We start from the raw sequence: 57,671 nt of genomic DNA, 5'->3' as shown, positions 1-57,671 counted from the left end.
CCGCAGATCTCGTCCTGCTCGGGACCATCAGGACCGCGGACCGCTCCCGGCCGCTCGCCGGGGCGCTCGCCGTCCGAGACGGGCGGATCGCCGCCGTCGGCACGCCCGAGGAGGTGCTGGCCGCCGCCGGACCCGACGCGGAGGTGCGGGAGCTGGGGAGCTCGGTGCTCTACCCCGGCTTCGTCGATGTGCACAACCATCACGCGCTCGCGGGGCGGGCGGAGCTGTTCGAGCTGGTCCTGGAGCCTTCGCTGGGCCTCGAGGAGATCCTCGACCGCGTCCGCGAGAAGGCGGACGGACTGCCGGAGGACGCATGGATCGTCGGCGGCGTGATCGCCTCGACGCTGCTCACCTCGCTCGCGACCACCGCCACCCGGCGCCGCCTCGACGAGGCCGCCGGCGGCCGTCCCGTGATGCTCGCCGAGGACTCCCGGCACAACCGCTGGGCCAGCAGCCGCGCGCTCGAACTCGCCGGGATCACTCCGGAGACGATCCCCGCAGAGGGCGAGACACTGCTCGACCCGGTGGACGGCACCCCCAGCGGCGTGCTGCTGGAAGCGGCCGGGATCCCGGTGCAGGAGGCGTACGACGGCGCCGGGGGACTGAGCGCGGAACAGCACCGGGCGGCCTCCCGCCGCGGTGTCGAGCTGCTGAACTCCTACGGCGTCACCGCGTTCCAGGACGCCGGCGCCTCCCTGCAGATCCTCGAGGCCCTCGCGGACCTGGACCGTGCGGGGGAGCTCAACGCGTGGGCGGTGAGTTCGCTCCTGATCAACGACCCGATCTTCGGTTTCGACCCCGTCGGGGTGGAGCTCATCGAGCGCGGCGAGGAGTTCCGCACCGGGCACCACCGCCCGGACTTCGTGAAGATCTTCCTCGACGGCGTCCCTCCGGCCCGTACGGCCGCGTTCCTGGAGCCCTACGTGCCGGATGCCGCCCATGGCGCGCACTTCCACGGTTCCACCACCATGACCGCGGAGGAGCTGCACGGCTGGCTGCGCGACGTCGCGGGCCGGGGCCTCGGCGCGAAGATCCACTGCACGGGGGACGGCTCCGCCCGGCTCGTGCTGGACGCCGCCGAGCGGCTCCGCGCGGAAGACGTCGAACTGCCCCTGCAGATCGCGCACGGGCAGTTCCTCGCCGCTTCCGACATGCCGCGCCTCGCGGCCCTGGGCGTCTCGGCGGACATCTCGCCGTTCCTGTGGTTCCCGGGGGTCATCCCGATGGCGCTGTCGGAGGTGCTCGGGGAACGCGCCGAGCACTCCCAGCCCAATCGGACGCTGCTGGACACGGGTGCGCTCGTGGCGGGCGGCTCGGACTGGCCGGTCAGCGAGTCCCCGAACCCGCTGGAGGGCATTCAGGGCCTTGTGACCCGCGCCGATCCGCTCGGACGCGCCCCCGGGGTGCTGTGGCCGGAGCAGGCGATCGGACCGGAGGAAGCCCTGGAGGTGTTCACGGTCAACGCGGCCCGCGCCATGGGCCTCGGGGACGAGACGGGGTCGCTCGAAGTGGGGAAGTCCGCGGACTTCGTCATCCTCGACGCGGATTTCGTGGTGGGTGACCCGGAACGGATCATCGACACCCAGGTCCAGGAGACCTGGTTCGCCGGGCGCCGCGTGTACTGAGTAGCCGCGGCGCGCCGGCCGGGCCGGACGAGGGAAGGGCCGGGGATCTCGGATCCCCGGCCCTTCCTGTCGTGCGGTGGCCTCAGCCTTGCAGCTGCGCCGCCCGGAGGTCCTCCAGCAGCAGGGCCGCGCCGCGCTCGCCGATCATGACGGCCGGCGCATTGGTGTTCCCGGTGGTGATGGTCGGCATGACCGAGGCGTCGATGACCCGCAGCCCGCCCACGCCGCGCACCCGGAGCCGGGCGTCCACCACGGCCTCGGCGTCCGATCCCATCCGGCACGTCCCCACCTGGTGGTGGTACGTGATGGCGGTGCGGCGCACATAGTCCTCCACCTCCTCATCGGCCACCTCGGGGCCCGGATACAGCTCGACGGCGCCCCACTCCCCGGCGAGGGCCGCCTGACGCCCGACCCTGCGCATCTGCCGGACCGAGGCGGCCAGGGACCGCACGTCCTCCGGGTCCTGCAAGGCGCCGAGGTCGATTTCCAGCGGGTCGTCGAGGTCCGGCCCCGTGATCCGCAGGGCGCCCCGGCTGCGGGGGCGGACGATGCCTGCCATGAGCGAGAACCCGTGTTCGGCCGTCGCGGGGAGTTCGTCCGAGAACATCGGCACGGAGAAGTGGATCGGCTGCGTGTCCGGCTCGGGCAGGTCCGGCAGGCTCCGCCAGAAGGCATGGGTCTGGGTGACCGAGACGCCCGGCTGCGGCGGTTCGACGCCCCGGGCCGTCGTCGTGAAGATGACCGGCGAGAGCAGGTGGTCGTGGAGGTTGCGGCCGACCTGCGGTGAATCCACCGCGACGTCGATGCCCAGCTCCCCGAGCTCCTCCGCCGGGCCGATGCCGGACCGGAGCAGGATCGCCGGGGACTCGAGGGCCCCGGCCGCGAGGACGACCGTGTCGGCGCGCAGCTCGTGCTCGCCGTCGGCGTCCCGGTATCTCACGCCCACCGCACGCCCGTCCTCGAGGACGACCGAGTGGACGTGGGCTCCTGTGCGGATGTCGACGGCGTCGCGCACCGGCTTGAGGTACGCCATCCAGGTGTTGACCCGGCGGCCGTCCCGCGCGGTGATCTGCTCCTGCGAGGCGCCGTCCAGGGCGCCCGCGTTGTAATCGGGGTTCCGCGGCACGCCCTCCTGGCCGTAGGCGGTGAGGATGCTCTCCTGGATGGGCGTGAGCGGGTAGTCGTCGGTGACGGGGAGGAGGTCGTTCTCGATCGCCTCGTAGACCGGGCGGACCGTGTCCCAGCCCCAGCCGGTGCAGCCCGCGGCCTCCCAGCCGTCGTAGTCGCTCGGTGCGCAGCGCACCCAGATCATGGCGTTCAGGGCGTGCGAACCGCCGAGCACCTTGCCCCGCGGGAGGTGCAGCCGGCGACCGGCCGCATGCTCCTGCGGCACCGTGTGCCGGGCCCAGTCCTCCGGGCCGTGCCAGAGCTCCCCGGCGCGGGAGGGGTCGTGGATCGCCGGGTTGAGGTCCTCCCCGCCGGCCTCCAACAGGGTGGTGACGACGCCGGCGTCGTGCAATCTGCGGGCGACGACGGCGCCTGCCGAGCCGCCGCCCACGACGATCGCGCTGCTCATCTCAGCCCCTCCCGCGAGGGGCCGGGGCCCGGTGGGCACGGGTGGGTGGGGACTGGGACATCATCGGCCTCCTTGCGTCGCTTCCATGCCGCCACGCGGCGTGCTCCCATTCTGTTCCGGGGACGAGGCGGAGGCTTTGACGGTCCGTGCACAGCACCGTGCGGGGCGCGAACGATCCGTGAGGACGTGGGGAGCGGGAAGCGGGCGGCTCAGACCTCGGGGTGCACGGTCCGGTAGCGTTCGATCTGCTTGAGCCGTCGGCCCAGCGAATCGCGGCGCGGATGCGGTGTGACGTCCGGGGCCTCGCCCGTGAGCTCGACGTGTTCCTGGCCGTACTTCCAGAGCAGAAGGTCGTCCAGAAGGCGGTCGGGGCCGGGGGAATAGCGGTGGTCGAGGGCATCGCGGACCTGGCGGATCCGTTCGGCGCTCAGGAGCTCCGCCATTTCGATGGTGCGTGTCAGCCCGTGGGCGGCCAGGAGTTCGGCGGCCCATCCCCAGTCGTCGTCGACCTTGCGGTCCACATGGGGGAGGAGAGTCTGCCAGACGCGTCGGACCTGGTCCGGGGTGAGCGGGATGGACCCGGTGCCCTCCTCGTCCCAGTAGCCGCGGACCTCCTCGTAGCTCTCCTGCAGATCCGCGAAGGCGCTCTCGACGGTCTCCAGCATGGCCGCCGTCGCGGTGAACTGGCGGTCGAACTGGGGGGTCCAGGCGCGAGGGTCGTCGGTCTTGAAGCGGATGTCGTGTTCGATCTCGCTCCAGGCGTGTGCGAACACGGTGCGGATCTGGCACTCGAAGAAGTAGCTGCCGTTCGGCGGGATGTCGGGGTTGAAGATCTTCTGGTACTCCCGGACCACCTCGTTCTGGATGGTGCGCAGGATGAGGTGCCGGCTGGAGTAGCCGTAGGTGCCGGACTCGATCGAGCCGATGTCCTTCTCACGGTCGCCGCGGCAGTCGAAGAGCTGACGCTGCTTCTTGATGACGTTGGCGACCGTCGCGTTGTCCGCGGGCAGCTTGGTGATCACGCGGATGCCGACCATGTCATTGAGGGTGCGGAAGGGATCCGGGAACTTGAGGACCGGCCGGCCGCCCGGTTCCAGAGGCGCCTCCAGGCGGGAGATCTTCTCCTGGAACGATTCGACCGTCTTCGTGCGGCCCGTGACGAAGAGCGGGGTGACCTCGGAGGCCTTCAGGATGCCGCGCAGGGTCAGCAGGACGTTCTGCGTGACGAGCTTCAGGGCGGGGCGCACCTTCCGGTACAGCTCCACGTGCTCGGCGACCAGCGCGCGCTGGTCATCGTCCAGACGATCCCAATTGCTTGCCATGCCGCCAGCGTACTAGGCGCGGTGCCCGGCCCACGTCACGCAGCGGCCCGGAACGGCCCGGCACTTCCAGCGCATAGCACGTGTTAGTTACGATGAGGCCCATGCTCACAGTCATTGGCGAAGCCCTCGTGGACGTGGTCCACAGCAAGTCCGGAACCTCGGCGCATGTGGGCGGCAGCCCCCTCAATGTGGCCGTCGGCCTCGCGCGCCTGGATCACCCGGTCCAGTTCATCGGACGCTACGGCCAGGACGAGTTCGGCGACGCCATCGCCGTGCACCTGCGGGACTCCTCCGTCATGGTGCCGCTGCCGCCCGACGCGCTGCCGTCCAGCGTCGCCAAGGCCACCCTCGACGACGACGGCGCGGCCACCTACGAGTTCGACCTCGTCTGGGAGCTCCCCGGTCTCGCGGACCGGCTTCCGGTGATCCTGCAGGGCAGCACCCTCCTTCACACGGGCTCCATCGCCACCGTCCTCGCGCCCGGCGCCGAGGACGTGCTGGCCGCCGTCGAGTTCGCCCATCCGAACGTGACCATCAGCTTCGATCCCAACTGCCGACCGAGCCTGACCACCGACGTGGACGCCGTCCGCGAGGAGGTGGAACGGTTCGTGCGGCTCGCTGACGTCGTCAAGGCGTCGGATGAGGACCTCGAGTGGCTCTACCCCGGCGTGGACGTCAAGGAGTCGGCCCGCCGCTGGCTGGCCCTGGGTGGCGAGAACGGCCCGGCTTTCGTCGTGGTGACGCGCGGCGCCGACGGCCCGTGGGGCGTCGCGGCTTCCGGCGAGACCGAGGTCCCGGCGCCGCGGGTCACCGTCGCCGACACGGTGGGCGCCGGTGACTCCTTCATGGCGGCCCTGCTGTCCGGCGTGGTGGACGCCGGGTACGACGGCGTGCTGAACCGTGAGCGTCTGCGCCGCGTGAGCGTCGAGGAACTGCGCTCGTTCCTGGCCTACGCGGCCCGTGCCGCGGCCATCACGGTGTCCCGCGCGGGCGCCAACCCGCCGGGCCGGGAGGAACTCGCCGGGCACTGAACCGGCGGGCGTGAAGGGCCGGACCTGCGCGTCCAGTCCCCCGGGAGTGATCAGGACTCCCTCCCCGGCGCTTTGCTGCCCTCGACGCGCTCATTTTGCGGCGAGGACCTTCTGTGCATGGTGATCGTGGCAGAGCGTCTGGCCGTTCTGTGCCGCGAGCTTGGATTCGCCGTCTGCGATCTCGATGATGTGGTTGGCTTCAAGGTTTTCGGTTGTGCCGCAGACCCGGCATTGGGGTTCGCGCCGTCGCTTTTCGTGGCGGAAGCGTGTGCGTTCGGTGCTGGTGGGCTGCTGGGTTTGGCCCAGGCTTTGTGCTGGCGTTGTGGGAGCGGCCTTGGCTCCGCAGTGGCGGCGAGTGGGGTATGGGTAAGGCCGGGGGAGGATGCACCGCGCCAGGTGGTTCCCTGTTTTTGGGACAGGGACGCTTGCAAACAACCCTAGTTATCTACACGTTGTCTGGGTCAAGGGGGTGGTGTCTCAGGGCGACTCTGACGCAGAGTGACACAGGCTCTTACGTAAGCGTTGCGAACGCGTGTGTATGTGTGCGCGCAGGGCCGATAGGACGTCGACCGCTCATGCTGCTGATAGATAGGGGCGTGTCACTTGTGTTAGCGACAGGTCACTTTCCGCGTGGTTCCGGCCCCTCGGCGGGGTGCAACTCTGGGTGGGTTGTCTTAGTGCCAGGGCGCTCGTAGAGGTTCTGACACGCGTGACACATGGTTAGGGGTTGCGTCGAGGTGGCTGGCGTGGGTTCGGGCTCACACATGGGGGCGAGTTGTGCCACCCGGCAGGAGGGCTCCCGTGAGGGTGCTGGCGATGTCGGTGAGGGTGGCGAGGACGAGAGTCGCGGGGCGGGACCATATCACGAATGCCGGGGGACGGTATCGCGAATTCTGGAACTGATTTTGTCAAGCCTGAATCAATGGACATCCTCGGTTTGTGAAGTTACGTTGAATTCGTCAATACATCTTGTGGGGAAGAAGGAATGATGATCTCAAGCGTTAAGAGGTTCGCAGTGACGGGGGCGCTGGCGGTGCTGGCCCTGACGGGTGTGGGCGCGGCCGCGAATGCGGAGCCTGCCCCGCATGCGGTCGCGTCGACCACCGGCTTCGGGATCACGGAGGCGAACTTCGAGGCCCATCTGAAGGGTGCGGACCTGGCGAAGTGGAAGGCGTTGACCGGGGCGCAGAAGAAGGAGATCGTCCGCACCGCCAACGACTCGCGGTTGTTGCCGAACCTTACGCCGGACCAGGCAAAGAAGATCTCTCCGTCGCTGAAGGTCACCGAGACCCGTGGCACCCAGCAGGCCCCGGCTGCCACAGGCGGTCTGGCAGCCCGCGCTACGGCCGCGGCCACCTACAACGTGACGTCGCACTACCAGGTCAACATGACCCAGTTTGGCGTCAGCATGGGCTGGGTCCGCATCGACTACGACTACGTGACCGGTTCCGGCCGTGTCCTGGCAGACCGCTCCTGCAGGGCCTCCTACAACCAGTTCGTGATCGGCCGGAACATCAACGTCCAGACGAGCAACTGGGTTGCCAACGGCGAGGGTAACTGCATCGCATACTGGAGCATCAGCCGGGCGTGGGGCCTCGCTGGCACCGACAACTATCAGCAGGGCATGGTCGTCAACGGACCCGGCATTGTCCGCACTTGGGGGCCGTGATCGCATGCTGTATCTGTCCGGCCTCGAGGCCACGTTCATGGCAGTCTGGATCCTCGGAATTCTCGTAGCAGCGGCGTTGATTCTTCTCAAATCACCCGATCTGAGAACACGAATTCTGTTGCTGGTGTTTTCCATCGCGGTGCCGGTGTTTGGGTCAGTTGCCGTGATCATTTATGGGGTATTCAAGCTGTTCCGAAAACGGCCTGCTAACCAACGGACCTGAACCTTTCCTGCAAGACGACAGAGCCCCCGCCCATCTGGGTGGGGGCTCTTCTGTGTGTCGCGGTCAGGCGTGGTTGATGTTGGCGAGCCATTCCCATTGGTGGAAGGACCAGATGGGGTTTTTGTGGTGCCTAACGCTGCATTGGGATTCCGGTGATTCGCAGCGGATGACGGATTGGCGGTGGTGCCCCCGTCCGATAAGGCGGCGTTAGAGCCTGTCGTGGTGGTACCAGGGGCAGTCGGCGGTGAAGTGTTGACCGTCTGTGATTTCGGAGAGGTGTGCGGCGCACCTGTGCGGTCTCGGCGTGGATCCTGGCTTGGGCCGCTTCGGTGGCATCGCGGTGGACTCGCTGATCGGGGCTAGGTTGGCCTGCCGCCAGGGGCAGGGTGTGCCGCAGAGGTTTGGGCCGTCGGCGAGGACGGTGGTGCGGACGAGGCACAGCGTTGATCGTCCTGGCTGGGGTGGCGTCAGGACGAAGAGGCCGCAGGCTAGGCCAGATCCCGCTGGCAGGTGCGGTTGCGCCGGCGCGGGCGGACGGTGCATCCACGACTATTCCTCCCGGGCTGACATCTGCGTCTCATTTCTGGCAGACTGGCGTTCCACTCACATGAAAAAGGGGAGAACCGATGTCGATTTCAATGCGCCTCGAGTTTGAGATTGATGACCTGGGGAGCGGGGGGTCGAAGGTCCGCGACCTGCGGGAATGGCTGAAAGTGGCAGAACAAAACGGCGCCGACGACGATGACGATCTGTTTGTGCTTCGCGACGAGCGTGGAGACATGACGGGCTTCTATATGTATGTCCTTCCGGAAGGCGACTAGCTATTTCGCCCACTTCTTCTGGGAGTTCGCGAGGCAGGTTACCGCTGCGCTCATGCTTCCTCTCCGGGGTGTGCACGGTGATGTGGGCTTTGTAGAAGGCGACTGCGTTGTCGTTCGCGAGGGCTTCGTTGGCTTTCGACTTCGCAGGACCAGCCGCAGTTCTCGCAGGTGGCGATGCATTTTGTTGGCTGGCGGCGTGAGCGCGGTCTGAGGATGATCAGGAACGCGATTGCGAGCATTGCGGCTGCGATGAGATGGTTTCGGTGCCAATGGCAGTGGGTCCTTTCAGCTCGGTTTAACGTGCTGTCCGTGGTGGAATGCTGGGGTGAATAAACTCTGGGGGGCCGTGAGATCGTGGGGTTGGCGCAAGTGGGCCTGGGGTGCACTCGTTGCAGCGGCCATCGGTTGGATGGCTTGGTGCCAGGCGACCGGCAATCGGTTCGACCAAGCGGTGTCGGAGCCGTTTCTCGGGTTCAGCCGGCACCAGTGGGGAATCCTCTTCTCCGGCGGCTTGGGCGCCGGCCTCGCTGTCGTCGGTGTAGTCGCGACGTTGCTTGCGCAGCGCCGGCAATTTGACAGGGCCCAGGCCCGGCAACAGCAGCATTTCGAGCATGCCCAGGCGGTACAGCTCGACCTCTTCGAGAAGGCGCAGGCCGAGCAACGTAAACAGGCGGTTGCCGATCGAGAGGAACAGAGGCGAATCTTTGAGGAAGAGCAAGCCGCCTCTACGGCTCGCGATCTCGAAATGCGCTCAGTGACCGTAATGACCCAGCTCCGAACAACTCTGGCGGTAATTACGACTGGGGTCGATCGAGAGACCAAAGCCTGGCGGGTCGGGAGCGACGAACAGTTCCAGGAACTCATGCAAGCGGTCAGCCTTCTTGCTGCCTTGGAAGGTCCGGAGAAGCTGCTTTCTGGCTTGGTCGCAGATTTCGCAAACGTCACTCGGGCGCTACGCAGTCGGCAAATCATCAGCGCGCTCAGCAACTCCGACTTCGCGAGGATCACAACTGCCCTCGCGGTCTTTCTGGCGAACCTGAATATCTGGAACGGTGGCGGCGCCGAGCACCGCGACAGATTGAACAAAGAGTTGACCGAGGAACTACTCGAAATGACACGCATTGTGCGGGCGGCCGGTTGGAAGTGGCCCAACAAAACGTTCGTCGAGAGACTCACAAATGGCTCTGCGGACGCCGATGCCTCGTCCACCGAGGAGTAAGTCCGCGTCGGTACCCTCCCTGTCGCCGTCGTGCTCGTCCGCCTGATCCTGGTTGGCAAAATCGCCTACGTGGCCGTACAGGCGCTGGTGATCGGTCCGGGGCGCGTTGCGTCCGATAGTGATGCCGTGGCGTTAGACCTGTGAGGGAAGGCGCGGCCTCTGACGGGCGTTCCCCCTCGGCGCGGCACTGAGCCTCGTAGGCAGCACGGAGGGCCGCAACCGATGCGCTCATGTGGGCCGTGTCGGGCCCGGTGCTGCATTCGTCGGTGAGGAACCGGCCGACTGCATCCGTGCTCGAGGTGTAGGCGGCGGTCGCGGCCTCCACCTGCTGTGGTTAACGGAGGCCCTCGGTAGCTTGGCTGCGGCGCCGACGGCGATCCAGGCGAGCACCGCGGGACCGTTGTCGGTCGCGAAAATGCCTTGGAGGTCGTCGATGCGCTTCTCTTCAGGCACAGTGTGCTCGAATGGATGAGACGGAGCCGTTGCCAGAAGCTGCACCGCTGCAGTCCACCGCGGGCTTGTGGTTGCCCATGAGCCAAAGGCCGTGGGTGGGCGTGAAGGGCCGGGCCTCCGGGTCTCCGACGGGCAGGCCTGTCGTAGGCTGGTGACCACACACTGACAAAGGAGCCGGACCATGTCCTTCGATCCCTATGCAGCCCTTCCCGCCGTCGCGGCGTTCCACGTGACCAGCACCGATGTTGAGAACGGGGCGGTGTTCTCGCAGCCCCAGGTGAGCGGGGTGTTCGGCGCCGGCGGCGAAGACGTCTCGCCGCAGCTGAGCTGGGAAGGCGCTCCCGCAGGGACCCGCAGCTACGCCGTCACCGTGTTCGACCCCGACGCCCCGACGGCCAGCGGATTCTGGCACTGGGCCGTGCTGAACATCCCGGCGGATGTCACGAGCCTGCCCTCCGGCGCCGGGTCGCCGGACGGCGCGCTGCTGCCCGAGGGTGCGATTCAGCTACGGAACGACGCCGGATTCGCCGGCTACGTCGGCGCGGCCCCGCCCCAGGGACACGGCCCGCACCGCTACTTCGTGGTGGTCCACGCGGTCGACGTTCCCGTGCTGGATGTCCCGCTGGACGCCTCCCCGGGCCTGCTCGGCTTCAATCTTTTCAGCCACTCGATCGGCCGGGCCACCCTCGTGGCCAGCTACGAACGCCCGTGACCATGCGGCTGGTGGCCAGCGACGTCGACGGCACCATCATGGGCCACGACGGCGTCATCACCACTCGCACGCGGAACGCCTTCGCCGCGGTGCGGGAGGCGGGGGTCCAGGTCGTCTTCGTGACGGGCCGGCCGCCGCGCTGGCTGGGGCCGCTGGCCGAGCAGCTCGGTCATGACGGGCCGGTGATCTGCTCCAATGGCGCCATGATCTGGGATATGGCGGGCGGCGAACTCCTGAGCGCCGATGCTCTGACACGCGAGGATGTGCTGCGGATCCAGGGGATCATCCGTGAACTCCACCCCGAGGCCGGGTTCGCGGCCGAGTGTGTCAACGGCCTGCAGCTGGAGGAGGACTTCCGCCGGGCGCACGCCGGATCCCGGCCCGCCGAACAGCTCTGCGCTCCCCTGGAGGAGAGCCTCGGCGTGGAGGACCGGGTGGTGAAATTCCTGGCGGTGTCGCCCGTGCTGAGCTCCGAGGAGTTCCATGCGCTCGTGGTCGAGGCGGTGGGTCCGCTGGCCCATGTGACCCACTCGGACCCTCGGTTCTCCCTCCTGGAGATCTCCGCGCCCGGCATCACGAAGGCCCACACGCTCGAGCGGTATGCGGCCTCCCTCGGGATCGACGCCTCCGAGGTGGTCGCGTTCGGTGACATGCCCAATGACGTGCAGATGCTCTCCTGGGCCGGCGAGGGTTACGCGATGACCGGCGGACACCCGGAGGCGCTCGCGTCGACCTCCTTCCGGGCGCCGTCCCTGGCCGACGACGGCGTGGCACAGGTTCTCGAGTCGAAGCTGGGCGGGATCCGGGTCCGGACGGCCGGCGCCTCGGGAGATATGCCGATCACGGCATCCACGGGAGGAGAAGCATGACCACCAAGGAATACTTCGAGAATCCTCGCGGCCCCGGCAAACCGCTGGTCCTCGCCCACCGGGGCTACTGCCGTGGCGCCCTGGACGGGGTGCGGCTCGAGGGGCTGGAGAACACCCTCGAGTCCTTCCGCGCCGCCCAGGAACTCGGCGTCGCGCATCTCGAGACGGATGTCCGCCTGACCGCCGACGGCGAGATCATCTGCTTCCACGACCCCATCCTGGACCGCATCACGGACCGGACCGGCGCCGTTGAACGGCTGAGCTGGGAGGAGGTCCGCCAGGCCAAGGTCCGCGGCAGGGTGCCCGTGGCACGGCTGGCCGATGTGGTGGATCTCCTGCCCCAGGCGCGGTTCAACATCGACGTGAAGGACGCCGCCGCGGCCCGGCCGCTCGCCGCGCTGATCGAGGAAAAGAACCTGCAGGACCGCGTCTTGGTGGCTTCCTTCTCCGATGGCAGCCGCAAGGCCGTCACGAGCCGTGTGGCCTGGCCGGTCGCCGGGTCGGCGGGTCAGGCGACGACGGCGGCGTTCCTGCTCGGCCGCTTCCTGCCGGAGAAGATCGCCGCGGCCCTGGTGTCCGACGTGGACGCCTTCCAGGTGCCCGAGAACTTCGGCAAGATCCCGGTGGTCACTCAGGACTTCGTGGACCGCGCTCACGCGCTGGGCAAACAGGTCCACGTCTGGACCGTGAACGACGAGGTGGACATGCGCCGCCTGCTGGACCTCGGCGTCGACGGCATCGTCACGGACCGCCCGGATCTCGCGCTGCGCGTGGTGGACGAACGCTTCTGACACCCCCGGCATCGACTGCTCCACAGATGTCGTGTCTGAGCCCTTGAAGGGCCCCGAATGACATCCTGTGGAGCAGTCGATGAGGGGTGGGGTCACACTCCGGAAGGGGGTGGCTCAGGAGTAGACCGCGGCACTGCCGTAGAGCTCCCGGGTGAACGAGGAGATCACCGTGGAGTAGTTCCCGGCCCGCAGGTCGTAGGTGACGTACACCCCGTACCCGTCGGTCTTGGTGCGCTGGGCGAAGGACTTCATGGTGCTCGTGGACGTGTTGTTGAGGTCCACCGCCGCGGCGCCGAGCTTCGCGGGGCCCATGCCGTCGATGACCGGGGCGCTGTACGTGCCGTAGTACGGGTTCCAGGCGTAGTCCACCATGTCGCCCACGCGGAGGCCTCCGTAGGACAGGTGATCCGCGGCCGGACCGATGTTGTAGAAGGTGATGAGCTTGTCCGGCAGGCGCTTCCGGAGGGACTTCACCAGGTAGACGAAGGACCAGTCGTTCGGCTGGGACGTGCCGTTCTTGCCGTACTCGGCCCACTCGTCGTCGAAGTCGATGCCGTCCAGGCCGTAGCGCGTCACCGTGTCGGCGAGGCTCGCGGCGAACCGGTCCGCTGCGGCTTCGTCCGGGAAGTTGGCGAAGCCGGCGCCCTGGTGGTTGCCGAGCACCGACAGGATGACCTTGATGCCTTTCTGCTGGAGCGGCCGGATGGTGGTGGCCGCGTTGTCCAGCACCGCCTGGACCTGCGGGTTGCAGTAGAAGACGGCGTTGGTTCCGTCGTAATTGATGTTGGCGGCGAAGATCACTGCCAGGTCGAAGGCGTTGGCCCCGGAGCCGGCCAGGGTGTAGCGGCCGACGTTGCTGATGCTGTTGCTGTTGACCTCGATGTAGGCCACGCTCTTGATCCGTCCGGCCGTGGTGGCTCCGGTGGCAGCGCCGGCCGCCGTCGCGCCGCCGAGTCCGGCGGCCCCGAGGAGAGCAGCCCCGCCCAGGCCGCGCAGCAGTGCGCGGCGGGGGAAGGGGGAATTCTGGGGGGTGTTGCTGGGTGTCGTCATGGACAAGTCCTTAGGTCGATCCGGTAGGAAGGGTGATCCGTGAGGGATGAAGGGTCTTGCATCACTGGTCCCGGTCGACGTCGGCCGGGAACCCCAGTGGGAGAAACTCTTGATGACTAAACCGTTATAGTCAAGAGGTTGACCCGACTAAACCCTGCGATATAGCGGTTTAGTCGCGGCCTCGATAGCATCTGGGCATGGTCTCTCCCTCGGCCCCCTCGGGCCCGGAACGCACATACAACTCCCTCCCCGGCGTGGGGCTCGAGTCGCCCGCCGCCCGGGCCCTCCACGGTCAGGAACTGCCCGGATCCGGCCAGCCGCGCCGCAACCGGGAAGCTCCGGAACAGGCCGGATCGGAGTCGGTCCCGCCTCGCGAAATCGACGCCGGACCGCTGGCCGGTCACGTCGTCCGGGCGGGCGAGGAGCTCGTCTACGACTGGTTCCCGGAGGCTGGGCCGACCTTCGCCACGCGCTGGACCGCCACGGCCTTCGCCCTGGATCTGGAATTCGACGACGGCGGCACGCTCTCCGCGGTCCTGGCCCCGGACAGCGCGGGAGTCCCGATGCTGCCGTGCGCGCAGGGGGCGTCCCTGCGCCACGCGGTGGACCAGTGGAACCGCCAGGTGGTGCCCCTCGACGCGTTCGCGGGCCGCCGCATCCGCCGGGTCCTGTTCCGGCTCCTCGCGCCCGAGACCAGCACGGTCTGGCTCGATGGCCTGCGCCTCCGGACCCGCGACGAGCCGGGCGGTGAGCTCCTGGACCGCGTCCTCACCACGCGCGGCAGCCATTCAAGCGACCGCTTCTCCCGCGGCAACACCGCGCCGCTGGTGGGCCTCCCGCACGGCGGCGTCTTCGGCCTGCCCATGACGGACGCCTCCGCCGGGAACTGGCCTTACGCCTACCATGCCCACAACGTGCTCCCGGAGAACCGCCCGGCACTCCAGGCGTTCGCGACGTCCCATCTGCCGAGTCCGTGGATCGGCGACCGCGGGGACTTCGAGCTCATGCCGAGCCTCGACGCGGATCCCGATCCGGACCGCCGGGCCAGGGCCATGACCTTCAGCCACGCCGCCGAAGAGCCCCGCGCCCACGAATACCGCGTCACGTTCGACAACGGTCTGCGCGCCGCCATGACCGCGGGCGAGTTCGCGCTGGGCCTCCGCTTCGCCGCGGATACCCCCGTCCGCTCCCTGATCGTGGACCACCTGGGTGGCGCGCGGGACGTCGTGTTCCGCCAAGAGGAGGGGGCCTCCGTGCTGGAGCTGACCCTCGACGACGGCCCCGGCCGCCTCCCGCACCACGTCCACGTCCGCTTCCCGGCAGGTTCCACGGCGTTCCTCACGGGGGCCGCGGCGCCGGGTGCCGACACCGCGGTGGACGCCCCCGGCGCCGGAGGCCGGCTGGGAGGGCACGTGCGGCTCGCGGGGGAGGGCGCCGTCGTCGTCGAAGTGCTGGTGGGCCTCTCCACTGTCAGTGCGGAGCAGGCGGCGGAGAATCTCCGCGCGGCCGGGGACTACGACGCAATGCTCGCCGCGGCGGAGGCCGCCTGGCGGGAGTCGCTGGGCGTGCTTGCGGTGGAGGGCGTGTCGGCGGAGCAGGAACGCGCGCTGTTCTCGGACCTGTACCGCCTGTTCCTGTACCCGAACCGGCATGACGAGCAGACCTCCGACGGACGCCGGATCTATCGCAGTCCCGTGGACGGCCAGGTGCGGCCCGGCGTCTTCGGCGCGAACAACGGCTTCTGGGATACCTATCGGACGTGCTGGCCGCTGCTCGGGCTGCTCTCGCCGGACCGGGCCGCTCTCTTGGCGGACAGCTTCGTGCAGCACTTCCGGGACTCCGGGTGGACGAGCCGGTGGAGCGCGCCAGGACCGGTGGACTCGATGACCGGGACCACGACGGACACGGTGTTCGCAGACCTCGTGACCTCCGGTGTGACCGGCTGGGACGTGGCGGCCGCCTACGAATCCGCCCTGGTCAACGCCACGGTTCCCGCGCCACGGCCGGAGGTCGGGCGCAAGGGCCTGAGCGACGGCCGGTTCCGCGGGTTCATCTCCACGGACGTCCACGAGGGCCTCTCCTGGACGCTCGACAACGCCATCAACGACTGGGGCGCCGCCGTCCTCGCCGGGTGGCTGGCGGAACAGGAGGACGACGGACCGCGTCGCGACCGCCTGGTCACGGAGGCCGAGTACTTCGCGCGCCGCGCGCTGGGATACCGGAACGTCTTCCATCGCGAGCTCGGATTCTTCCTCGGCAGGACGCCCGACGGCGCGTGGCGCCTGTCCGAGGCCGCCTATGACCCCGATGTGTGGGGCTTCGACTACACCGAGACGAACGGCTGGGGCACGGCGTTCACCGCACCGCACGACGGGGCCGGTCTCGCGGAGCTGCACGGCGGCGAGGACGGGCTCAGCGTCGCGCTCGACGCCTTCTTCGCCCGCCCGGAGACGGCCGCGGAGGAGCTGTGCGGATCCTACGGCTTCGTGATCCACGAGCAGACCGAGGCCCGCGACGTCCGGATGGGCATGCTGGGGCTGTCCAATCAGCCGGCGCACCACATCCCGTACATGTACTGCTTCGCCGGGCGGCACGACGCCGCGCACCGCGTCGTCACCGCCGCGCGGGACCGGCTCTTCAGCGGTTCCGAGATCGGCCAGGGCTTCCCGGGCGACGAGGACAACGGCGAGATGTCCGGCTGGCATCTGCTCGCCAGCCTGGGGCTGTACCCGCTCGTGCAGGGATCGGGACGGCTGATCCTGACACCGCCGCTCGCCCCGAGGGCGGTGCTGCGCCCGCTGGGCGGGGCGGAGCTGGTCATCACGGCGGAAGGCGCCGGAAAGCCGTACATCGAATCGGTTCGTTTCAACGGGCAGCCCTGGGAACGGATCGACATCCCGCGCAGCCTGCTGGCGGGCGGGGGTCGGCTCGAGTTCGTCCTCTCCGACGTGCCGCGTGGCTGGGCGGCGGACTCCCGGCCGTGGTCCCTGAGTGGCGAGACGCCGCATGACCTCCTCGGCGCCGCGGTGCCCGGTCTGGTGCTGCCGGACCAGCCGTGGCGGGACCTCCTGGCCGTGGCGGAGGGCACCGTCACGGACGACCGTGGCGCCCGGGCGGTGGACCTCGCCGCCGGGGAGACGGTGTTCGCCCCGCTCACGGCCGCATCCGGGCTGCCCGGGCTCTACACGGTGACCCTCGACCAGCCTCAGGAGGCCTCCTGGCGGCTGGAGGCCCTCGACGTCGCGGGCGAATGGCACCTCCTGGACCACCGCGAGGACGAGTTCTTCCAGCGGTCCGGGCAGCTCCGCCCCTTCCGCCCGCACGACGACGGCGCCGGCCGGGCCGCGCTCTTCAACGCCGTGCGCTTCACGGCGCTGAGTCCGCTGCGGCTCGTGCAGCTGGAGGTCCTGGCGTAGGGGGTGCCGGAGCCGGGAACCCGCCGAATCCGCTGCCCAGGGCGTGAGTCCGCTGCATCGTGGAGCGGACTCACGCCTCCGAGAGCGGACTCAGCGCAGGCCCGGCCCGCCCGCCCCGTCCGAGCGTCTTGGGCGTCCCGTGGAACCCGCTGGTCCCGCCGGCTCCGGCATCGTGGACTTCCCCGCATGCTGCTCAAAGATGATCTGGGTCTCCGTCCGGCCGAGGTCCGGGTCGGAGCCGAGGTGGAGCTTGATGAAATCCCGGAGCGCGGGCACGCTCTCGCAGGCGATGTGGAGCACGAAATCGTGGTCCCCGCCGATCAGGTAGACGCGCTGAACCCCCGGGATCGACCGGAGGCGGTTTGCGACGACCGGCAGCCGGTTGCGGACCGTGCTGTGCACACTGACGAAGATCATCGCCTCGACGCCGGTCCCGACCGCCTCGGGGTCGATGTCGGCGTGGTAGCCGCGGATGACGCCCGCTTCTTCGAGGGCCCGCACGCGGCCGTGGCACGTGGACCGCGGAAGTCCCACGCGGGCGGCGAGCTCCTTGTTGGACAGCCGCCCGTCTCTTCTGAGTTCAGCGAGGATCCTGCGATCGGCCGCGGAGAGCTGAATTCGGTTCACGGAACCGCCTTTCATCAGAGCAGGGATTCGACGATGAAACGCCTCATGGAATGAATTCTGAATTCTGTCCGAAATTCTAGAAGTGATTCCGGAAGATCGCGAGAATTGATACGTACATGATGAATCCGAGATCCACGGCGGACGTGGGTCGCACCAGAATTCTCACCAGGAATGTATTGGCAGTGGGGCATGAGTGGAGCGGCGAGATCACCCGGGAGGACTGTGAGCGGGCGGACCGCGGGGACTCGATGGCGTCTTTCCGTGACGAGTTCGACCTGCCGGACGGGCTGATCTATCTCGACGGCAATTCGCTGGGCGTCCTGCCGCGGGGCGCCGCCGACCGCTGTTCCGCCGTGCTGAAGGACGAATGGGGCACCGATCTCATCGGCAGCTGGAACAAGAACCACTGGTTCGGCCTTCCCGCCCGGATCGGGGAGAAGATCGGCCGTCTGATCGGCGGAGGGGACGGCGGCTGCGTCGCCACCGACACCACCTCGGTGAACCTCTACAAGGTGCTCGGGGCGGCGCTCAGGCTGCAGGCGGAGGATGCGCCCGGACGGCGGGTCATCGTGTCCGAGCGGGAGAACTTCCCCACGGACCTGTACATCGTCTCGGGGCTCATCGACATCCTGGACAAGGGCTACGAACTCCGGCTGATCGACGGGCCGGACGATCTGGACGGTGCGCTGGGAGCCGACGTCGCCGTCGTGCTCCTCACGCAGGTCAATTACCGGAGCGGCGCGCTCTGGGACATGCGCGCGACGACGGCGCGCATCCACGCGGCGGGCGCGCTCGCGGTATGGGATCTGTGCCATTCGGCGGGCGCCCTCCCGCTCTCCGTGGCGGACTCCGGCGCCGACTTCGCGGTCGGATGCACCTACAAGTACCTCAACGGAGGGCCCGGTTCGCCCGCGTTCCTGTGGGTCGCCGCGCGGCACCTGGCCCGGGCGGAGTCGCCGTTGACCGGCTGGTGGGGTCATGCGGAGCCGTTCACGATGGCCCCGGAATATGCGCCGGCGGCCGGCATCGACCGCTTCCTGGTGGGTACCCAGCCGATCCTGTCCCTGGCGACGATGGAGGTCGGCGTCGACCTGGCGCTCCGTGTCGACCAGGAGGAACTGCGCCGCAAGTCGCTGGCGCTCACGTCGCTCTTCATCGACCTGGTCGAACAGCGGCTCCCCGGACATCCGCTGGTCCTGATCACCCCGCGGGAGGAGGAACGGCGCGGAAGCCACGTCTCGTTCCGGCACCCCGAAGGCTACGCCGTCATGAAGGCGCTGATCGCCCAGGGGGTGGTGGGGGACTACCGCGAACCCGAGGTGCTGCGCTTCGGGATCACCCCGTTGTACCTGCGCCACGTGGACATCTGGGATGCGGTGGAGGTCCTGCGCCGGGTCCTGGACGAGGAACTGTGGAGGTCGCCGGAGTTCCAGCTGCGGGATGCGGTGACCTGAGGGCCCGGCGTTCGGCGCAGGCCCTAGCCGTACACCGTGAGGTTCGGGTATTCGCTGTCGTCCGGTTCGGAGGGGAGCTGGTATCCGAGGCGATTGCGCAGTCCCGGAGTCTTGGCCTCGAGGACCACCCGCACCCACACCAGTGCGACGCCGAGGGCGGCCCACAGCACGGCCAGGACCGCCGCCCCGCTCAGCTCACCGCCGCCCAGCACCCATCCTCCGGCCAGCACCGCGCCGACGGTCCAGAGGCGCAGGGCGGCGTCACCGGCGTCGAGGACCTGGGCGGTCGCCGTGCGGGTGATCCGCCGCTGCCGCGGATTCGCGCTCTCCGGTGCCGCGGTGCGGATCGCCCCGAACGCCCGGGCCAGGTCGAGGCCGCTGGTGACGGCGCTCAGCACGAGTCCGACGGCGACGATCAGCCCGCCGGCCAGGGCGATCCCGCCGATCACCTGCTCGACAGGCTCCTCGAAACTGACCTTGTCCGCGTACAGCCCGGGCTGGTGCAGGTAGACGCCGGCGAACACGAGCACCGCCCCGATCACCGTCAGCGAGCCACCCGCCTGCTGGAACCAGTCGTGCGCGGTCCAGGCCCGGCGAGCCCGCCGGCGCTGTTCTTTCGTGGTGATGCGGACCGCCGGTCCGCGATCTCCCAGGGCACTCTTCGGCAGGGCCGGCGCCATCTCCCGAGCCCAGCGCCGATTCCTCGCCACGAGCACGAAGCACGCCACGGTGCACAGCACGACGACGGCGAGCAGCGCCGCGGACGCGACGGCCCAGCCGGTGAAGGCGCTGCGGTGGTCCGGGTCGTCGAGGCGTCCGGCCTCGCCCGCCGCCAGGACGACGCAGGGAATCAGCGCCAGCACGGCCAGGGAACCCAGGCCGACGGCGCTCCACACGGCGGGGGAGTAGGGGTCCGAGACCTGGCCCCGGACCGCCAGGGCGCCCGGGAATCCGGGGTCGCGGGGGTCCAGCCCGGCATAGAGGCGGCCCTTGGCGAGGCGCTCCGGGACCAGTGCCACCCCGTACAGCAGGATGAGAGCGGCGATCCCGATCGAGCTCACCGCGAGGATGCCGAGGGCGCGTGAATCCATTCCCGAGCCCCGAACGGTCAGGCTCGCGACCAGCATCGCGAGAAGGAGAAGGCCCAGCGCCACCGCGCACCCCGCGATCCCGGCGCGCAGCACGGCGAGCACGGCGTCCGCCGCGACGAGGGAGCGGGTCGGCAGGGCTTCCTGGTGCCTGGACATGATGCCTCCCGGTTCGTGAGCGAGGTGAGCAGTGCCGGCCGCAGGCCGCGGCACACCCCCAAACTACCGCGTGGTCTCTCCTGTCCGAACGCTTCCGGACCTGCCGGGGCTCGGGGGGCCGGCCGGGCTCAGAAGAGGGTGAGTGTGGCTCGGGGGTACTCCGACCCCGCCGGGGTGCCCGCCGCCGTCGCGGTCCAGGCCCTGGACAGCCCCACCGCGCCATGCTTGACTGCAGTCAACCCTGGGGATGACCCGTCGCGGATGGCGAGGCACTCCGGACCGGGGCGGGCCCTGCACGCGACTCCGCTCGACGGCGACGATCGGGAAGGCGGCGGAACCGCATGACAGGGGGATCCGCGCGCCGATGAGCTCCCTGTTCCGAACCTCCAGCGCCGTCCTTGTCCGGGCTTTTCCCCTGATCCTCTCGGGCCTGGTTCCCCAGCTGACGAGCCTGGTGGTGCTCACCATCAGCCACGCGGCCGGCACTCCGTCGGTCACCGCACTGCTGGGGCTCACGTCGTCCCTCACCGGACTCGCCTTCGTGGCGACCGTGGGGGTCTCCATCTGCACCGTGCGGGATCTGGTGCGAGCTCGGAAGCAGTCCGCGGCGGCGGCATCCGGCGATCCTGAGGCGGCCCGTGTGGCTCTGTCGAAGGCCTTGCAGTCCAATTGGCGTATCGCCAATTCGTTCGCGGTGTTCAGCCTCCTGCTGTCCGCGGTCTTCATCCTCATCTACTCCCGCAGCATCCCGGAGGAGCATTCCTGGATCGTCTGGAGCTACTTCCTCTCCCAGTCGCTGTCCTTGCTGGTCACCCCCTACTTCGCGGTGATGAACGGCGCCTACCAGTTCGTGGATCGGAGCCGCGAGAACCTCTTCTCCTCAGCGGCCGTGGGGTTCTGTTCGGTCGGTGCTGCGGCACTCTGTTTCCAGCTCTCCGGATCACCGTCCACGGCATTGATGGCCTTCGGGCTGTCCCAGTCCTTCATCAGTGTGGCCGTCCTCCTGATCCGTCTGACGCGACTGTCCCGGAAATTCGGAGTCGTTCCCTGGGACCTGCGCTTCGACTTCTCCGCCGGACGGATCCTCGAACGCCTGGCCGGCGCGATCGACGGCGCCGTGTTCATGACGGTCTTCCTCCTGGTCCAGATGATCGCGACGTCGATCTCGGTGCAGACGGGCGCCGAGATCGCGCTGGCGGTCGGGGTCGCCCGCATGGTGGTGGTTCCCTTGAAGCAGGTGGGGCTCACCTACGGGCGGATGCGGATCTCGGGGCTGGTCCCGGCCGACGACGGGAAGGCCGCCTCCCTGGGCGTGCTCGCCGTCTCGACGTGGGCCATCGTGGTTCCGATCTGTCTGGTGATCGTCGCCGTCGGCCTGCTGGGCCGGCCCGTCGCGGGCAGCTGGGCCCTGTCACTCCTGATCGTGGCGCAGTTTCTCGTGGAACCCTTCGCGGGCGTCCTCTACGGCGCACTGAAGATGACGGCCGGTCCGAAAGCCGGGCTGGTGGGACTCTTCGTCTCGTACGGACTCGTCGCCTCGGCAGGGCTGGTCTTCCTGCGGCAGACGGCCGGCGAAGCGGTGCAGTTCTGGGCGCTGCTCCTGGCGGTGCGGGTGCTGTTCGCGTTGCTGACAACTCGCGCGTGGGTGCGCTTCCGCCCCGCCGTGGAGCCGGTGGCGGTTCGCTGAACTCGCTAGGGAAGGGCCGAACTCGCTACCCGGGACAGCGAAGTCGGCTCCTTCTTAGCGAGTTGAGCCGGGTTCCGTGCCCTCCACAGCGAGTTCAGCGCCGCAAATCAACCTCTACGACGACGTCGGCGCCGGCCCCGAGCTCTCGCGGATGCTCAGGCGCGGCTGGGCTCCCTCGATGCTGGGCACGGGGGTCTCGGCGGCGATGTGCTCCAGCAGCGTCTTGACGGCGAGGGTCCCGAAGGCCACGGTGTCGCGGGTCAGCGAGGTGATGGGCGGATTGCCGAGCTGCACCAGGAGCGAATCCTCGAAGGACACGATCGAGAGCTCGTCCGGCACCCGGAACCCGAGCCCCTGGGCCGCGCGGAGGCTGGCCATCGCCATGACGTCCGTGTCGTACATGACGGCGGTGGGCCGCGCGGACCGGGCCAGCAGCTCCCGGGTGACCCGGGCGGCGTCGTCGGCCTCATAACCGCTGATCACGCTCTGCGAGGCATCCAGTCCCAGCGCCTCGGCGCTCGCGGAGAACTCCTGGCGGCGGAGCTGGGTGTGCTCGAGCTCCTCGGGCCCGGCCACGTATGCGATCCGGCGGTGCCCCAGCCCGTGCAGGTACCGGACCAGGGTGTCCGTGGCGGCGCGGTCGTCGGCCCAGACCGCCGGGATGGCCGCCGTCTGGGAGGGGTGACCCGCGACCTGCACCGCGGGCAGTCCGAGGTGTTCCAGGACCTCGAGCCGGGGGTCGTCCACACGGGGATCCACCATGATCACGCCGTCCACGATCCGGGACTGCCACCATTCCCGGTACGCCTCCATCTCCTCCTCGACGCTGCCCACCACCATCATGTGGAGGGCGGTGTGGCTGCCGCTGAGGCCCAGCTGCATCCCGGAGAGCAGCTGGGGGAAGAACGTCTCCGTGCCGAGGATACGGGCGGAGCGGTTCAGGACGAATCCGATGGCCCCGGCCTGCGACTGGCCGAGCGCGCGAGCGGCCCGATTGGGCTTCCAGTTCAGCTCATCGGCGATGGCCTGGACCCGCGTCCGGGTCTCCTCGCTGACGCCGGGCCGCCCGTTGAGCGCGAACGAGACGGCGCCCTTCGAGACGCCCGCGCGGGCTGCGATTTCGCTGATCGTGGCGCGCTTCGGGTGGTTCATAGCAAGGATCATACGCCGTCGGGAGGTCTTGACTATATCGGTTTAGTTTGGAAGTCTGGCTTCACTTCAGTGACGGGGAGACGTGCGACACAGTGGACGCGCCAGGGACCCCCCAGCCTTGCAACAAAGGAGTCGCACGATGCACCAGAAGAAGACCACGAAGAAGCTGATGGCGGGAGCCGCCCTCCTGCTCTCGGCCGCGCTCGGCATGACGGCCTGTTCGGGCGGAAGCCAGGGCTCCGACCAGCAGAGCGATGCCATCGAAGGCGAGATCACGCTCCAGACCTGGTCCCTGACCCCCAAGTTCAGCGACTACCTGAACAAGGTGATCGCGGACTTCGAGAAGGCCAACCCCAAGGCCAAGGTCAAGCTCCTCGACCAGCCCGGTGACGGCTACTCGGAGAAGGTCCTCAGCCAGGCCGCCTCCAACTCCCTCCCGGACGTCGTCAACCTCCCGAACGACTTCGCCTACCCGCTGGCCCAGCAGGGCGTGCTGCAGGACCTCTCCCAGGGTGACGACCTCTCCAAGAGCTACGTCCAGGGAGCGCTCGACGCGTACAAGTTCCCGGGCATCGACGGCACCTACGCCTACCCCTGGTACCTCCAGACCGATGTGAACTACTGGAACACGGACCAGCTCTCCCAGTGCGGACTGGATCCGGCCAAGCTGCCCTCCAGCCGTGACGAGCTGTTCACCCAGGCCAAGACCATGCACGACAAGTGCCCGGACAAGTTCCTCATCAGCACCCTGCCCGGCCTGAACGCCCTCACGGCCACCGGCCAGAAGGTCATCAACGACGACGGCGCCCAGTTCACCTTCGCCACGGACGACTCCGCCAAGGTGATCGACAAGTACCGCGACGCCTACAAGGCCGGCTACATGCCGCCGTCGATCCTCAACAACAACTACCAGGGCAACGCCAAGCTGTTCACCCAGCAGAAGGTCGCCTGGACCACGGCCGGCTCGTCCGGCGCGCTCGACTTCGTGCGGGACAACCCCAGCCTGAAGGGCAAGTTCACCGAGAACAAGGCGCTCGACACCCCGCCGCTCTACCCGCAGGGTCTCTCCGTCTCCGCCAAGAGCAAGCACCTGGCCACCGCCAAGGCGTTCGCCAAGTTCATGACCAACGCGGAGAACCAGAACGCGTTCGCCAAGCTCACCAACACCTTCCCGTCCTCCACCGGCTCCTCCGAGGACCCGTTCTACTCCAAGGAGGACGGCACCGAGGCCGGCAAGGCCCGCGTCCTGGCGTTCAACAGCCTCAAGGAAGGCAAGGTCCTGAACCCGGTGCAGTGGAACTCCGCCATGGACGACTACTTCAAGCAGCAGGTGGCCCTCGCCGTGAAGGGCGACATCTCCGGCAAGGAAGCCCTGCAGAAGGCTCAGGACAAGGCGAATCAGCTGCTCAAGCAGCAGAAGTGAGCCGTTCCTGAGCGGGTGGGCCGCCGGTCCCGGCGGCCCACCCCGTTCGACAGCTGAAAGGAGACGTCCATGGCGTCGACCACCATCACGCGCCCGGTGAAAAGCCCGGCGAAACCCCCGGTGGGCACCCGGGTCCGCACCAACAAGTGGTTCACCCCGTGGATCCTCGTGGCGCCGGCGCTGCTCTGGCTCCTGGTGTTCAACGTCTGGCCGTCCCTGAACACCATCCGCATGGCGTTCACCAACGCCAAGCCGCTGGGCGGCAAGGAACGCTACGTCGGCGTTCAGAACTTCCAGCAGATCCTCGAAGACGACCAGGTCATGAACGCGCTGCTCAACAGCGTGGTCTACATGGTCATCTGCGTGCCGCTGCTGACCCTGCTCCCGCTCCTCCTCGCGATCCTCGTGGAGAAGCCGCTCAAGGGCATCGCCTTCTTCCGCACCGCGTTCTACACGCCCGTGATCGCCTCCGCCGTCGTGGTCGGTCTCATGTGGAGCTGGCTGCTCGACTCGCGCGGCGCCGTCAACAACCTGGCGCAGGCCCTCCACGTGGTCACCGAGCCGATCCCGTTCCTCACCGACCGCTGGCTCGTCATCATCTCCGCCATCAGCCTGACCGTCTGGAAGGGCCTGGGCTACTACATGATCGTGTACCTTGCGGCCCTCGGGAACGTCGGCAAGGAACTGCACGAAGCCGCCGCGATCGACGGCGCGGGCGCGGTCCGCCGCTTCTGGAGCGTCACCGTCCCGGGCGTCCGAGGAGCCATGGGCCTGGTCGCCGTGCTCGTGGCCATCAGCGCGCTGCGGGTCTTCTCCGAAGTCTTCATCCTCACGGGCGGCAAGGGCGGACCGGGCGGTGAGGACCTCACCATGGTCATGCTCATCCAGCAGTACGCCCGCGGCTTCACGGGCAACCTCGGCTACGCGTCGGCCCTGAGCATCCTGCTCTTCCTGCTGACGCTGATCCCCATGCTGGTCCTGGCCCGCCTGAACTCCAAGGGGGACAAATGAGCGCCACTGAACTGCGGCCCTCCGCACCGGACGACGCACTGGAAGGCGCGACGCCGCCGGCCCGCCGCCGTCGTTCCCGCACCTTCGGCGAGCCCTCCGCCGCCGAGAAATTCTGGCGCTACGCGGCGCTGATCTTCGTCCTGTTCGTGACGGTCGGGCCCTTCCTGTGGCAGCTGTCGACGTCCTTGCGCAGCAGCACGGAGGACATCTACACGGAGAACCTCAGCCTCCTCCCGCAGCAGCCCACGCTCGGCAACTATGTCCGGGTGTTCCAGGCGATCGACGTGTGGCGGTACATCGGCAACTCGCTCTTCGTGGCCGCGGTGGCCGTGGTGGGCAACGTGGTCTTCTCCACGGCCGCCGGCTACGCGCTGGCCCGCCTGTCCTTCCGCTTCAAGAAGTGGGTCCTGGGCCTGTTCATGATCACGCTCATCCTGCCGGCCGAAGCCACGATCATCTCCCAGTACGTCACCGTGCGGGACCTGGGCCTCGCGGACACGCTGCTCGGTGTGGCGCTGCCCGGCATGGTCAGCGTGCTGAACGTGCTCCTGATGTTCAACGCCTTCCGCCAGCTCCCCACGGAGATCGAGGAGGCGGCCGTGGTGGACGGCGCCAACGCCTGGCAGCGGCTCATCCGGGTGGCGCTGCCGTCCGTCTACGGCACCATCGCCGTCGTGGCGATCTTCTCGTTCATCGGCGCCTGGGATGATTTCCTCTGGCCGCTGATCGTTCTCACCACCCCCGAGAACTTCACGCTCACCATCGGGCTGCAGTACCTCTCCGGCACCTTCACCAATGACATGCGGCTCATCGCGGCCGGCACCATGATCGCCTTCATCCCCATCGCCGTGGTCTTCGGCGTCCTGCAGAGATTCTTCTTCAAGGGCGTCGAAGAGGGCGGCGTCAAGGGCTGAGACCATTCATCAACGATTTCAGGAGGACAATTCCGTGCGATTCGGGGTCAACTACACACCGGCGTCGGGGTGGTTCCACTCCTGGCAGCATCTCCGGGAGGAGGACGTGCGCCGGGACCTGGGGCAGATCGCCACGCTCGGCGTGGACCACATCCGCATCTTCCCGCTCTGGCCCGTGGTGCAGCCGAACAGGAGCCTGATCAGCCAGACCGCTCTCGATGACGTGATGACGGTGGTGGACATCGCCGCGGAGTTCGGCCTGGACGTGAACCTGGACGTGCTCCAGGGGCACCTCTCCAGCTATGACTTCCTGCCGGCGTGGATCACCACCTGGCACCGGCGGAACCTGTTCACGGACCCGGACGTGGTGCGGGCCGAGGCGGATCTCGCGGCCGAGTTCGCCCGCCGCCTCGAGGGACGTCCCAACATCATGGGCATCACCCTGGGCAACGAGCTCAATCAGTTCGCCCCGCCCATCCACCCGGACGCCCATCCCGTGACCCCGGAACAGGCGTCGGCCTGGCTGGAGACCCTCGTGGCGGGCGCCCGCGCGCACGGGAACCCCTTCGTCACGAATGCCATGTACGACGCGTCCTGGTACGACGACCGTCAGCCCTTCGAGCCCCGCCACGCCGTGGAGTTCGGCGACGCCACCGTCGTGCACTCGTGGGTCTTCAACGGCGCCGCCCAGACCTTCGGGCCCCTCCACGACGGCTCCGTCCGCCACGCCGAATACCTTCTGCGGCTCGCCGCCGCGTGGCACCAGGACGCGACACGCCCCGTGTGGCTCCAGGAGGTCGGCGCCCCTACGACGGTGATCCCGCGCGAATCCGCCCCGGACTTCCTGGAGGCCACCATCCGCCACGCGGCCACCGTGCCCGGCCTGATGGGGGTGACCTGGTGGTGCTCGCATGACGTGTCGCGGGCGCTCGCCGACTTCCCGGAGGTCGAGTACGACCTGGGTCTGTTCACCCACGACGGCGAGCTGAAGCCCACGGGGGAGCGCTTCGCCGCGCTCGTGGCCGAGTTCCGGGCTTCCGGGGCGGCCGCGGGCGGAGCGGGCGGTGCCGTGGCCGCCGGCGAGCCCTCCGGCGTCGCGCTGGTCCTCGACGACACCGCCGAAGGCTACCGCGCGAGTTGCGCACCCGGCGGGGCGTTCCACCGGGCCTGGCTGGACGCCGCCGCGGTCTCCGGACAGGGCCCGCAGGTCCTCCTGGCCTCCCGCGGCCAGGACCCCGCCGCGCTCGCCGCCCGGGGCATCATCACGGTCCTGGAGAGCGACGCATCCGCTCCCGGGGCAATTACCGCAAATCGCTAGCGAAACCCCGGAAAGCGCTGCTAGTCTCGCCCTTTGCGAGCCGTTGACCTACCAAGCCACCTGACACCAGACGTGAGGACACGAGCACATCCATGCATGACGACATCAACCTGACCACCGGACGGGTCAAGCGGGTTCTGGCCGAACGGCTGTATCCCGCCGTCTACGAGGAGAGCGTGGCGCTGGACGTCGCCTGGCACGAACTGCCGGGTGAGCCGATCGCCCCCGCCGAGGGCCTGGCCCTCGACTACTCGCCGTACCAGGTGGGCACCCCGTGGGGCGCCGCCTGGGGCACCACCTGGTTCCGTCTGCAGGGCCGGATCCCCGAGGCCTGGTCCGGGCGCCGGGTCGAGATGGTGGTGGACCTCGGCTTCGATGTGAACATGACGGGCTTCCAGTGTGAAGGCCTGGTCTACACGCCGGAGGGCGAGCCGCTGAAGTCGCTCAACCCGCGCAATCAGTGGGTCCTGGTGGCCGACGAGGCGCAGGGCGGGGAATCCGTGGAGCTCTTCATCGAGGCCGCGTCCAACCCGGTCCTGCTCGACTACCACCCCTTCCTTCCCACGCAGGAGGGCGACATCCGCACCTCCTCGCCGAAGAAGCTCTACACGACGCGCCGCATGGACCTGGCCGTGTTCAACCGCGAGGTGCACGAACTGTGCCTTGACCTGGAGGTCCTGTTCGAACTCCAGGCCGAGCTGCCGGAGTCCTCGCCGCGCCGGATGCGCATCCTCCAGGGCCTGGACGACGCCCTGGACCGGGTCGACCTCCAGCGCATCGCCGAGACCGCGGGGGACGCCCGCGAGGTCCTCGCGCCGCTGCTCGAGCGTCCCGCCGAGGCCAGCGCCCACCACGTCTCCGCCATCGGCCACGCCCACATCGACTCCGCCTGGCTCTGGCCGCTGCGCGAGACCATCCGCAAGGTGGCCCGCACCAGCTCCTCCATGACCGAGTTGATCGGCCAGGACCCGGACTTCCGGTACGGCATGTCCAGCGCGCAGCAGTACAAGTGGCTCAAGGTCCACCGCCCCGAGGTGTACGCCAAGGTCAAGGCCGCCGTCGCCGAGGGCCGTTTCGTGCCGCTGGGCGGCATGTGGGTCGAGTCGGACACGGTCATGCCCAGCGGCGAGGCCCTGTCCCGCCAGTTCCTGTACGGCCAGTCGTTCTTCCGGGACGAGTTCGGCGCGGCCTGCCGCGGGGTGTGGCTGCCGGACAGCTTCGGCTACTCGCCGGCCCTGCCGCAGCTCATGCGCCGTGCCGGTTTCGAGTGGTTCTTCACTCAGAAGATCTCCTGGAACCAGGTCAACAAGTTCCCGCACCACACGTTCAACTGGGAAGGCATCGACGGCTCCAGGGTCTTCAGTCACTTCCCGCCCATGGACACCTACAACGCGCAGCTCTCCGGCGAGGAGATGGCCCGCGCCAGCCGCCAGTTCCGTGAGGCCCGCGTCGCCTCCGGGTCGATCGCACCGGTCGGCTGGGGTGACGGCGGTGGCGGCACCACCCGCGAGATGACCGGCAAGGCCCGGCGTCTCGCGGATCTGGAAGGCAGTGCCACGGTCCGCTGGGAGAACCCGGACGACTACTTCGAGCGCGCCCGCCAGGAGCTCCCGAAGCCTCCGGTCTGGGTCGGTGAGCTGTACCTGGAACTCCACCGGGCCACCCTCACGAGCCAGCACAAGACCAAGCAGGGCAACCGCCGCGTGGAGCACCTGCTCGTGGAGGCCGAACTGTGGAGCGCTACGGCCGCGGCCCGCACCGGCTATGCGTACCCCTACGACGAGCTGAACGCGCTGTGGGAGGACCTCCTGCTGCACCAGTTCCACGACATCCTGCCCGGCACCTCCATCGCGTGGGTGCACCGCGAGGCCGTCGAGACCTACCGCCGTCTCACGGAGGAGGCCGAGGCCCTGATCGGCCGCGCGCTGGACGCCCTGGCCGGCGACGGCGACGTGCAGCTCACGTTCAATGCCGCGCCGTTCGGGCGCTCCGGCGTGCCCGCGCTGGGCGCCGCCGAGGCCGCCCCGCGGGGCGCGGAGCCGGTCACCGTGAGCGAGGAGGCGCGCGGCGTCGTGCTCCGCAACGGACTGGTGGAGGTCGTCATCAGCCGCGAAGGCCACATCGTCTCCGCGGTGGACCTGGCCAGCGGCCGGGACGCGATCCCCGCGGGCGCCGAGGCGAACGTGCTCCAGCTGCACCAGGACTTCCCGAACATGTGGGACGCCTGGGATGTGGACCGGTACTACCGCAACCGCGTGACCGAGCTGCGCTCGCTGACGTCGTTCTCCGTGGAGGGCGACGAGGACGAGGCGCGGGTGGTGATCGAGCGCGAGTTCTCCGGGTCCCGGGTCCGTCAGGTGCTCCGCCTGGCCGCGGATGCCCGGACTCTGCGCATCGACCAGGAGACCGACTGGCACGAGGCCGAGAAGTTCCTCAAGGTGTCCTTCCCGCTGGACGTCCGCGCGGAGCACACGGCCGCGGAGACGCAGTTCGGCTTCAACAAGCGCGTCACGCACACCAACACGAGCTGGGAGGCGGCGAAGTTCGAGACCTCCATGCACCGCTTCGTGCTGGCGGAGGAGCCCGGCTTCGGCGCGGCCCTGGTGACCGAGTCCAGCTACGGCTTCGACATGACCCGCGACGCCGACGACGACGCCGGAGTGACCACCACCCTCCGCCTCTCCCTCCTCCGGGCCCCGCGGTTCCCGGATCCGGAGACCGATCAGGGCGTGCACCAGCACTCGTACGGTCTCGTGATCGGAGCGGACGCCCTGGTCGCGACCCGTGAGGGCATCCACCTGAACAGCCCGGTCCGTGCGCGGTCCGGCGCCGCCCCGGTCGAGTCCCTCGTGCGGGTCGACGGCGACGGCGTGCTCGTCTCCTCGGTGAAGCTCGCCCACGACCGTTCCGGCGACCTGGTGGTCCGCGTCTACGAGCCTCAGGGCCGCCGCGCGAACGCCGTGCTGCACGTCGACCCGGCGTTCGGCGCCGGCCGCGAGGTCAGCCTGATCGAGGACGAGCTCCCGGACGCCCCGGCCCTGGAGGCTGCCGGCGCCGGCTCGGCCGGCGAGGCTGAGGGCGCGACGGCGGAGGCCGGCGTCGCGCTGTCCCTGTCGCCGTTCTCGGTCCGCACGTTCCGCTTCAGCCCGGTGCGGTCGGGCTAGGCAGGTCCAGGCGGGTTCCCGGCCCGCGGCGTCCTTCGTGAAACCGTGAGTTTCCGTCGAAACAGTGTGTTTAACGCGCGGTTTCGACGGAAACTCGCGGTTTCGGCGTTTCCGGGGCCGCCACGCCCACCGACGCCCGCCCCGCCGCCCGCCACGCCTCCGGATTGTTCAACAAACCCTTGCCGGATTGTTGAACAAAGTTCTATGATGTGAGTCACGTGGTCCCGTGACGGGCGCCACGGACAGCTCTCCCGGACCGGTCGGTCCCCGTGGAATGGACTCGCATGCTCGTACTCATCGGGGTGCTGCTGGTGATCATCGGATTCGCCGTTCGCCTCAACCCCCTCATCGTCGTCACCGTCGCCGGGATCGTCACCGCGCTCCTGGGCGGTATGAACCCCTTGCAGATCCTGGAGGCCTTCGGTTCCGGCTTCGCCAGCAGCCGTTCCGTCACGGTCTTCGCGGCCGTGCTGCCGGTCATCGGCATCATCGAATACTTCGGGCTCCAGGAACAGGCCAAGAATCTGATCTCCAAGCTCGCCCGCCTCACGGCCGGCCGCGTCCTCCTGGCGTACCTGGCCATCCGCCAGGTGACCGCCGCCGTCGGGCTGACGAGCATCGGCGGGCACGCGCAGGCCGTCCGGCCGCTCGTCTACCCGATGGCCGAGGGCGCCGCGATGCGCCGCTACGGCACGGTTCCGGAGAAGCTCAAGGAACGCATCAAGGGCCACTCCGCCGCGGCGGACAACGTCGGCGTCTTCTTCGGCGAGGACGTCTTCGTGGCCGTCGGGTCGATCCTGCTGATCACCACCTTCGTGGACACCACGTACCACCTGCAGCTCGAACCGCTCGAACTCGCGCTCTGGGCCATCCCGACCGCGATCGCCGCCTTCCTCATCCACGGCTTCCGGCTCCTCCGCCTGGACCGTCAGCTGGACCGCGAATACGCCCGTCTCACCGGGAAGACCGTCACCGTCGAGGCCGGGAGCGCCGCATGATCAACGTCGAAGCCGTCTACTGGTTCATCGGAGCCCTGTTCATCGCCTGGGCCTCCCTCATCGCGCGGGACACCGGCCACCGGCACCGCATCGGCAGCTCGCTCTTCTGGGGCATCCTCGGGCTCTGCTTCTTCTACGGCACGTGGGTCCAGGCCGGGAAGGCTCCCGCGTGGATCCTGGGCGTGGCGGTCCTGGTGCTCGTGGGACTCGCCTCCAGCGGCCAGCTCTCGGACGGCAAGGCGAAGTCGTCCACCCCCGCCGAGCGCGTCGCCTATGCCGCCCGTTTCGGGAACAAGCTGTTCATCCCGGCCCTCCTGCTTCCGGTGGTGACCGTTGCCCTCGTGCTCGCGGCGCCGGTCCTCGTCATCGGGGGCACGCCGATCCTGGATCCCAAGAACACCACCCTCGTGGCACTGACCATCGGCGCGATCGTGGCCGCGGCCGCCGCCGTCGTGATCCTGAAGCCCCGCAACAAGCTCGCGCCGCTGCTGGAGAGCCGCCGGATCCTGGAGTCCATCGGCTGGGCGGCGCTCCTGCCGCAGATGCTCTCGACCCTCGGCATCCTGTTCACCAAGGCGGGCGTCGGGACGGCGGTCGGAACCCTCACGGCATCCATCCTCCCGAAGGGGTCGCTGCTGGCCGCTGTGACGGTGTATTGCGTGGGCATGTTCCTGTTCACGGTGCTGATGGGCAACGGCTTCGCGGCCTTCCCGATCATGACCGCGGCGATCGGCTGGCCCGTCCTGATCCAGCAGTTCCACGGCAATCCGGCGATCGTCTTCGCCATCGGCATGCTCGCGGGCTTCTGCGGCACGCTGTGCACCCCCATGGCGGCGAACTTCAACCTGGTCCCGGCCGCGCTCCTCGAGATGAAGAACCGCTACGGTGTGATCACGGCGCAGATCGGCACCGCTCTGCCGTTGCTGGTGGTCAACATCGGCCTCATGTACTTCCTGGCGTTCTAGAAAGGCACCCTCATGACCGACACCTTCTTCCCGGGCGCCGCCCAGCACTGCGCCGACGTCGTCCTGGACAATCTGGGCCGCCCGTACCCCTACGCCTCGCACCACGTGGAGCGCTCCGAGACCGATCTGCACACGCCCGCCGAGCTCCACCCGGCGTTCCACACCTCCTTCGACTGGCACTCCTGCGTGCACATGCACTGGCTCGGCGTCAGCGTGCTCGACGCCGCTCTGCGGGGCGAGGCGGACCTTGACGCCGGCACGGCCGACGCCCTCCGCGCCGCCCTGGGCGCGAACCTCACCGCCGCGAAGCTCGCCGTCGAGGCGGACTACCTCCGAGCCAACCCCAGCTGGGAACGCCCGTACGGCTGGGCCTGGCTCGTGCGCCTGGCCGCGGCCTGCCACGCGTCCCAGGATCCGGAGATCGCCGCCTGGGGCCGCGACCTGGACGGCTGCGTGGACGTGGTGGCGGAGCTGGTCCAGGCGTGGACCGCGACCGTCGAGCACCCGGTGCGGCACGGCCTGCACACCAACTCGGCTTTCGGACTGTCCTACCTCCTGACCGCGTTCCGTGACCTCGGCCGCGACGCAGCCGCGGAGGCCTGCGAACGGGCCGCCCTCCGCTGGTTCGGTGAGGACCGTGCCTGGGCCACCGAGTGGGAGCTGAGCGGGCAGGACTTCCTCTCCGCCGGGCTCAGCGAGGCCGATCTCCTGCAGCGCGTGCTCCCCACCGACGAGTTCGCCGTCTGGCTGGAGGGGTTCCTGCCCGGCCTGACCGCGGAGTCCCGCATGCTCGCCACCGTCGGGGTGGCCGATGAGAGCGACGGCTACATGGTCCACCTGCACGGCCTGAACCTCACGAGGGCGGGGCAGCTCGCACGGGTGGTCGCGGCGCTGGACGCCCCGGCTGAAGCCCGGCCCGGCGCCCGCTCCGGCACGCCGCAGGACCTGCGCGCGGTGCTGGACGCCGCCGTCGAGCCGCTGTTCGAGGCCGGGATGCACGGCCTGCAGAGCGGCGACTTCATGTCCACGCACTGGCTCGCGAGCTTCGCGTGGGACGCCCGGGAGTCCATCGGACGCCTGCGGAGCGTGACCGCGTGAGCGTGATCGACCTCAACAGCGACGTCGGGGAGTCCTTTGGGAACTGGACCTTCGGGGACGACGCCGCCATCCTGGCCAACGTCTCGAGCGCCAACGTCGCGTGCGGTTTCCACGCCGGGGACCCGGTGGGCATCCGCGCCACCGTGCGCGCGGCCGTGCGCACCGGGACGACCGTCGGGGCCCACCCCGGCTACCGCGACCTGGCGGGCTTCGGGCGCCGCTTCATCGACATGGACGCGGGGGAGCTCCGCGACGACGTGATCTACCAGATCGGCGCGCTCCAGGCCCTCGCACGTGCCGAGGGCGCCGCCGTCCGGTACGTGAAACCGCACGGCGCCCTCTACAACACGATCGTGCGCCACGAGGCCCAGGCGCGGGCCGTGGTCGACGCGGTCCTCGCCGTCGATCCGGCGCTTCCCCTCCTGGTGCTGCCCGGTTCCGCTGTCGAACGGATCGCCGCCGAGGCCGGGCTCCGCACCGTGGCCGAAGCGTTCGCCGACCGCGCCTACCGGCCCGACGGCACTCTCGTCCCCCGCAGCGACCCGGACGCCGTGCTGCACGACATCGACCGGATCCTGGACCACGTGTTCCGCCTGGTGGACGGCACGGTCCGGGCCGCCGACGGCACCGTGCTGCCCGTGACCGCCGGCAGCATCTGCGTGCACGGCGACACCCCCGGGGCGGTCGCCATGGCCGAGCGCATCCACCGGGAACTCACGGCGCGCGGCGTCGTGGTCCAGAGCTTCGCCTGAGATGGGCCGACTGCTGGGCGTGCGCCGCGTGGGGGACCGCGCGGTGCTCGCCGAACTCGACGGCCTGGACGCCGTGCTGGCGCTCCAGGCGGGCCTGCTCGCCGAGCCCCCGGCCGGCGTCGTGGATGTCGTGGCCGCGGCTCGCACCGTGCTCGTGACCGTGGGTCTCCCGCAGTCTCTGGCCGGGGTGGTGGAGCGGCTGCGGTCGGCTGACCTGGCCGCCGGGGTGCGCTCCGCCGGGCGCGAGGTGAGGATCGAGACCGTGTACGACGGCGAGGACCTCGCCGAGGTCGCCCGCCTCACCGGCCGCAGCGTCGAGGCCGTTGTGGCCGGGCACGCGGACGCCGTCTGGACCGCCGCGTTCGGCGGATTCGCCCCGGGGTTCGCCTACCTTAGCGCGCCCGGCATGCCTGAGGTCCCGCGCCGGACGTCCCCGCGGACCCGGGTGCCGGCCGGTTCCGTGGCGCTCGCCGGCGGGTACTCGGCCGTCTACCCGAATGACTCGCCCGGCGGCTGGCAGCTCATCGGACGCACCGGCGCGCTCCTGTGGGACGCCGCCCGCGACGAACCCGCGCTCATCAAGGCCGGCGACACCGTCCGCTTCGTCCCCGTCCGCGACATCGTGCAGGCCCTGCCCGCCCGGCCCGCCGCCGAAACCGGCGAACCCGTCCTGGAGGTCCGCAACCCCGGCCTCCAGACCACGGTGCAGGACCTCGGGCGGCCCGGCCACGCGGCGTCGGGGGTCAGCGATTCCGGCGCCATGGACCGCGGCGCCCTCAAACGCGCCAACCGCATGGTCGGCAATCCCGCCGGCGCGCCCGGACTCGAAGCCCTGCCAGGCGGCCTGACGCTGCGCGCGTTGCGGGACACGATCCTCGCCGTCACCGGGGCGGACGTCCCGCTTCTGATCGGCGGCGACGACGGCGCCCAGTGGGACGCCCCGCTCGACGCCCCGCTCACGCTCCTGGCCGGTGAGACGCTGCGGCTGGGAACGCCTGTCGCTGGTCTGCGCAGCTACGTGGCGGTACGAGGCGGCGTGCGGGGCGGCACGGTGCTGGGCAGCGCCGCCACGGACGTTTTGTCCGGGCTGGGTCCAGCCCCGCTCACGGCGGGGAGCCGTCTGGGCCTGCTCGATCCGCGGCTGCGCGGCGCCGTGGGGGAACCGGAGACGGCTCCCGCGCTGCCATCGGCCGAGGAGGCCACGGTGCTCCGGGTGGTCCCCGGTCCCCGCGACGACTGGTTCACCAACGAGTCCCTCGAGGCGTTCCACGCGGGGGAATGGACCGTGACGGCCGAGTCGAACCGCGTGGGGATCCGGTTCTCCGGAGAGCCCCTGGTGCGCCGGACCGAGGGTGAGCTCCAGAGCGAGGGCACGGTGCGGGGCGCCATCCAGGTGCCGGCGTCCGGGCTGCCCCTGGTCTTCATGGCGGACCACCCCGTGACCGGCGGGTATCCCGTGATCGGCGTGGTGCTCGACGCGGACCAGGACCGGCTGGCCCAGCTCCCGCCCGGGGCGAGGGTCCGCTTCGAACCGGTGGCCCCGGCGTCGCTGTAGGTCCGTGGCACGGGCCGGCAGTGGACCGGCCGTGCGCCGAAACAGTGAGTTCCCGACGAAACAGTGAGCAGAACACGCTGTTTCGTCGGGAACTCACTGTTTCAGCGCTGTGACGGCGATTCCGGCCTGTTCCGCCCCTCGGCATACAGTGGGCCTGTGAGTTCTGATGCTGTCCTGGCGGGGTTGCGCCGCGAAGCGCGTGCCGCCCACGCGCACACCGCCCAGTGGGTGGCGGCCACGCTGCGGCAGCGCATCGCCGACGGCGAGCTGACCCCTGGCACCAAGCTTCCCGAAGAGGCGCTCCGGGAGGCCCTGGGCGTCTCGCGGAACACGCTCCGCGAGGCCTTCGCCACCCTGCACGCCGAACGCGTGGTGCAGCGGATCCCGAACCGCGGCGTCTTCGTGGCTCACCCGACGGCCGAGGATGTCCGCGAGATCTACCGGGTCCGGAAGCTCGTGGAACCGGCCGCCCTGCTGTGGGCCCCGCGGATCGACGTCGAGGAGCTCGCGGGGATCGTCCGCCGGGGCCGAGCCGCGGTCACGGAGGGTGACATCGCCGGGATGGCCGGGGCGAACCAGGATTTCCACCGGACCGTCCTCGCGGCCGCCGGCAGCATCCGGCTCGACGCACTCATGGAACAGGTGCTCGCGGAGATGCGGCTGGTGTTCGCGGCGATGGGCCGGGACCCTCGCTTCCATGCGCCGTATGTGGAGGGCAACGAGAGGATCGTCGAGCTCCTGGCGGCGGGACAGCGTGCCGAGGCCGCCGAGTACCTCCGGGATTATCTCGACCGGGCCGAGCAGCAGCTCGTGGACGCGGTCGAAGGGCGGGCTTAGGCGGGTTCCGCGGCGGGTGCCGTCGCGGGGCCGCTCAGCCCTTGCCGCCCGAGCCAGGCACCGCCAGTCCGCTAGGAGGGACGTGAATCCGCCGCATCTCGTAGCGGATTCACGCCGTCGGCAGCGGACTCGGCGAAGCAGACAGCGGAGATCACGGGGAACAGTGCGCCTGAGAGCCTGGCCTCGTCAGCCCCGGTTCTCCTTCGGGTAGAAACGGCCGCGGCGGGTGAGGACCCAGAACATCGACACCCCGCTCAGCACGCCCAGGCCGATCCCCAGGAGCAGCGAGTACGGGGAATCGCGGGACACGACGGCCGCCACCACCAGGAGCAGGGCAAGGAGCCCGAAGCTGGCGGAGTTGAAGGCGAGCTTGCCCTCGAGGGCCGGCTTGATCTGCCCGTAGACCGCCGCCTGGATCACCACGAACACCACGTACGCCCCGGCGCTCACCAGATGCCACGGCGCGGGCGCGGCGGCGTAGAGACCCAGCCCCACGCCGAACGCGATGGACAGGCCCATCCAGTAGGACCGGGCCTTCGCCAGGGCCGGGGGTGTGGTGCGGGGCATGTCGTTCGGGCTCCTTCGGGGCGGTTCGTCGGGCGGTTCGTGCCGCCGGGCGGCACGGTCGTGGGGGTGATCCGGGGGCGATGCCACGGGCCAGGTCAGATGGGCGGGTCAGAGGGTCAGGGCAGGTGCAGGACGATGCAGGGACCGCCGTCGTAGAGCCCTCCGTCAATGTCTACCACAAGGCCGTCGGCGTACACGTCCGGGCCCTGGGTGAGGGGTGCGGGATGCCCGTGGAAGTCCGCAATGATGCTGTGGCCGTGCACCAGACGGGACCCGCCGAACTCGCGGAGGAAGTCGCGTGCCACGGACGGCCGGTCCCGGAACGCGTGCCGGGTGGTCAGCCGGGCCCAGACGTCCCAGACATCAAGGGGATCGTCGCTCTCGAGCCGGCTCCGCAGGGTGTCGTTGACGCCGGTGATGTCCGATCCCCAGTGGAGGTACTGCGTCGTGTCCGCGTGGACCAGGAGGTGCGACCCCGTCAGCGCCATGCCCGGGAGCGACGCGAGCCAGGCGAAGTCCTCGTCGCTGAGGTCCCGCTGGTCCTGTTCGCGTCCGCCGTTGCGTTGCCACGAGTCGTGGAAGGACCGGGGTCCGGCGGGAGTCTCGAGGCGCAGGGCGCCGAAGCGCCGCTTGCCCAGCGCCAGGACTTCGTGGTTCCCCAGCAGCGCGTGGACGGCGCCGCCGTCGTCGGCCGCCTGATGCTGGAGGCGGCGCACCAGGTGCACCACGCCGGAGCCCTCCGGCCCGCGGTCCATGAAGTCGCCGAGGAGCCAGAGGGTGCGCTGCCCGCCGCACCACGAACCCATCCGGTCCAGGAGTCCCTGGCGCCGCAGGGCGTTCGACAGCGGCTCCAGCGCGCCGTGGACATCACCGATGACGACGTCGGGCGCCTGGCCGCCGTCGTCGGGGGTGAGTCCCAGCCAGGTCATTCCGTCTCCGGCTCCGCGACCGTGCCGCGCGCCTTCGCGATGGCCTTCATGCCGTGATACATCACGAGGGCCGCCGCGGACCCGAGCGCGATGCCCGTGAAGCTGAGCTCGCCGAGGTTCCACGTGTAGTCCGCGATGCCCACGATCAGGGCGACCGCGGCCGTGCTCAGGTTGATCGGGTTGGAGAAGTTGACCTTGTTCTGCACCCAGATCTTCACGCCCAGGATGCCGATCATGCCGTACAGCATCGTGGCCGCGCCGCCCAGCACACCGGCCGGGACGGTCGCGATGAGGGCCCCGAACTTGGGGGAGAAGCTGAGGACGATCGCGAAGACGCCGGCCACCCAGTACGCGGCCGTGGAGTACACCTTCGTGGCGGCCATGACGCCGATGTTCTCCGCGTAGGTGGTGGTGCCGGAGCCGCCGCCCGCGCCGGCCAGGATGGTCGCGGCGCCGTCGGCCATGAGGGCGCGCCCGGCGTAGGCGTCGAGGTTCTCACCGGTCATGGTGGCGACGCTCTTCACGTGTCCGACGTTCTCGGCCACGAGCACCAGAACCACGGGCACGAACAGTCCGATCACGCCGACATTGAAGCTCGGCGCCTGGAAGTGGGGCAGACCGATCCAGGCGGCGGAATCCATCTGGCTGTAATCCACCTCGCCGCGCCACATGGCCACCACGTAGCCGAGGACCACGCCGATCAGGATGTTCAGGCGGCCCAGGATGCCCTTGAAGAGCACGCCCACCAGGATGATGGCGAGCAGCGTGACCAGGGCCGTGATGGGCGCCTTGACGAAGTTCGCCTTGGCCGCCGGGGCGAGGTTGAGGCCGATGAGGGCCACGATCGCACCCGTGACCATCGGCGGCATGAGGCGGTTGATCCACTCGGAGCCGAACGCCTGCACCACGAGACCCACCAGGAACAGCGCCGCGCCGGCCATGATGACGCCGCCGAGCGCCCCCGCCACGCCGTACTGCTGCTGCGAGGCCATGATGGGGGCGATGAACGCGAAGCTCGATCCCAGGTAGCTGGGCACCCGGCCCCGCGTGACCACGAGGAACAGCAGGGTTCCGATGCCTGAGAAGAAGAGGGTGGTGGCCGGTGGCATTCCCGTCAGGATGGGCACGAGGAACGTGGAGCCGAACATGGCCACCACGTGCTGGGTGCCGATGCCGAGGGTGCGGGGCCAGCTGAGCCGTTCGTTGGGGGAGACCACTTCGCCGGGCCGGACGGTCTTGCCGTCGCCGTGGAGGGTCCAGGAGGTTCCGAGCAGGCTCACGCGAGGCCTTTCCAGAGGTATGGGGGTGTATCCAGAGCAACTTTACTGGGTGGCCGGGTGGACCGAGCGGGCCGATATGTGTCCTATCTCACACTCTGCCGGGGAAGAACGGCCGAATGCTTGAAGTTGAAACCATTCGGAACCCCCACGGAACTCCCCGAAGGAACATGACATGAGCATCGCCCACGAAGAAGCCGTCCTCGACGCGGCCTCCGTCAACGCCCTCTTCCACGAAGCCCGCACGGCCAACGCCTTCCAGGGCGAGGTCACCGAGCAGCAGCTCCAGGCGATCTGGGAGCTGACCAAGTTCGGCCCCTCCGCCTTCAACGCCCAGCCGCTGCGGGTGACCTTCGTGCAGTCGCCGGAGAAGCGCGCCGAGCTCGTCGACGCCATGATGGCCGGCAACCAGCCGAAGACCGCGGCCGCCCCCGCCGTCGCCGTCCTGTCCTACGACACCGAGTGGCACGCCAAGTGGGACGAGTTCTCCCCGGGCTGGGACGCCCCCAAGGCCATGTTCTCGGACAACGCTGAACTAAGCGGCACGTTCGCCAACAACAACGCGCACCTGCAGGCCGGCTACTTCATCCTGGCCGTCCGCGCCCTCGGCCTCTCCGCAGGCCCGATGACCGGCGCCGACTTCTCCGCCATCGACGCCGCCTTCTTCCCGGAGGGCGACCAGAAGAGCTTCCTCGTGGTCAACATCGGCCAGGCCGGCGAGGGCGCCTGGGGCGCCCCGAAGCCGAAGTTCGGCTTCGATGAGGCCGTCACCGTCCTCTGATCCGTCCGGATGCCCGAAGGCCCCGGTTCCCCTGTGGGAGCCGGGGCCTTCGTCGTTCTCAGGGCCGGGGTGGTGCTTCGGGTGACCGTGCCGTCAGACCCACGGCTTTGTGGTTTACCCCCTGAAATTTCGGTGGGTGAACCACGAATCCGTGGGTGGCAGCGCCGGGCTGTCCGGTCGGCGGTGTGCCCGGCTCACTTGCCGCACGACGACGCCGGGCTCAGCCTTCCGCGCCGACGGCCTTCTGCGTGGGGGACGGCTCCCCGCTGCCGCGCTCGCGGGCGTTCTGCTCCCTGAGCTCGCGGTGCTCGGCCCAGACGTGCCGGAGCTGCTTCCGCACCGTCCCCTCGCCCCAGCGGCTGACCAGGAGGAGCCCCGCGAGTCCTGCGAGGAGCGCGACCGCCCCGCCTCCGAACACCGCCCAGCGAGGGCCGAACTCGTTGGCGATCCACCCCACGAGGGGCCCGCCGATCGGCGTCCCGCCCTGGATGACCGTCATGTAGAGCGCCAGGACGCGCCCCCGGTAGGCGGGCTCGGTCCGCATCTGCAGCAAGGTGTTCGCGCTGTTCAGGAACGTCAGGGCGCACAGTCCCACGAGCACCAGCATGATCGCGTAGAGCGTGTACCCGGGCATGAAGGCGGCTACGCACGTCGTGACACCCAGCCCGATCGCCCCCATCACGAGGTACCGCAGCCGCGGAGCCGCGCGCCGGGCCGCGAGCAGCGCCCCGGCGAGGGTGCCCACCGCCATGACGGAGCCCAGCAGGCCGTAGGCGTCGGGGCCGGCGTCGAACACCGAGGCCGCCATGACCGCGTTGGTGAGCTGGAAGTTCATGGTGAACGTCCCCACGAGCCCCGCGAGGACCATGACCAGGAGAGCCCGTGGCCGGGCGAGGACGTACTTCACGCCGTCCTTGAGCTGGCCCCGGCCGCGTGGCACGGGAGCGCTGCGGTGGAGGGTCTTCGTGTTCATCCGGAGGATCCCGATGAGCACTGCGGCGAAGCTCGTCGCGTTCAGCAGGAACACCCAGCCGGTGCCGATCAGGCCGATCAGGAGTCCCGCGATGCCGGGGCCGGCCAGGCGCGCCAGGTTGAAGGAGGCGCTGTTGAGTGCGACGGCGTTGGCCACGTTCTCCCGGCCGACGATCTCGGAGACGAAGGCCTGCCGCGGCGGGGCGTCGAAGGCGCTCGCGACACCCAGAGCGAGGGCGATGACGTAGATGTGCCAGAGCTGGGCCGTGCCGGTGAGGACGAGCACGGCCTGCAGGAGGGCCAGCAGCCCCATGGCGGTCTGGGTCGTCAGGAGGATCTTGCGCTTGTCCAGGCGATCGCCGAGCAGGCCCGCGTAGGGGCCGAGCAAAAGGATGGGGAGGAACTGGAGGCCGGTGGTGAGGCCGACCGCGGCGCCGTCGTGGTCCGTGAGCTGCGTCAGGACCAGCCAGTCCTGGGCGACCCTCTGCATCCAGGTGCCGATGTTGGACACCAGCGCTCCTGCCGCCCAGAGGCGGTAGTTGGGGTTCTTCAGTGACTGGAACATGCGGCTGCTCATGCGGTGGCTGGACTCCTCCTGGGGTCGGTGCGGGTCATGTCCAGGAGGAGGAGCGCGGCGTCATGCAGGGTCTCCCGCTCGCGCTCGCCGAGGCTTTCGAGCCGTTCGGCGAGCCAGGCGGAGCGGAGTCTGCGGGACTCTTCGAGAACCGCGTTCCCCTCGCTGGTGAGGGAGATGAGCACTTGCCGTCCGTCCTCGGGGCGGGCCTCGCGACGGATGAGGCCTTTGTCCGCGAGGGCGTTCACCGTGCGGGTCATGCTGGGCGCCTGGACGTGTTCGGCTTCAGCGAGCTGGCCCATGGTCTGCGGGCCGTGCTTGTGCAGCAGGGCCAGGACGGTGTTCTGACCCGGGGTGACGGCGTCACTGCTGGCCTGGGAGCGCAGAACGCGCGATGTGCGCATGAGCGCGACGCGCAGCTCGGAGGCCAGGTCCTGGAGTTCGGGTGGGGTGTTCATCGTTATTTAGCATAGCTAATTAGCGATGTTAAGTACATGAGAAGTGGCCGACTTCACGGTCACGCCCTCCCCATCGACTGCTCCCTACGATGTCGTTCTGGGCCGGATTTCGGGGATTTCGGCACCCTATGGAGCAGTCGATGAGGGGCGCGACGACGGCGGCGGGCCGGGCGCCGCCGCGTCGGACGCCGCCGCGTTAAACACCGCCGCCCCGGACGGATCCGGGGCGGCGGCAGGGGTGCGGGTGCTCCTCTTCGGTGCGAGTGCGCCTGGCGGGTGCGAGCCTGGGGAGTCTGGGGTCAGCCGATCACCGAGTCCACGAGGGACTTGGCTTCGGCCTGGACCTGCTGGAGGTGATCCGCGCCCTTGAAGGACTCGGCGTAGATCTTGTACACGTCCTCGGTGCCGGACGGGCGGGCCGCGAACCAGGCGTTCTCCGTGACGACCTTGAGGCCGCCGATCGCCGCTCCGTTGCCGGGGGCCTCGGTCAGTTTGGCGGTGATGGTCTCACCGGCCAGTTCCGTGGCGGTGACGTCGTCGGAGGAGAGCTTGCCCAGCTTGGCCTTCTGCTCGCGGTTCGCGGCGGCGTCGATGCGGGCGTACACGGGGGCGCCGAACTGGTCGGTCAGGCCGCGGTACAGCTCGGATGGGCTCGAGCCTGTGACGGCCGTGATCTCGCTGGCCAGCAGCGCCAGCAGGATGCCGTCCTTGTCCGTGGTCCAGACGGAGCCGTCCTTGCGGTTGAAGGCCGCGCCCGCGGACTCCTCGCCGCCGAACGCGCCCTCGCCGGAGAGCAGGCCCGGCACGAACCACTTGAAGCCCACCGGGACTTCCACGAGCTTGCGCCCGAGCCCGCCGGCCACGCGGTCGATGATCGAGGAGGACACCAGGGTCTTGCCGACCACGGAGGCCGGGTTCCAGCCGCTGCGGTTGCGGTAGAGGTAGTCGATCGCGACGGCGAGGTAGTGGTTGGGGTTCATCAGGCCGCCGTCGGGCGTGACGATCCCATGGCGGTCCGCATCCGCGTCGTTGCCGGTGGCGATGTCGAAAGGCGCCGCGCCGCCGTCGCTCTTCATGCGGCCGATCAGCGAGGCCATCGCCGAGGGGGAGGAGCAGTCCATGCGGATCTTCTCGTCCCAGTCGAGGGTCATGAAGGCCCACTGAGGGTCGACCGTCGGGTTCACGACGGTGAGGTCGAGGTGGTGGCGCTCGCCGATCTCGCCCCAGTAGTCGACGCTCGCGCCGCCCATGGGGTCCGCGCCGATCCGGACGCCCGCCTCGCGGATGGCGTCGAGGTCCAGCACGGAGGGCAGGGAGTCGACGTAGCTGCTCAGGTAGTCGAAGGTGCCGACGTTCTCGGCCTTCAGCGCCTCGGTCAGCGGGATGCGGCGCACACCGTTCAGACCGTTCTCGAGGTACTCGTTGGCCCGGTTCGCGATCCAGCCCGTGGCGTCCGTGTCCGCCGGTCCGCCGTGCGGTGGGTTGTATTTGAAGCCGCCGTCCGCGGGCGGGTTGTGGCTGGGGGTGACGACGATCCCGTCCGCCTGGTCCGGGTGCCCCGCGTTGTTGTAGCTGAGGATCGCGTGGCTGAGGGCCGGGGTGGGGGTGTACGCGTGGCGGGCATCCAGCAGGACCGTGACGCCGTTGGCCGCCAGGACCTCGAGGGCGGTGTTCTGTGCCGGTTCGCTCAGCGCGTGGGTGTCCTTGGCGAGGAACAGGGGGCCGGTGATGCCCTGTGCCGCGCGGTATTCGACGATCGCCTGCGTGATCGCCGCGATGTGCCGTTCGTTGAAGCTGGCCTTGAGGCTCGACCCGCGGTGTCCCGAGGTGCCGAACGCCACGCGCTGGCCGGGATCCGTGGGGTCCGGCTGCACGTCGAAATACGCGTCCAGGAGTGCGGTGAGATCGACAAGGTCTTCGGGAAGGGCCACGGTGCCCGCGCGGTTAGCCATGGGGCCAGCATGCCAGAGAAGCCCACGGTCTTCTACGCCTCGGCCAGGGTTACGCCGCTGTGACGCGGAGCGGCCCCGGGGCGGCCGCGGTACCGGCAGGTAACCTGGAGGCAAAGGTCCGTAATCGTGAGGGGGATCATGAGCGATCACACGCCGGAACAGGGCGATCAGGCGTCCCGGCGCACACCGGAACAGGGTGCGGCGGAGCAGCGCGCGCCCCAGGACCGTGAAGCGCAGCACCATGAGCCGCAGTACCGTGTGCCCGGAGAGCCGACGACGACGCCGCAGCCCGGTCCGCCGTCGGCCGCACCCGGCGCTCAGCCTCCTCAGCCCGGGCAGCAGAGCCGGCCCGGTCAGTGGGCGGTCCCCGGGGCGTCCCAGCCTTATCCGGCCCAGGCCTATCCGACCCAGCCGTTCCCGCAGGCCCCTCAGTCTCCGCCGCCCGGTCCTGTTCCCGGCCCCGCTCAGGGTCCGGTTCCCGGTCAGGCGCCCCGGCCGTCGTCGGGCCGTGTGGTGCCCCCCGTGCCGCCGGCGCCGCAGGGCGGGTTCGCCGCCGCGAGCTATCCCGGAGCACCGCAGCCCGCACCGCCCCAGTTCCCGGGCGCTCCCGTCCAGGGGCCCGGGCAGTTCCCCGGCCAGGCGCCGGGACAACCGGTGCAGCCTCCGGGACAGTTCGCGCAGCAGCCGTATCCGGCGGCGCCGGGAGGCCGCCCGCCTCAGCCGTATGGTCAGCAGCCCTACGCCCAGTCGCCCTATGCCCAGTCGCCCTATGCCCAGTCGCCCTATGCCCAGCCGCCCGCACAGGCGTACGGGCAACCGTACTACCCGGGCTTGGGCCCGTCAGAACCCAAGGGGATGAGCATCACGGCCCTCGTGCTCGGCATCGTGGGCGTGATCTCGGGCGGGTGGTTCATCCTGCCGCAGATCCTGGCGGTGGTGTTCGGTCATATCGGGCTCAAGAAGGAGCCCTCGGTCAAGGGCATGGCCATCACGGGCCTGGTCCTGGGCTATCTGATGGTCGCCGTCTCGCTCGCCTACGGCCTGTTCGTGGCATTCGCCTTCTCGTCCAGCTGGGACTGAGTCCGCCCGTCGAGCGCGGTCAGCGCGCCCGAGGCGGGGGCTGAGGCGGAGGCCTCGTCCCTTTCGACCCCACCGGTCTCAGTGCTCGGCCCGCAGTGCTCCCGAACCTCAGTACACCGGGTACAGGGCCTCCGGGCGGAAGACGAGGTACCCGAGCTCCTTGTCATAGCCGTGGATCTCGCGGGTGTCCAGGACGTCCATGTAGTCCAGGATGTCCGCGGAGAAGCACTGGCCGGGCACGAGCACCGGGAAGCCGGGCGGGTACGGCGTGACGAAACTCGCCGAGACCACATAGCCCATCGCCAGCCGGTCGCGGATCTGCGCGGAGGAGAGGTGCTCCGTGGTGCCCTTGCGGTAGCTGAGGTAGTAGGCGGAGCGCATGTCGCCCGAGGCCCCGTCGGCCGTGAGGAAGGCGGGGGCGAAGCGGCTGAAGTCGGGGAGCGGGATCGACGGGATGCTGTCCGGTCCGGGCGGCAGGGCGCGGGTCTTCACCCGGGAGAGCGCCCGCTTGCGGTCCAGGTCCTCGGCGATCTTGACCAGCACCTCGATCAGGTACGCCACGGAGCTGCGGGTGGTGCCGATGGTCGTCATGATCAGGACGTTGGAGCGGCTGGTCTTGTTGACCTGGATGCGGTGGCCGTCCATGAGGTAGTCGTGCTTGAAGGTGTCGCCGTCCACGCCCGTGGCCGTGATGTCCAGGGTGATGCGGCACGGGTCCACCACGAACTCGTCCTCGGCCCATGCTTGATCCCAGGAGGCGAGGCCGTCCTTGGCCGGGTTCGGGCTGGACGAGACGCGGTAGGCGTCCGGGACGAGGTCCGAGGTGTAGAGGACCCGGAAGTACTTCCGCAGGAGGGCGTGCCGGCCCACGGTCCTCCGGATGCTCATGGCGAGGTCGGCCTGGCGCTGGACCAGGGCGTAGCCCTCCAGCTCCACCTGGCGGCGGCCGATGTCCAGGGACGCGAGGATCTGGTAGTTGGGGGAGGTGGAGGTGTGCGTCATGAACGCCTCCAGGAAGGACTCCTCGTTCAGTTCGGCGAAGTCCTGGTCGAAGACGTGGATCATCGACCCCTGGCGGAGCGAGGTCAGGGTCTTGTGCGTGGACTGTGTGGCGTATACGCGGAGGCGGGTCGACGTCGGGTCGGCGAGCAGGTGGGTGCGTACGAGCGTCTCCGTGTCGGCTCCGGCCAGCTGCGCCCGCTGCTCTTCGAAGCGGCGGCCGTAGTCCGCCGTCGTGAAGTCCTGTTCGAGGACCGCGGCGGCATGCATGGCCGTCCGCTGCCGGTACACCGGGTGGAAGCCGGCGAAGGCGAACCAGGCCTCGTCCCAGAGGAACACGAGATCCGGTTTGATCGCCAGGCACTCCTCCATGACACGGCGGGGGTCGTAGACGATGCCGTCGAAGGTGCAGTTGGTCAGGGTGATCATCTTGACCCGGTCCAGTTGCCCGGCGTCGCGGATGGCCAGCAGCCGGCGCTTGATGCTCTCGAGGGGCACGGCGCCGTACAGGGAGTGCTCGTCCAGGGGGTAGGCGTCGAGGTAGCTGACGGAGGCGCCCGCCAGGACCAGGGCGTAGTGGTGGGACTTGTGGCAGTTCCGGTCGACCAGGACGATGTCGCCGGGGCCGACGATCGACTGGTGCACGATCTTGTTGGCCGTGGAGGTGCCGTTGGTGGCGAAGTAGCTGCGGTGGCTTCCGAAGGCGCGGGCCGCGAGCTCCTGGGCCTCCTTGATGGCGCCGTGAGGATCGAGCAGCGAGTCGAGGCCGCCCGACGTCGCGGACGTCTCGGCCAGGAGGAGGTTCATGCCGTAGAAGTCGGCCATGTCCTCGATCCACGGCGAAGCCAGCACGGAGCCGCCGCGGGAGACCGGCAGGGCGTGGAACACCCCGCCGGGGCGGCGGCTGTACTCCTGGATGGCGTCGAAGAACGGCGTCTCGAAGCGTTCGGTGATGCCGCCGAGGATGGACAGGTGCAGGTCCATCGCGTCCGTCCGGGAGAAGACCCGGCGGAAGCGGCCGTTGACGGATCCGGCGAGGGATTCCAGGGCGACGCCGGCCATGAGGAAGACATCGAGCTCGGGGCGGATCTCCGCCACGGCGTCCGCGAGGTGGATGATCCGGCGGATGGACCGCGTCTCCTGCAGGCGGCTTCCGGCGCGCCGCTCGACGAAGCGGCGGAGCGAGCTGCTGAGCCGCTGCTGTGAGTGCGCGGAGATGCGAGGCGTCAGGATGACGGCCTGGATGCTGGGGTTGATCACGAGCGCGACCAGGGCGTCCACGAAGCTCGGCACCACGTTGACGTGATAGCTGAACTTGTCCAGGCCTCGGCGCTGGTCCCGCAGTTCCTTGGTGAAGCGCTCCAGTTCCTCGGACGGGCCGGAGTCCACGACGAGGACCTCGATGTGCGGCGCGGGACGGGAAGGGGTGGGGCCGTCCGCGTCGGGGGAGAGGTTGTCGCCCGGGGCGCCGTCCTCGCTGACGTGGAAGCCGGTCCGGAGCATCTCGTTGACGCTCTCCACCCGGCTCATGGCCTCGGAGTAGCGGCCCAGGCCGATCAGTTCGGAGATGTCCTTGACGGCCTGCAGGCCCGGGAGCGCCCAGTAGGGCTCGAGTGATTCGAGGAGCTGGAGAATGCCGGTGAAGGAGGCGGAGCTGCCCGTTTCGAGCTGCCCCATGCGGCGCTGCTGCAGGATTCCGGAGAGGGCGTACCCGAGGTACTCCCAGGTGTCCTTCCGGGTGCGCCATGCGCTTTCGGGGGTGCCGATCTCGGCACCCCACCGTCCCCCGGCTGTTGGTGCGAACGTCATTACTGTCCCTCGGCCTCACATCGAGAAATCCGGGACTGCCCCATTGCAGTCCGGCCGGCCCTGACGGCCTTGCGCATGACCTTACCCGCGCCCCTGATCGCTCCGAAGGCTTCCGGGAACATTACGAGGCGCAAACGGTATACAGACCTTCGCCCCGGGCCGCAACGGCCGCGGAATGGCTGGAAAACGCCGGAGGCCCGGACACCTGACGGTGTCCGGGCCTCCGGACAGGAGACTCCGTAACAGGACGGAACAGACCTAGCGCACGCCGCTCATGAGCTTCTTGATGGCCGGAGCGCCGGCCAGCAGCGCGAGGCCCAGCACCACGGCCACGCTGCCGACGCCGAGGAAGTATGGCGTCTCATTCGACGGGTCGTAGTAGCCCGCCAGGATGCCGGCCAGCGTGGTGCCCAGGGACACGGACAGGAAGAACAGTGCCACCATCTGCGCCTGGAACGCGGCCGGGGCCAGCTTCGTGGAGACGGACAGGCCGATCGGGGACAGGCACAGCTCGGCCAGCGTGAACAGCAGCAGGATGCCGACGAGCGCCAGGAGCGGGGTCTTCTCGGAACCTGCCAGCGGCAGGAAGGCCAGGAACGCCAGGCCCATGAGGACCAGGCCCAGGGAGAACTTCACGGGAGAGCTGGGCTGCTTCTCGCCGAGGCGGGTCCAGAGGGCCGCGAGCACGCCCGCGAAGATCACGATGAACACCGGGTTGATCGACTGCACCCAAGCGGCCGGCATCTCCCAGCCGAACAGGTGGCGGTCCAGCTTCTCGTCCGAGTACACGGCGATGAACGTGAACTGCTGCTGGAACAGTGCCCAGAACGCGGCGGAGGCGATGTAGAGCGGGATGAACGCGAAGACGCGCTTGCGCTCCACCGGCTGGGTCTTGCTGCTGCCCAGCAGGATGAGGAAGTACGCCACGGACGCGCCGATGGCCACGTACGCCATCCAGGTGGCCAGGTTCTGCGCGGTCACCAGGTGGGTCAGGAGCAGAGACACGATCAGGACGACGACGGCGCCGAAGATCAGCGCGTACTTCTTCCGCTCGCCCGGGGCCAGAGGGTTCGCCACATGGTGGGCGCTCTCCGGCATGTCCTTGCGCTTCAGGCTGTAGACGATGAGGCCGAGGGCCATGCCCACGGCGGCGGCGCCGAAGCCCCAGTGGAATCCGGCGCGGCTCTGCAGGAAGCCGGTGACGAGCGGACCCAGCAGGCCGCCGAGGTTGACGCCCATGTAGAAGAGGGAGAACCCGGCGTCGCGCCGCTCGTCCTTCTCCGAGTACAGGGTGCCGACCAGAGCCGTCGCATTCGCCTTGAGGCCGCCGGAGCCGAAGGCGACCAGCACGAGGCCGATCACCAGGCCGACGACGCCCGGGAGCAGGGCCAGGGCGACGTGGCCCGCCATGATCACGCAGGCCGAGAAGAACAGCACCCGCTCGGAGCCGAGCAGGCGGTCGGCCAGCCAGGCGCCCAGGATGGTGGAGAGGTACACGCCGCCGCCGTAAGCGCCGACCAGGCTCAGCGACAGGGCCTTGTCGAGGCCCAGTCCGCCGTCCGTGGCCGTGTAGTACATGTAGTAGGCCAGGATGCCCTGCATGCCGTAGAAGGAGAAGCGTTCCCACATCTCGACGGTGAAGAGGTTGGCCAGCAGTCGGGGGTGACCGAAGAAGCCTTTATCCGTGGACACGGTGGTGCCCGGCTCGGTCTGTACGGGGTTCATTCCATCCATGCTCCCAGCGGTATGTGAGTTAAGTCATCTTTAGTGGCCCCGGTCACGTTCTCCCGAGGGGTGGGGGCCGGAGCCGCTGGACCCGCGGAACGCGAGCGTCACGGCACGGAGCGCCAGGACGAACCCGGCGAAGAGCAAGGTGAAGCCGAAGAACGAGTGCCAGGACAGCGATGCCGTGAGAGATGGTCCTGAGTCGTCCAGGATCAGCAGGACGGCGCCGATGGTCGCCGCGGCAGCGAGCACCGCCACGATCAGCTGCTGGAACAAGCGCGTGAGGAAGCCGCGGTCGCCGTCGTCGGCCAGCACCCGGACCCGCGCGGTGAGGGTTCCCTGCTCCAGGGCGTCGGCCAGGCGGTCCACCCGCCGAGGCAGCCGGGCGAGGGTGGGCAGAAGCGTCAGGGCCTGCCGGCTCAGTTCGGTCTTGAGCCGTTCCGGGGTGAACTCCTGCTCCAAATGGTCCGAACCGAGCGCGCGGGCTTCCGCGATCACGTCGAAGTCCGGGTCCAGCAGCCGCAGCGTGCCTTCGAGCGCAGCCAGTGCGCGGAAGGCCGCGGCGATCTGGGGCGGGACCGCGAACCCGTGATCGAGGACCAGGGTGAAGAGCTTGCCGAACAGGGCGGCGCCGCCCTGGGGACCGAAGCCCCCCCGGAAGCGGACCATGAGCTGGCCGAGCTCGCGCGTCAGGCGCCGTTCGTCGAGCCGGGTGGGTGGGTCGAGGAGTTCCAGCAGGGCGTCACCGGCGAGGCGTTCGTCGTCGGCGTCGATCGCGAAGAGGAGGGAGGCGAGGGCGCGCCGACTCCCGCTCTCCAGACGACCGACGGACCCGAAATCCAGCAGGGCGAGCCGGCCGTCCTCGCAGAGCAGCACGTTCCCGGGATGGAGGTCGGCATGAAAGACGCCGTCCACCGTGAGCTGGCCGATGGTGGCGCGGAGCAAGGTGCGCGCCAGATCCCGCCGTGCCGCGGGGTTGAGAGCCGCCAGCTGCTCCCCGGCCCGGCCCAGGGGGATCCCCTGAAGGCGCTCCATGACCAGAAGCCGTTCCGTGCTGAGCTCCTCGTGAACCTGCGGGACCCGGAGCTCCTCTCCGCGGACGGCGTGGGCGAGGGCTCGCGTGTTCTCCGCCTCCACCCGGTAATCCAGTTCCTCCGTCAGGGAGTCGGCGAAACCACGGGCGAGCGCCACGGCGCCCAGACGGCGGGCCCACGGGGCCGTCCGTTCCAGCCAGCGTGCCAGTTGCTCGATGATGGAGATGTCCAGGCTCACCTGTTCCAGCGCCGACGGCCGCTGGATCTTGAGGACCACGTCCCGTTGCGCGTGGTCCGGCTCGAGGGGATTCAGCGTCGCGGTGTGGACCTGCGCCACGGACGCGGCGGCCAGGGGAGCGTGGTCGACGTGACTGAACACGTCCAGGGCGGGCTTGCCGAGTTCGCGGTCGAGAGCCTGCCGGATGCGGTCCCAGGGTTCAGGCTGAACTTCGCTCTGCAGCCGGGAGAGCTCCCGAATGTAGGCGGCCGGCAGCAGATCGCTCCGAGTGGACAGCATCTGGCCCAGTTTCACGAACGTCACGCCGGCTTCCTCCAGCGTCTGCCGCAAGGCCCGCGCCGTCCGCTCCTCCCGGTCCCGCGCGTGCCGGGAAAGTCCCCGGAATCCAAGGGCCAGTCCGTGACGGCTGGCGATCCGGACCACCTCCGTGTACCGGCCGGCCTGCCGGGAATGGGTCCGGGCGGACTGCAGCCAGGAGAAGGGGTTGGGCAAGGTCCCCGTGGGCACCATGATCTCGCAGGCCATCAGGACCGCGACGCCCAGAGCAAATGTCCAGAGGGCCGAAAGCCCCGCGACCAGGACGGCCGCGGCCGGGTCCCGGCTCACGCTCTCCGGACTGTCGAGACCCGCCGCGCCCAGAAACAGCCGCACCGCGGCGGAGAAGAAGAGGGTGAGCATGAACGCCACGAGGATCGAGCGCGGCCATCCCACGGGCACGCCCAGGAGCCTGCGGGAGACCGAGGCCAGGAACCAGGTCTGGACGAGGAAGAAGAACAACGTGAGGAGGACTTCGACGAGGCCCCCCACCCAGGAAAGTGCGTCCACGCTCTCATTCTCGCCTGCGGTCCGAAGGCCTGGCATCATCCCGGAGTGGGACTGTGGACAACTCCAGGATGACGCGTTGTGGAACTCTCACTGGGGCGCTCGCAGGATAGTCTGGGAGCAGTTGTCCCGGCGTCGTGCGCCGGGCCGGAGGCAGAGGAGAAGTCGCAGCGTGAGCGAGGTTGAGACCGTACGGGTCCAGGACATTCCGGAAGGCGCCACCATCGTCGACGTCCGTGAGGACTACGAGTGGGAAGCCGGCCATGTGGAGGGTGCGCTGCACGTCCCCCTGAACACCTTGCCCCTGCGGTTCGAGGAACTCGACCCTGACGAGGACCTCTACATCATCTGCCGCACCGGTGGACGCTCCTGGCAGGCCAGCCAGTGGCTCGTGGGCCAGGGCTATTCCGCCATCAACGTGGCGGGCGGCATGGACGAGTGGTTTGAAGCCGGCCGTCCCATGGTGGCCGAGGGGTCCGAGACCCCGCGCGTCCTGTAACACCCGCCCGCAGAACACCGGAAGAACCGAGCATCCCATGAGCGCTGCAACGCCCCGCTACACCTACCTGGGCCCGGAAGGCACCTTCACCGAGGCCGCGCTCCTCCAGGTGCCCGGCGCCTCGGAGGCCATCCGCATCCCCGTCAGCAACGCCAAGGTGGCGCTCGAGAAGGTGCGACTGGGCGAGGCCGACGCCGCGATGATCCCCATCGAGAACTCGGTGGAGGGCGGCGTGCCCGCCACGCTGGACGCCATCGCCACCGGCAGCGAGCTCCGGATCATCCGCGAGGTGCTCGTGCCGGTGAATTTCCAGCTGGTCGCGCTGAAGGGGACGGCGCTCGAGGACATCCGGGTCGTCTCGACCCACGGCCATGCCTGGGCGCAGACCCGCGAATGGTTCGACGAGCACCGCCCCGGCGTCGAGTACCTGACCGCGCCGTCGACGGCGGCCGCCGCCGTCGCGCTCCTGGAGAAGGACCCGCAGCACCAGGCCGCCGTGTGCGCGCCGATCGTGGCGCGCAGTCACCCGGAGCTCGAGGTGCTCGCCGAGAACATCGGCGACAACCCGGACGCCGTCACCCGCTTCATCCTGGTGGCGCGGCCAGGTTCGATGCCGCGCCCGACCGGGGCCGACAAGACCACGCTCGTGGTGCCGCTGCCCGAGGACCACCCGGGCGCGCTCATGGAGATCCTGGAGCAGTTCGCCAGCCGGGGCGTGAACCTGAGCCGGATCGAATCGCGTCCCACCGGCCAGTACCTGGGCCACTACTTCTTCAGCATCGACGCCGATGGCCACGCCCATGAAGCCCGCGTCCAGCAGGCGCTCGCGGGCCTGCACCGCATCAGCCCCGCCACGCGCTTCCTCGGGTCGTATGCCCGGGCCGATGCGCAGTCGCCCGTGGTCGCACCGCACAATTCGGACGCCGCCTTCGCCGCCGCGGATCAGTGGGTGGCCGGGATCCTGGAGGACGGCGCGGCAGGGTAGCGCTGGATGGTTGCTCCGTCCCCGCGGCGTGCCTCTATCTGACGGATGCCCGGGCGCGTATGCTTACCTGAACATTTCCAGTGCGCGCCGGGTCTCAGCGTTCCGGCGGAAAAGGCGGGCCTCACCAGGCACGCCGGATTGCGCCCGAACCGAATCAGGGAGGCACCATGAGCGAGAACGATGGCCAGGGGATGATCGTCAACCCCGTGTCCGACGACGACAACCAGGACTGGGACGGCGACGAGGCGGATCGTGCCGACCGCCTGCGTTTCGCCGAGGAGCAGGCGATGATCAAGGAGCAGTCGGAGCATCATCAGGATGACTCCCTGCGCCGCGCTCAGCAGCAGGCCGACGAGGAGTCCGGCGAGGCCAAGTAGCCTCACGAGTCGCCCGCGGACGTCTGTTCGCGGGCGTCACTGCGCGAACGTCACTGTTCCGGGCGCACTCGCACGGACAGGGACTGCGGCCAGATCTCCACGCTGATGCGGGTGGCGGGCCCGGACGGATCGCCGTCGAGCTGTGTCTCCATCGGTTCCGGGCTCCACACCGTCATCCGGTTCACGGCGTAGGAGCGCATGATCGGCAGGACTCCGTTGTGCTTGAACAGCACCTTCAGATACATGAGGATCCAGCCGGCCACACTGCGCGGGCTGATCACGACGGCGTCGAGCAGACCGTCGTCGACCATGGCGTCGGGCAGGAAGTCGAGACCGCCCGGGACCAGGCCGCAGTTGGCGAAGAGGATGCTGCGGATCTTGCGCTTCTGAGGGTGCGCGCCGTCGAGGCTGATCGTGACCGCCTTGCGCCGCCCGCTCAGATGGCGCAGGCCCGCGGCGGTGTAGGCCATCCATCCGATGGTCTTCTTGAGGTCGTCCCGGGTGTCGACGAGCACCTCGGCGTCCATGCCGATCCCCGCCATCACCAGGAACCCGTGCCGCGTGACGGTGCCGTCGACGGCGTTCTGGAGTTCCGCCGTCGCGGTGTCGATCCGCCGTTCCCAGCCGAACAGTGCCGCGCCGACGCAGCCACGCAGGTCGGTGACGTTCATCTGGAGGTTCCGGGCCAGAAGGTTTCCTGTGCCGAGCGGGATGAGCCCGAGCGGCATGCCGCTGCCGGCCAGGACTTCGGCGACCGCCCGGACGGTGCCGTCGCCGCCCGCTGCGAGCACGGCGTCGTACCCCTCCTCGAGGGCGGTCCGCGCCTGGCCGTAGCCGGGATCCTCCACAGTCGTCTCCAGGAAGACGGGCTCGGGCCAGCCCGCGGTCTGGATGGCGTGACGGATCTGTTCGCGGGCGCCGGCGGCGTTGTTCTTCACCGGATTGATCACGACGGCGATCCGCTGCGGGCCGCTGATCGGCGCGCTCACGGGGCCGGCCACCGCGCTGCGGCGATGGATCGCTTTGAGGCGCCGGGCGCCCCACCATCCGGCCACGGCGGACGCGGTGAAAGCGGCTGCGCCACCCGCGAAGAGAACGTACTGACCAGTCTTCCCCATAATGCTCCTAAGCGTACCTGCGAGGGGCCCCGTCCGAGCGAAGCGAGGAAAGGGGTAGCAGGAAGCGCTTCGCCGGCCCCTTCGATCCCGCCACTTAGCAGGGACTGAGCCCTATTCGATACCCTTGGACCGTGATCGACGTTAAAGAACTCATTGAGAATCCTGAGAAGTTCCGGGCCAGCCAGCGTGCGCGTGGTGCGGACGAGTCTCTGGTGGACCAGCTGGTCGCCGCGGATGCCACACGTCGGTCCGCCCTGACCCGGTACGAAAACCTCCGCGCCGAACAGAACGCGTTCGGCAAGCGGGTGGCCCAGGCGAAGGGCGAGGAGAAGCAGGCGCTCCTGGCCGAGGTCAAGGAGCTGGCGGCCAACGTCAAGGCCGCGGCCGCCGAGGCCGACGCGGCTCAGACCACGCAGGACGAGCTGCTCCGCGTGATCCCCAACCTCGTGCTGGACGGCGTTCCGGAAGGCGGCGAGGACGATTACGTGGTCGTGAAGACCGTGGGCGAGCCGCGTGAGTTCACCGATTTCGAACCCCGCGACCACCTGGAGATCGGCGAACTGATCGGCGCCATCGACATGGAACGCGGCGCCAAGGTCTCCGGTTCGCGCTTCTACTTCCTCAAGGGTGTGGGCGCCCGCCTGGAGATGGCGCTGCTGCAGATGGCCATGGACCAGGCGATCGCCAACGGCTTCGTCCCGATGATCACCCCCACGCTCGTGCGTCCGGAGACCATGCAGGGCACCGGCTTCGACGTGAAGCACGACGCCGAGATCTACCGCCTCGCCGAGGACGACCTCTACCTGGTGGGCACCTCCGAGGTGGCCCTGGCCGGCTACCACGGGGACGAGATCCTGGACCTGTCCGACGGTCCCATCCGCTACGCGGGCCAGAGCTCCTGCTACCGCCGCGAGGCCGGTTCGCACGGCAAGGACACCCGCGGCATCATCCGCGTCCACCAGTTCAACAAGGTGGAGATGTTCATCTACACGACCCAGGAGGAGGCGGCCGCCGAGCATGAGCGCCTGCTGGCCTGGGAAGAGGAGATGCTGGCCAAGTGCGAGCTCCCGTACCGCGTGATCGACACGGCCGCCGGTGATCTGGGATCCTCCGCCGCACGGAAGTTCGACTGCGAGGCCTGGGTCCCCACGCAGGGCGCCTACCGCGAGCTGACCTCCACCTCCAACTGCACCGGCTACCAGGCCCGCCGCCTGAACATCCGCGAGCGGGTGTTCTCGGAGGACGGGACGCCCAAGGGCACGCGCGCCGTCGCGACCCTGAACGGCACCCTGGCCACGACCCGCTGGATCGTCGCCATCCTGGAGCACCACCAGAACGCGGACGGCTCCGTCACGGTCCCGGCCGCGCTCCGTCCGTACCTGGGCGGCCTCGAGGTGTTCCCGGTTCTCTAGGGGCCGCGTTTCACCCCACAGATCGAAGGTCCCCGCTCCTGTGGTCTTTCCCCCGCGCTTCGGTGGTGTGGAAAGACCACAGGGGTGGGGATTCTGGTTTTCCACATGGAGCAACTCGTCCCGAGCACATCCGAGAGCCCACGATGGACTGGAGGCATGGAATTCCCGGAGTTCACCTTCCTGACCGTGGGTCGGGGAACCGATCCGCGCACAGCCAGGAATCTCAGCCGGAATTTCGCCGCAGGCCGGCTCGTTCGCTTGCGCCGTGGCGTGTACATCCCCATCGAGGAGTGGCTCGGAACCACCTCCTGGGGGCGTTATGCCGCGTCGACTGCGTCGCTAGGTTTGCCTGGGCCGGCCCCGGTCTTCTGCCGGGAGACGGCGCTGTCGTTGCATGGCTTCAGCCTTGCCAGAGTGCCACTCACGGTGGAGTACCTGACGGATTCGCTGTCCAGTTGGGGCCGACGGCCTTCGCCCAGGCTCTATGGCGATATGCCCGCGGCGGCAAAGGCGTGGGGTCGGATCCAACCCGACACTCGAAGGGTGCTGCCAACAGGATTTCGCGACGCGCGGCGGCCAGGAGCCGAGCGCAAGCCGACGCGCCTCTCGGTGGCTCATCTCGGCGTCGTGCTTCCACTGCAGAGACTTGAGGCTGTTCTCCTGGACACCTTGCACCGCATGGCGTTCCCCGATGCGATTGTGGTCGTGGACGCCATTGCGGCGCACGACTCGAGGATCAAAAGTCCGTGCAGTCTCGAAGGCCTGGCGGCATCCCTGGCAGGGCTACCGTCGGGTGCGGCACGGGATCGGACCGGGAAGGTCCTGCGCTTCGCAGATCCGGCGGCGGAATCAGTGGGTGAGTCGTTCAGCCGGGCGGTGATCGAACAACTTGGTTTCGAAGTTCCCGAATCCCAGTTCCGGGTCATGGGGCCGTGTGGGGAGGTCGCCCGGACCGATTTTTACTGGCGGAGCCGGAAGCTGGTCGGTGAGTTCGACGGGATCATGAAGTACAGCCGCTCCAGGGACTTCAGCGGCAAAGATCCGGCGCAGGTCGTGGTTGAGGAGAAAGTCCGGGAGGACAGAA

The 57,671-nt window shown here is 69.2% G+C and carries 46 protein-coding genes (2 of these 46 only partly in view); 30 read left to right on the top strand and 16 right to left on the bottom strand.

The features are described from left to right. Positions 1-1,625: the 3' portion of an amidohydrolase gene (locus BLV63_RS02175; protein WP_066213467.1), read on the top strand. The gene continues 4 nt to the left of window position 1, outside the view; 1,625 of the gene's 1,629 nt are visible here — the last part of the coding sequence; the start codon falls outside the window, past its left edge; it ends in the stop codon at positions 1,623-1,625. An 82-nt stretch (positions 1,626-1,707) separates the two neighbouring features. On the opposite strand, the gene BLV63_RS02170 is transcribed toward BLV63_RS02175, so the two are convergent. Further along, positions 1,708-3,201 carry a GMC family oxidoreductase gene (locus BLV63_RS02170; RefSeq protein ID WP_066213466.1) on the bottom strand — a complete coding sequence of 498 codons (1,494 nt, stop codon included), beginning with the start codon at positions 3,199-3,201 and terminating at the stop codon, positions 1,708-1,710. 209 nt (positions 3,202-3,410) lie between these two features. Beyond that, positions 3,411-4,523: a GTP pyrophosphokinase gene (locus BLV63_RS02165; RefSeq protein WP_066213463.1), complete on the bottom strand. Its 1,113-nt coding sequence runs from the start codon at positions 4,521-4,523 to the stop codon at positions 3,411-3,413. Positions 4,524-4,624: 101 nt separating this feature from the next. Here BLV63_RS02165 and BLV63_RS02160 point away from each other — a divergent pair, with 101 nt between their 5' ends. The 8 genes from BLV63_RS02160 (at position 4,625) to BLV63_RS02125 (ending at position 12,311) form a co-directional block, all read left to right on the top strand. Then, a complete protein-coding gene (locus tag BLV63_RS02160) occupies positions 4,625-5,554 on the top strand; it encodes a carbohydrate kinase family protein (RefSeq protein WP_066213461.1) in 930 nt (309 codons plus the stop codon). 988 nt (positions 5,555-6,542) lie between these two features. Continuing rightward, a complete protein-coding gene (locus BLV63_RS02155) occupies positions 6,543-7,223 on the top strand; it encodes a hypothetical protein (protein ID WP_139244626.1) in 681 nt (226 codons plus the stop codon). A gap of 37 nt (positions 7,224-7,260) precedes the next feature. Continuing rightward, entirely contained in the window at positions 7,261-7,446 is a 186-nt protein-coding gene (locus BLV63_RS02150) for a hypothetical protein (protein ID WP_139244625.1), read from the top strand. A gap of 626 nt (positions 7,447-8,072) precedes the next feature. Then, the gene (locus tag BLV63_RS02145; protein ID WP_066213453.1) at positions 8,073-8,267 is read left to right on the top strand and encodes a hypothetical protein; all 195 of its coding nucleotides are present in this window, start codon (positions 8,073-8,075) and stop codon (positions 8,265-8,267) included. 325 nt (positions 8,268-8,592) lie between these two features. Beyond that, a complete protein-coding gene (locus BLV63_RS02140; RefSeq protein WP_066213450.1) occupies positions 8,593-9,486 on the top strand; it encodes a hypothetical protein in 894 nt (297 codons plus the stop codon). A gap of 634 nt (positions 9,487-10,120) precedes the next feature. Next, on the top strand, positions 10,121-10,651 hold the full coding sequence (locus BLV63_RS02135) for a YbhB/YbcL family Raf kinase inhibitor-like protein (protein WP_066213448.1): 531 nt from the start codon (positions 10,121-10,123) through the stop codon (positions 10,649-10,651). Positions 10,652-10,653: 2 nt separating this feature from the next. Beyond that, the gene (locus BLV63_RS02130; RefSeq protein WP_066213446.1) at positions 10,654-11,520 is read left to right on the top strand and encodes an HAD family hydrolase; all 867 of its coding nucleotides are present in this window, start codon (positions 10,654-10,656) and stop codon (positions 11,518-11,520) included. Further along, a complete protein-coding gene (locus tag BLV63_RS02125) occupies positions 11,517-12,311 on the top strand; it encodes a glycerophosphodiester phosphodiesterase family protein (RefSeq protein ID WP_074783940.1) in 795 nt (264 codons plus the stop codon). Before BLV63_RS02130 ends, BLV63_RS02125 begins: the two co-directional genes overlap by 4 nt. A gap of 114 nt (positions 12,312-12,425) precedes the next feature. Here BLV63_RS02125 and BLV63_RS02120 read toward each other — a convergent pair whose 3' ends face one another. Next, positions 12,426-13,361: an endo-beta-N-acetylglucosaminidase H gene (locus BLV63_RS02120; RefSeq protein ID WP_082724110.1), complete on the bottom strand. Its 936-nt coding sequence runs from the start codon at positions 13,359-13,361 to the stop codon at positions 12,426-12,428. Positions 13,362-13,558: 197 nt separating this feature from the next. Between BLV63_RS02120 and BLV63_RS02115 the strand changes: the two genes are divergently transcribed. Next, positions 13,559-16,777: a GH92 family glycosyl hydrolase gene (locus BLV63_RS02115; protein ID WP_083369897.1), complete on the top strand. Its 3,219-nt coding sequence runs from the start codon at positions 13,559-13,561 to the stop codon at positions 16,775-16,777. 90 nt (positions 16,778-16,867) lie between these two features. Here the strand turns inward: BLV63_RS02115 and BLV63_RS02110 are convergent, their stop codons facing one another. After that, entirely contained in the window at positions 16,868-17,404 is a 537-nt protein-coding gene (locus BLV63_RS02110) for an Lrp/AsnC family transcriptional regulator (RefSeq protein ID WP_169795513.1), read from the bottom strand. Between the two features lie 182 nt (positions 17,405-17,586). Here BLV63_RS02110 and kynU point away from each other — a divergent pair, with 182 nt between their 5' ends. Continuing rightward, entirely contained in the window at positions 17,587-18,858 is a 1,272-nt protein-coding gene (gene kynU, locus BLV63_RS02105; protein WP_254780579.1) for a kynureninase, read from the top strand. Positions 18,859-18,881: 23 nt separating this feature from the next. Here kynU and BLV63_RS02100 read toward each other — a convergent pair whose 3' ends face one another. Next, a complete protein-coding gene (locus tag BLV63_RS02100) occupies positions 18,882-20,105 on the bottom strand; it encodes a hypothetical protein (protein ID WP_066213437.1) in 1,224 nt (407 codons plus the stop codon). 364 nt (positions 20,106-20,469) lie between these two features. Between BLV63_RS02100 and BLV63_RS02095 the strand changes: the two genes are divergently transcribed. Next, positions 20,470-21,792 (top strand): hypothetical protein, encoded by a 1,323-nt coding sequence (locus BLV63_RS02095; RefSeq protein WP_066213434.1) that lies wholly within the window; start codon positions 20,470-20,472, stop codon positions 21,790-21,792. Between the two features lie 114 nt (positions 21,793-21,906). Here the strand turns inward: BLV63_RS02095 and BLV63_RS02090 are convergent, their stop codons facing one another. Next, positions 21,907-22,944, bottom strand: coding sequence for a LacI family DNA-binding transcriptional regulator (locus tag BLV63_RS02090; RefSeq protein WP_066213431.1), 1,038 nt, complete (start codon positions 22,942-22,944; stop codon positions 21,907-21,909). Positions 22,945-23,083: 139 nt separating this feature from the next. On the opposite strand from BLV63_RS02090, the gene BLV63_RS02085 reads away from it, so the two are divergent. The 11 genes from BLV63_RS02085 (at position 23,084) to BLV63_RS02035 (ending at position 36,979) form a co-directional block, all read left to right on the top strand. Further along, complete coding sequence (locus BLV63_RS02085; protein ID WP_066213428.1) at positions 23,084-24,367, top strand: ABC transporter substrate-binding protein; 1,284 nt, start codon at positions 23,084-23,086, stop codon at positions 24,365-24,367. Between the two features lie 69 nt (positions 24,368-24,436). After that, positions 24,437-25,378, top strand: a complete 942-nt coding sequence (locus BLV63_RS02080; protein WP_082724109.1) for a carbohydrate ABC transporter permease — start codon at positions 24,437-24,439, stop codon at positions 25,376-25,378. After that, a complete protein-coding gene (locus BLV63_RS02075) occupies positions 25,375-26,292 on the top strand; it encodes a carbohydrate ABC transporter permease (RefSeq protein WP_066213425.1) in 918 nt (305 codons plus the stop codon). Before BLV63_RS02080 ends, BLV63_RS02075 begins: the two co-directional genes overlap by 4 nt. Before the next feature lie 34 nt (positions 26,293-26,326). After that, positions 26,327-27,610 (top strand): glycoside hydrolase 5 family protein, encoded by a 1,284-nt coding sequence (locus BLV63_RS02070; RefSeq protein WP_174521264.1) that lies wholly within the window; start codon positions 26,327-26,329, stop codon positions 27,608-27,610. A gap of 92 nt (positions 27,611-27,702) precedes the next feature. Beyond that, positions 27,703-30,774 (top strand): alpha-mannosidase, encoded by a 3,072-nt coding sequence (locus BLV63_RS02065; protein WP_066213420.1) that lies wholly within the window; start codon positions 27,703-27,705, stop codon positions 30,772-30,774. Between the two features lie 284 nt (positions 30,775-31,058). Beyond that, positions 31,059-31,772: a DUF969 domain-containing protein gene (locus BLV63_RS02060; protein WP_066213417.1), complete on the top strand. Its 714-nt coding sequence runs from the start codon at positions 31,059-31,061 to the stop codon at positions 31,770-31,772. After that, entirely contained in the window at positions 31,769-32,737 is a 969-nt protein-coding gene (locus BLV63_RS02055; RefSeq protein WP_066213414.1) for a DUF979 domain-containing protein, read from the top strand. The genes BLV63_RS02060 and BLV63_RS02055 overlap by 4 nt, the downstream gene beginning before the upstream one ends. A 12-nt stretch (positions 32,738-32,749) precedes the next feature. Then, positions 32,750-33,835, top strand: a complete 1,086-nt coding sequence (locus tag BLV63_RS02050; protein WP_066213412.1) for a DUF2891 family protein — start codon at positions 32,750-32,752, stop codon at positions 33,833-33,835. Further along, a complete protein-coding gene (locus tag BLV63_RS02045; protein ID WP_066213409.1) occupies positions 33,832-34,587 on the top strand; it encodes a LamB/YcsF family protein in 756 nt (251 codons plus the stop codon). The genes BLV63_RS02050 and BLV63_RS02045 overlap by 4 nt, the downstream gene beginning before the upstream one ends. 1 nt (position 34,588) lies before the next feature. Next, complete coding sequence (locus BLV63_RS02040; protein ID WP_066213405.1) at positions 34,589-36,142, top strand: 5-oxoprolinase subunit B/C family protein; 1,554 nt, start codon at positions 34,589-34,591, stop codon at positions 36,140-36,142. A gap of 156 nt (positions 36,143-36,298) precedes the next feature. Beyond that, positions 36,299-36,979, top strand: coding sequence for a GntR family transcriptional regulator (locus BLV63_RS02035; RefSeq protein ID WP_066213401.1), 681 nt, complete (start codon positions 36,299-36,301; stop codon positions 36,977-36,979). A 186-nt stretch (positions 36,980-37,165) separates the two neighbouring features. Here the strand turns inward: BLV63_RS02035 and BLV63_RS02030 are convergent, their stop codons facing one another. The 3 genes from BLV63_RS02030 to BLV63_RS02020 all read right to left on the bottom strand — a co-directional run bounded on the left by BLV63_RS02030 (position 37,166) and on the right by BLV63_RS02020 (position 39,755). Then, on the bottom strand, positions 37,166-37,546 hold the full coding sequence (locus BLV63_RS02030) for a hypothetical protein (RefSeq protein WP_066213398.1): 381 nt from the start codon (positions 37,544-37,546) through the stop codon (positions 37,166-37,168). Between the two features lie 116 nt (positions 37,547-37,662). Beyond that, complete coding sequence (locus BLV63_RS02025; RefSeq protein WP_066213395.1) at positions 37,663-38,475, bottom strand: metallophosphoesterase; 813 nt, start codon at positions 38,473-38,475, stop codon at positions 37,663-37,665. Further along, positions 38,472-39,755 carry a uracil-xanthine permease family protein gene (locus BLV63_RS02020; RefSeq protein WP_066213392.1) on the bottom strand — a complete coding sequence of 428 codons (1,284 nt, stop codon included), beginning with the start codon at positions 39,753-39,755 and terminating at the stop codon, positions 38,472-38,474. The genes BLV63_RS02025 and BLV63_RS02020 overlap by 4 nt, the downstream gene beginning before the upstream one ends. A gap of 172 nt (positions 39,756-39,927) precedes the next feature. Between BLV63_RS02020 and BLV63_RS02015 the strand changes: the two genes are divergently transcribed. Beyond that, the gene (locus BLV63_RS02015; RefSeq protein ID WP_066213389.1) at positions 39,928-40,533 is read left to right on the top strand and encodes a malonic semialdehyde reductase; all 606 of its coding nucleotides are present in this window, start codon (positions 39,928-39,930) and stop codon (positions 40,531-40,533) included. Between the two features lie 220 nt (positions 40,534-40,753). On the opposite strand, the gene BLV63_RS02010 is transcribed toward BLV63_RS02015, so the two are convergent. From BLV63_RS02010 to pgm, 3 genes are all read right to left on the bottom strand, one after another. Next, positions 40,754-42,082, bottom strand: coding sequence for an MFS transporter (locus BLV63_RS02010; RefSeq protein WP_254780435.1), 1,329 nt, complete (start codon positions 42,080-42,082; stop codon positions 40,754-40,756). Continuing rightward, positions 42,079-42,537, bottom strand: a complete 459-nt coding sequence (locus BLV63_RS02005) for a MarR family winged helix-turn-helix transcriptional regulator (RefSeq protein WP_066213386.1) — start codon at positions 42,535-42,537, stop codon at positions 42,079-42,081. The genes BLV63_RS02010 and BLV63_RS02005 overlap by 4 nt, the downstream gene beginning before the upstream one ends. A 299-nt stretch (positions 42,538-42,836) precedes the next feature. Next, a complete protein-coding gene (gene pgm / locus BLV63_RS02000) occupies positions 42,837-44,489 on the bottom strand; it encodes a phosphoglucomutase (alpha-D-glucose-1,6-bisphosphate-dependent) (protein WP_066213383.1) in 1,653 nt (550 codons plus the stop codon). A 138-nt stretch (positions 44,490-44,627) separates the two neighbouring features. Here pgm and BLV63_RS18885 point away from each other — a divergent pair, with 138 nt between their 5' ends. Next, positions 44,628-45,569, top strand: coding sequence for a DUF4190 domain-containing protein (locus BLV63_RS18885; protein WP_254780433.1), 942 nt, complete (start codon positions 44,628-44,630; stop codon positions 45,567-45,569). A 108-nt stretch (positions 45,570-45,677) separates the two neighbouring features. Here the strand turns inward: BLV63_RS18885 and BLV63_RS01990 are convergent, their stop codons facing one another. From BLV63_RS01990 to BLV63_RS01980, 3 genes are all read right to left on the bottom strand, one after another. Then, positions 45,678-48,377 (bottom strand): aminotransferase class I/II-fold pyridoxal phosphate-dependent enzyme, encoded by a 2,700-nt coding sequence (locus tag BLV63_RS01990; protein ID WP_066213378.1) that lies wholly within the window; start codon positions 48,375-48,377, stop codon positions 45,678-45,680. 258 nt (positions 48,378-48,635) lie between these two features. Beyond that, on the bottom strand, positions 48,636-50,111 hold the full coding sequence (locus BLV63_RS01985) for a peptide MFS transporter (RefSeq protein WP_066213375.1): 1,476 nt from the start codon (positions 50,109-50,111) through the stop codon (positions 48,636-48,638). A gap of 30 nt (positions 50,112-50,141) precedes the next feature. Beyond that, positions 50,142-52,199, bottom strand: coding sequence for an ABC1 kinase family protein (locus BLV63_RS01980; RefSeq protein WP_254780431.1), 2,058 nt, complete (start codon positions 52,197-52,199; stop codon positions 50,142-50,144). Between the two features lie 169 nt (positions 52,200-52,368). Between BLV63_RS01980 and BLV63_RS01975 the strand changes: the two genes are divergently transcribed. The 3 genes from BLV63_RS01975 (at position 52,369) to BLV63_RS01965 (ending at position 54,057) form a co-directional block, all read left to right on the top strand. Then, positions 52,369-52,695 (top strand): rhodanese-like domain-containing protein, encoded by a 327-nt coding sequence (locus BLV63_RS01975; protein ID WP_066213371.1) that lies wholly within the window; start codon positions 52,369-52,371, stop codon positions 52,693-52,695. Between the two features lie 37 nt (positions 52,696-52,732). Further along, entirely contained in the window at positions 52,733-53,680 is a 948-nt protein-coding gene (gene pheA, locus BLV63_RS01970; RefSeq protein WP_066213368.1) for a prephenate dehydratase, read from the top strand. Between the two features lie 167 nt (positions 53,681-53,847). After that, positions 53,848-54,057, top strand: coding sequence for a hypothetical protein (locus tag BLV63_RS01965; RefSeq protein WP_066213365.1), 210 nt, complete (start codon positions 53,848-53,850; stop codon positions 54,055-54,057). Positions 54,058-54,107: 50 nt separating this feature from the next. On the opposite strand, the gene BLV63_RS01960 is transcribed toward BLV63_RS01965, so the two are convergent. Beyond that, positions 54,108-55,175, bottom strand: a complete 1,068-nt coding sequence (locus BLV63_RS01960; RefSeq protein ID WP_066213361.1) for a diacylglycerol/lipid kinase family protein — start codon at positions 55,173-55,175, stop codon at positions 54,108-54,110. A gap of 131 nt (positions 55,176-55,306) precedes the next feature. Between BLV63_RS01960 and serS the strand changes: the two genes are divergently transcribed. Both serS and BLV63_RS01950 read left to right on the top strand, forming a co-directional pair. Next, entirely contained in the window at positions 55,307-56,587 is a 1,281-nt protein-coding gene (gene serS, locus BLV63_RS01955; protein WP_066213358.1) for a serine--tRNA ligase, read from the top strand. 156 nt (positions 56,588-56,743) lie between these two features. Continuing rightward, a protein-coding gene (locus BLV63_RS01950) for a hypothetical protein (RefSeq protein ID WP_066213353.1) crosses the window boundary here: on the top strand, positions 56,744-57,671 show its 5' portion. Its footprint extends 104 nt past the window's final position; 928 of the gene's 1,032 nt are visible here — the first part of the coding sequence; the start codon lies at positions 56,744-56,746; its stop codon lies beyond the right edge, outside the window.

The organism is Arthrobacter woluwensis, assembly GCF_900105345.1.
GTDB classification, from domain to species: Bacteria; Actinomycetota; Actinomycetes; order Actinomycetales; family Micrococcaceae; genus Arthrobacter_E; species Arthrobacter_E woluwensis.
This window is presented reverse-complemented; position numbering and strand designations above follow the sequence as displayed.

Excerpts from the sequence above, each read along its gene's own strand:
- BLV63_RS02170 (WP_066213466.1), bottom strand. The coding sequence starts at position 3,201 with ATGAGCAGCGCGATCGTCGTGGGCGGCGGCTCGGCAGGCGCCGTCGTC.
- BLV63_RS02165 (WP_066213463.1), bottom strand. The coding sequence starts at position 4,523 with ATGGCAAGCAATTGGGATCGTCTGGACGATGACCAGCGCGCGCTGGTC.
- BLV63_RS02160 (WP_066213461.1), top strand. The coding sequence starts at position 4,625 with ATGCTCACAGTCATTGGCGAAGCCCTCGTGGACGTGGTCCACAGCAAG.
- BLV63_RS02155 (WP_139244626.1), top strand. The coding sequence starts at position 6,543 with ATGATCTCAAGCGTTAAGAGGTTCGCAGTGACGGGGGCGCTGGCGGTG.
- BLV63_RS02150 (WP_139244625.1), top strand. The coding sequence starts at position 7,261 with ATGGCAGTCTGGATCCTCGGAATTCTCGTAGCAGCGGCGTTGATTCTT.
- BLV63_RS02145 (WP_066213453.1), top strand. The coding sequence starts at position 8,073 with ATGTCGATTTCAATGCGCCTCGAGTTTGAGATTGATGACCTGGGGAGC.
- BLV63_RS02135 (WP_066213448.1), top strand. The coding sequence starts at position 10,121 with ATGTCCTTCGATCCCTATGCAGCCCTTCCCGCCGTCGCGGCGTTCCAC.
- BLV63_RS02130 (WP_066213446.1), top strand. The coding sequence starts at position 10,654 with ATGCGGCTGGTGGCCAGCGACGTCGACGGCACCATCATGGGCCACGAC.
- BLV63_RS02125 (WP_074783940.1), top strand. The coding sequence starts at position 11,517 with ATGACCACCAAGGAATACTTCGAGAATCCTCGCGGCCCCGGCAAACCG.
- BLV63_RS02120 (WP_082724110.1), bottom strand. The coding sequence starts at position 13,361 with ATGACGACACCCAGCAACACCCCCCAGAATTCCCCCTTCCCCCGCCGC.
- BLV63_RS02115 (WP_083369897.1), top strand. The coding sequence starts at position 13,559 with ATGGTCTCTCCCTCGGCCCCCTCGGGCCCGGAACGCACATACAACTCC.
- BLV63_RS02100 (WP_066213437.1), bottom strand. The coding sequence starts at position 20,105 with ATGTCCAGGCACCAGGAAGCCCTGCCGACCCGCTCCCTCGTCGCGGCG.
- BLV63_RS02095 (WP_066213434.1), top strand. The coding sequence starts at position 20,470 with ATGAGCTCCCTGTTCCGAACCTCCAGCGCCGTCCTTGTCCGGGCTTTT.
- BLV63_RS02090 (WP_066213431.1), bottom strand. The coding sequence starts at position 22,944 with ATGAACCACCCGAAGCGCGCCACGATCAGCGAAATCGCAGCCCGCGCG.
- BLV63_RS02085 (WP_066213428.1), top strand. The coding sequence starts at position 23,084 with ATGCACCAGAAGAAGACCACGAAGAAGCTGATGGCGGGAGCCGCCCTC.
- BLV63_RS02080 (WP_082724109.1), top strand. The coding sequence starts at position 24,437 with ATGGCGTCGACCACCATCACGCGCCCGGTGAAAAGCCCGGCGAAACCC.
- BLV63_RS02075 (WP_066213425.1), top strand. The coding sequence starts at position 25,375 with ATGAGCGCCACTGAACTGCGGCCCTCCGCACCGGACGACGCACTGGAA.
- BLV63_RS02065 (WP_066213420.1), top strand. The coding sequence starts at position 27,703 with ATGCATGACGACATCAACCTGACCACCGGACGGGTCAAGCGGGTTCTG.
- BLV63_RS02060 (WP_066213417.1), top strand. The coding sequence starts at position 31,059 with ATGCTCGTACTCATCGGGGTGCTGCTGGTGATCATCGGATTCGCCGTT.
- BLV63_RS02055 (WP_066213414.1), top strand. The coding sequence starts at position 31,769 with ATGATCAACGTCGAAGCCGTCTACTGGTTCATCGGAGCCCTGTTCATC.
- BLV63_RS02050 (WP_066213412.1), top strand. The coding sequence starts at position 32,750 with ATGACCGACACCTTCTTCCCGGGCGCCGCCCAGCACTGCGCCGACGTC.
- BLV63_RS02040 (WP_066213405.1), top strand. The coding sequence starts at position 34,589 with ATGGGCCGACTGCTGGGCGTGCGCCGCGTGGGGGACCGCGCGGTGCTC.
- BLV63_RS02030 (WP_066213398.1), bottom strand. The coding sequence starts at position 37,546 with ATGCCCCGCACCACACCCCCGGCCCTGGCGAAGGCCCGGTCCTACTGG.
- BLV63_RS02025 (WP_066213395.1), bottom strand. The coding sequence starts at position 38,475 with ATGACCTGGCTGGGACTCACCCCCGACGACGGCGGCCAGGCGCCCGAC.
- BLV63_RS02015 (WP_066213389.1), top strand. The coding sequence starts at position 39,928 with ATGAGCATCGCCCACGAAGAAGCCGTCCTCGACGCGGCCTCCGTCAAC.
- BLV63_RS02010 (WP_254780435.1), bottom strand. The coding sequence starts at position 42,082 with ATGAGCAGCCGCATGTTCCAGTCACTGAAGAACCCCAACTACCGCCTC.
- BLV63_RS02005 (WP_066213386.1), bottom strand. The coding sequence starts at position 42,537 with ATGAACACCCCACCCGAACTCCAGGACCTGGCCTCCGAGCTGCGCGTC.
- pgm (WP_066213383.1), bottom strand. The coding sequence starts at position 44,489 with ATGGCTAACCGCGCGGGCACCGTGGCCCTTCCCGAAGACCTTGTCGAT.
- BLV63_RS18885 (WP_254780433.1), top strand. The coding sequence starts at position 44,628 with ATGAGCGATCACACGCCGGAACAGGGCGATCAGGCGTCCCGGCGCACA.
- BLV63_RS01990 (WP_066213378.1), bottom strand. The coding sequence starts at position 48,377 with ATGACGTTCGCACCAACAGCCGGGGGACGGTGGGGTGCCGAGATCGGC.
- BLV63_RS01985 (WP_066213375.1), bottom strand. The coding sequence starts at position 50,111 with ATGGATGGAATGAACCCCGTACAGACCGAGCCGGGCACCACCGTGTCC.
- pheA (WP_066213368.1), top strand. The coding sequence starts at position 52,733 with ATGAGCGCTGCAACGCCCCGCTACACCTACCTGGGCCCGGAAGGCACC.
- BLV63_RS01965 (WP_066213365.1), top strand. The coding sequence starts at position 53,848 with ATGAGCGAGAACGATGGCCAGGGGATGATCGTCAACCCCGTGTCCGAC.
- BLV63_RS01960 (WP_066213361.1), bottom strand. The coding sequence starts at position 55,175 with ATGGGGAAGACTGGTCAGTACGTTCTCTTCGCGGGTGGCGCAGCCGCT.